Below are 56925 nucleotides of genomic sequence, written 5' to 3' on the forward strand. Positions count from 1 at the left end.
CTCCGGCTTGGCGCGCCAGTTCAGCGGCGTCATGACGATGCCGGCGAACTGGCAGGCCCAGTGCAGCGTGGCGGCTTCGCTGCGGTTCTGTAGGATGGACAGCAGGTGGTCGCCCCGGTGCAGGCCCAGCGCCGCCAGGCCCTGCTGGGCGGCGCCGATGCGCAGCGCCCAGTCGGCATAGGTCAGGCGCAGGTCGCCGTCCACCAGGGCGATGGCGCCGGGCGCACGTTCGACGCTTTGCAGGAAGGTGCGGCCGAGGTCAAGCATGGGCCACCTCCAGCACTGCGGCCACGATGGGCGCGTAGCCCGTGCAGCGGCACAGGTGGCCGGAGAGCATGTCCCGCACCTCGGCCTCGTCGGGCTTGTGGCCGGCTTCGCGCAGGCGCGCCAGCCAGTCGGTGCACGACATCAGGATGCCCGCGGTGCAGAAGCCGCATTGCAACGCATGGTGGCGCTTGAAGGCCGCCTGCAGCGCGCCGAGCACGCCGTCGGGGCCGGCCAGGCCTTCGACGGTGTCCACGCAACGGCCGTCCACCTGCACGGCCAGCGTCAGGCAGGCGCGCGCGGCCACGCCGTCGATCTGCACCGTGCAGGCGCCGCAGACGCCGTGTTCGCAGCCCACGTGCGTGCCGGTGGCGCCGAACTCCTGGCGCAGGAAGTCGCTGAGCAGCAGGCGAGGCGCGGCGTGGCCGCGGCGCGCGCAGCCGTTGAGCTGCAGCTCGATGGGGTGCCGCTGGTCGCGGCTCAGGGCTGGAGCGCTCGTGGAAGCGGTCATGCGGATCTCCGGGCTTGTTCGATGGCCTGGCGGCCGAGGCGGCGCACCAGGTGGCGGCGCGTGGCGGCGCTGATCTGTGGGTCGTCGCGGGCGTCCAGGTCCCAGGCGAATTCGTTGAGCGCGTCGTCGAGCGCGCTGCCATCCAGCAGCGGCAGGTCGCGCGCCACCGGCCGGTCGGCCACGCCGCCCACGGCCACGCGCAGGCCGGCCGCATCGGCCACCGCGGCCACGGCGCAGATCGCGAAGTCGCCATGCCGGCGCGAGAACTCGGTGAAGCCGAAGCCCTGGCCCGGCCGGGCGAGCGGGAAGCGCGCGGCCTCCAGCAGTTCGTCGCCAGCGCGGGCCGTGCTGAGCATGCCGGTGAAGAAATCCTGCGCGGCCACGCGACGCTGCCGCTTCGCGTTGCCCAGCATCAGCTCGCCCTTCAGCGCCAGCAGGCACAGCGGCAGTTCGGCAGAGGGATCGGCATGCGCAATGGAGCCGCAGACCGTGCCGCGGTTGCGGATCTGGAAGTGCGAGATGTGCGGGAAGGCCAGGGCCAGCAGCGGCAACTCCTGCGCAAGCTGCGGCCGCCATTCGACGCTGGCCTGCGTGGCTGCGGCGCCGATCTGCAGGCAGCCATCGCGCGACTCGACCTGCGCCAGCGCACGGCTGCGCGAGATGTCCACCAGCAATTGCGGCTGGGCCAGGCGCATGTTCAGCACCGCCATCAACGATTGGCCGCCGGCCAGGATGCGGGCGTCATCGCCATGGCGGGCCAGCAGCTCGCGGGCCTGCTCGGAGCTGTCGGCGCGCTGGTAGTCGAAGGCGGCGGGCTTCATGCGCGCACCCCGAACTTCTTGAGCAGGCGCTGCCACCACGAGACCGGCGCCGTCTCGCCCGCAGCCTGCCGGCCGAGCGACTCGAAGAGCTGCGCCACGATGATGCGCGCCGCGCCCTCGAGCATGCGGCTGCCGACCATGGCCACCTTGCCGCCCACCTGGGCGCGGTAGTCGTAGCGCAGCAGCGTGCCGCCGCCGGCCACGGGCTCCAGCGTGACCAGACCATCGCCTGCGCCTGTGCCCAGGCTGGAGCGGCCGCTGCCGGCCAGGCGCAGGCGAAGCGGCGCCTCGATGTCCGAGAGCTGGATGCGCGCCTCGTATCGCGCCTTCACCAGGCCCACGCCCACGGTCACCTCGGCACGGTAGCGGTTGGGGCCGTCGGTCTCCAGGGCATGACAGCCGGGGATGACGCGGGCCAGCGCGGCCGGATCCAGCAGGACGGCGAAGACCTGCTCGGGCGTGGCGGCGATGTGGACCTCGCCCTGCGCCTGCAGCGCTTGCCCCTCGCCCGGCAGGCCGGGCGCGGCCACAGGCTTGCGCGGCGCCTTAGAAACCGGGTCGGGCGTGTCTAGCAGGGCCAGCACGCGGCTGGGCGTCAGCGGCAGGCGGATGTCATCGACATCCTTCAGGGGCCGCAGCGCATCGGCGAAGGCATTGGCCACGCAGACAGGTGTGCTCATGTTGTTGCCCTCGCCCAGGCCCTTGGCGCCCAGCGGCGTGAAGGGCGAAGGTGTTTCCAGGTGGACGATGCTCGGGTCCGGCGTCTCGCAGGCGGTGGGCATCAGGTAGTCGGCCAGCGTGCCGGACTGGAAGCTGCCGTCGGCGCCGTAGCGGAACTCCTCCAGCAGCGCCGCGCCCAGCCCCTGCGCGAAGGCGCCGCGGATCTGCCCGTCGGCCAGCGCCGGGTTGAGCAGGCGGCCGGCGTCGTGCGCGGTGACATAACGGTCGACGCGCACGGCGCCGGTGGCGGGGTCCACCTCCAGGCCGCAGATGTCGAACACGAAGCCATAGGTCGCCGAGGTGTTGACGCGGTCCTGCGGATCGGGCGCGGCCAGGGTCTCGGGCGTCCAGAAGGCGGTCTCGCGCAGCCCCGGCGCCACGCCCTCCGGAAGCAGGGCCGGAGCCCAGTGCGGGCTGGCGGCCAGGCGGGTGAAGGGCTGGCGGCGTGCGGGGTCGAGGCGGCTGGTGATCTCGCCGCCTGCAAAGACGACATCGGCCGGCGCGCAGCCGAATTGGGCGGCGGCGATGAGCGCCAGCTTGTCGCGCAGCTTGACGGCGGCCAGGTGCACCACGCCCGCCACCGCGCCGGCAAAGCGGCTGGAGTAGTTGCCGGCCGCGACCGACCAGGCATCCTTAGCCGTGTCGAACTCCACGTTGACGATCACCTGCTCCGGCTGCAGGCCCAGCGCGTCAGCCACCACCTGGGCGCAGACGGTCATGTGGCCCTGCCCGGCCGGCGCCGACGCAATGGTGACGTTGACGCCGCCGAGCAGGTCGATGGCCACCGTGGCGCTGGCGATTGCGCCGTTCTTGGGGCCGGCCTTGGCGCGCTGCTCGGGCGTGAGCACGGTGCTGATGTAGCCCATGTTCGAGACCGAGGGTTCAACGATGGCAGCCATGCCGATGCCGTAGTGAAGACCGGCGGCGCGAGCAGCGGCCTGGCGTTCGCGCAGGCCCAGGCGCTCGGCTTCGGCCAGGGCGAGATCCAGGGCGCGGGCGTAGTCGCCGGAGTCCAGCACGGCGCCGGCGGCGGCACGGTAGGGGAATTGATCTGCACGCACGAAGTTGCGGCGGCGCAGTTCGGCCGGGTCGATGCCGAGCTCCACGCCGATGCGGTCCATCAGGCGCTCCAGTGCGTAATAGACCTGCGGTCCGCCGAAGCCGCGTACGAGGCCGGTGGGCGTCTTGTTGCTGACGACCACGCGGTTGCGCACGCTCAGGTGGGCGATGTCGTAGGGGCCGGTGAGGCAGCCATGCATGCGGTAGAACGTGGCCGGCTCGGGCGCGCGCAGGTAGGCGCCGACCTCGTCCACCTGGTCCCAGTCCAGCGCCAGGATGCGGCCGTCGTCGCGCACGGCGGCGGCCAGCGTGGTGAAGCGTGCGGTGGCGGAGGTCGCGGCGCTCAGGTGCTCGAGTCGGTCTTCCACCCACTTGACCGGCGCGCCGCCGGCCTTGCGCGAGGCCAGGCACATCAGCACCACGTACGGGAACACCGCCTGCTTGACGCCGAAGCTGCCACCCGAGTCGCGCGGCACGCGGTGCCGCAGCTTGTTGCCGGGCACCTTGAGCGCCATGGCCATCACGGCGTGCAAGGAGAACGGGCCCATGAAATTGGACAGCACGTCGTAGCCCTCGCCGCCGCTGAGGTACTCGGCGATGACGACGCCGCATTCGATGGGCGAGCAGCTGTTGCGCGGGTAATGGACGGTGGTCTGCACGCGGCGCGCGCCAGCGAATGCCGCCTCCGGCTCACCGTACCGGAAGCTGCGCTCCGAGACGATGTTGCTACCCACGGCCTCATGCAGCAGCGGGCTGCCGGGCTGCAGGGCCGCGTCAATGTCGACCAGGGCGGGCAGTGCTTCGTATTCCACGCGGATAAGGTCCAGCGCGTCCTCGGCGATGTAGCGGTCCTCGGCCACGACCACGGCCACCGGCTCGCCGACGTGGCGCACACGGTCCACCGCGAGCGCCCAATGCTGCATCGCTTGCTTGACGCCCACGACAAAGGGCTGGGCCCAGCGCTGTACGTCTTCGCCGGTCAGCACCGCTCGCACGCCCGGCAGTGCCAGGGCCGGCGCCGCATCAACGGAAAGCAGCCGCGCATGGGCATGGGGTGAGCGCAGCACGGCGGCCTGCAAGGTGCCGGGCTTCACGCCGAGGTCGTCGGCATAGCTGCCGCGACCGCTCAGGAGCGCCGTGTCCTCCAGGCGTTCGAGGCGTTGACCGACGAAGCTGCTTGGGGCCGCGGGCGTTGGTGCCGCTGCGGCCGCGAGCCGGGGCTCTGCGTGCATTTGTCTCCTATGTCCCGTTCGGGCTGCTTTCGTATGCAGCGCCAGTCTCGGGATTCGGAGCGAGCGGCGTTAACGCGAGAGTCCGGTGAATGACCGGATCATCTGGTCACTGACCAAATCGTCTGGTGACTTGTTCAGATCAGGTCGGCGCTGGTGTCTGCGGCGGCCCGGGCCGGCGGCTCGAACAGATTGACCACCCGGCGGTAGTCGCTGGGCGTGATGCCCAGGTGAGCACGGAAGAAGCGCGAGAAATGCCCGGGCGCGGAGAAGCCCAGCCCATGAGCCACGTCACCGACGGGCTCGCTGCTCTGCGTGAGCCGCTGCACCGCAGCCTCGAAACGCAGCACGTTGGCATAGACCAGGGGCGTGACCTGGGTGAAGCGCTGGAACAGGGTGAAGAAATGGGCCCGCGAGAGGCCGGTCGATGCGGCCAGGTGGTCGACATCGAAGTCATGCGTCACGTCCTGCTTCATCAAGGCAATGGCCTGGCGCACGCGCGGGTCCATGGCCACCGGGGGCTTCAACTTGAGAAGCGCAGACAGGTCGCGCCAGCCCGAATAGCTCTCGATCACCGCGATGATCAGGTTGAACAGCAGGTCCTCCAGTCGACCTGGCGACACCTCGTCAGCCCACCAAAGCTCGAGCACGAACTCCTCGGTGATCTTGCGTGTGGCGGCATTCAGGCGCACGCCCGACTGCGGGAAGAAGCGCGGATGAGCCGACAGCGCCAGCGAACGCTGAATTTCGGCGAGCCAGCCCGGCTCGATATAGAGCGCCAGGATCAGCGTCTGCTCGCCCTGTGGCCCTTCATGCTCGTAAGCGTGATGCTCCCAGGCATTGATCAGCACCGCCATGTCGTCGGTCAGCGGCGCCCGTTCTCCGCGCACCCGGAACGCGCTGTCAGCCCCGCCTGCCTTGATGAGGATATGGCAGTGGTGATGCGCGTGGCCCACCAGTGGCGCATTCATGTCGAGCAAGGCCACACGGCCGAATCGGCCTTGGAAGATTTTGACGGCAGATGACAAGGTAATGTTCTGCGAATCGACGCCGGAGCATAGCGCGCCCATCGTTGCCACGCGCTGGGCGTCAACGTTGACGGCAAATCGAGCCGAGAGTGCAGGGCCACTCGGAACCCTATGCGGCGGGCCTGCTATGGGAGTTAGTAGCGGATGCAGCGATTGGCCATCGCCCCAAGCCTTGCGCAGAGGGCACTAGATCGCAACTCCGCCAGTCGCCATCTCAACGCGGTTTCGCCCAGCTCGTTTTGCCCGGTACAACGCTTCGTCAGCGTAGGAAACCAATGTGTCTGGCGAGTCGCCATCCGCCGGAAAGCAAGCAACCCCTACTGAAATAGTGACGGGCGGGTGATCACGCCCCGAGACATTTCGTGTACGGCTCCGGATTGAAGACAACCGAGCTGGCACTGGGCAAGGCTAGCTTGGTTGACGCAGGGCAATTTCCCCACCGAAACACCGGCGCATCTTTTCCTTCCCTCAACTCGATGGGAGACCATCATGGGAACCAATGCCAATGCGGCTCATCGCGAGCCATGGAACAAGGGCAAGATCGTCGGCCAGAAGGCCCCGTTCAAGCTCAAGGACATCCGGGCGCTAAGGGTGCAAATTCAGATGGAGTGCCGGGTGCGCGAACTGGCCCTCTTCAACTTGGGAATCGACAGCAAGCTTCGCGGGTGCGACCTGGTGAGACTGAAGGTCCGCGACGTGTGCCATGGCGATCAATTGGCGACGCGCGCCATCGTCATGCAGCGCAAGACCCAGCGCCCAGTGCAGTTTGAGATCACCTAAGTAACCCGGGACGCCTTGCAGGCTTGGATTAAGCAGGCCTGGCTGAAGCCCGAGGACTTCCTGTTTCCCATGCGTACAGCCAGCACGATGGCCTGCATCGCCGAGGCGCTCGGCATGACCATGCCTGGTGGCGCTTCGCCGCCGGCGGTGACCGCTGACCGCATGCGCATCGCTGAGCAGACCGGTACCCAGGCCGTGACCATGGCGAAGGCCGGCCTGACCATCGACAAAATTCTCACCCCACAAGCCTTTGAGAACGCGATTCGAGTTTTGCTGGCCATCGGCGGTAGCACCAACGCCATCGTTCACCTGGCTGCCATGGCCGGCCGCATGGGCTTCGACTTGGACCTCGAAGCCATGGACCGAATGGGGCGCGAAACGCCCGTGCTGGTGGACCTGAAGCCATCCGGCAAACACTACATGGAGCACTTCCATGCGGCGGGCGGCATGGCCACGCTGCTGCGTGAGCTGCGGCCATTTCTGAACCTCGACTGCCTCACGGTTACCGGCCGAACTCTGGGCGAGGAACTCGACGCTGCAGGCCCGGCGTTCGCTCAAGATGTCGTCAGGCCGATGAGCAACCCCATCTACCCGCAGGGTGGATTGGCAGTCCTGAAGGGCAACCTGGCGCCGGGCGGCGCCATCATCAAGCAGTCGGCTGCCAATGCGAAGCTGATGGAGCACGAAGGCCGTGCAGTCGTTTTCGAGAACACGGCCGACATGGCTGCTCGAATCGACAGCGACGACCTCGATGTCACAGCCGATGACATCCTGGTCCTGAAGAACATCGGTCCGAAGGGTGCGCCCGGCATGCCGGAGGCCGGCTACATGCCGATTCCGCTGAAGCTTGCCAAGGCTGGGGTGAAAGACATCGTGCGAATCTCCGACGGCCGCATGAGCGGCACCGCGTTCGGCACCATCGTCCTGCACGTCACCCCTGAGTCGGCCGTCGGTGGTCCCTTGGCGCACATCTGCAGCGGCGACCGCATTCGACTCAGCGTGAAGAACCGCGAGATCAGCGTGCTCATCTCGGACGAGGAGCTGGCGCGACGCGCGAAGGAGAACCCCATCACGCCCCCGACCGCGGACCGCGGCTATCGCAAGCTCTTCCTGCAGACCGTCATGCAAGCCGACCAAGGGGTCGACTTCGATTTCCTGCGCCTTCCCGAGAACCGCGGCAAGACACCGACCCGCTGAACTGCCTTAACTTCCCGAACTGAAAAGACCATGATTTCCAAGCCAGCGCTTACCAAGGAAGACGCCATCGTCATCCTGAACGCCGCCGAATCTGAGGCAGTGAAGCACGGATGGAAGGTATCCCTGGCAGTGTGCGACGACGGAGGCCATCTTCTGGCCTTCGTGCGTCTGCCGGGGGCCAACCTCGCGTCGACAGACATCTCGCAGGCAAAGGCGCGCACCGCGACGCTGCTGAAGCGCGAAACCAAAGGCGTCGAGGAAATGATTAACCAGGGGGCGCTACGCGTTCCTGTCGGTCCCGAAGATCGATGGCGTTCTCGAAGGCGGCGTGCCCATCGTCGTTGGTGAGTACTGCGTGGGCGCAATTGGTGTCAGCGGTGTCCTGGCCCCGCAAGATGCGCAGATTGCCAAGGCCGGCGTAGCAGCACTACCGACTGCGTAGCACTGCCCATTCGAGGCCAAACAGCATGGGGCGACCTTCTGCGCTCACCGACGGTTTCGCACCATACCTACTCCGCCGCCTAACTAGCCGCTCGCGGTTCAGCTTCAACGTTGAACGTCAGCTTTGAGGCGGCTCATCGTGCTTAGTGCTACTTCCGCTTTGGGTCGTTTGCGTGATTACGCTGACCCCGACCGAGTGCCCGCTTTGGGCACAACGCTGCCACTCGCGGCTAAGCATCGAACCGGGGAGGTTGGGCGGGAGCTTCGACCAACCCTGGTACCCGCATAGCAGCCGTTGCAGGCGGCCGATCCGCCCTTGGCGAGAATCGGCCGCCGGCTGGCTTCTCAGATCTCCGTCTGCTCCGAAATCTCTAGCGCGTCATCTACCTCGATGCCAAGGTACCGGACCGTCGACTCCAGCTTGGAATGCCCGAGCAGCAGTTGCACGGCTCGCAGATTCTTGGTCCGCCGATAGATCAATCACCTCGCTCATCCTGCTCTAGTGGCGGCCTTCTTTGGGCTGCGCGTAGACAAGTCTCACCACCTTCGACTGCCCGGCCTCAACTTTGCGCGAGAAAGTGAGTTTGAGATCCACCAGATTCCTGGCTCCCTCCAACTCTGCCACCTCGACCTTGACGAGCCGACCATCGCCAAAGTTGGTGAAGGTCAGCAATCGGAACGTATCCCCAGACAGCAAGATCGATTGTCCAATCGGCAATGGCGCGACATAGACCTCGATGTCGTTGAAGTCGCAAACGTATCCTGCGCCGACGCCTTCGCGGCGCCTGACCTGCAGGTCTTCCGGCCGCTTGTGGTCGGCGCCAAAGTCTGCGTGCTGCCAATCCCAGACCCAGTCGGGACGGGTCGAGTTGTCCAGCAGCAGGATGGGTTTTCCTCCCTTGGCCAGGATCACCTGCGCCTCCGACTTCAAAGCCTTCCAGTAAGCCTCGGCGTCCTGGACCGCAACCTCCTTGATATCTGAGCGATGCAGAACATCACTCAGCACAACGATCGCGACCTGCTGCGCCATCGCATCAGCGAAGTACTCATCCTCGTTGACCGCACGCTGCTCCATCTGCATCTGTGTGAGTTCACCGCGGCGAACTTGGGTGAACGTCAGCGTGAAGTCTTCCAGGGCCTCGGTTGTGCTCTCGATGGGGAACAAGTGAACGGGGAAGCGACCTTCTTCCCTGCCGAACGCCGTTGACGATGCGAAGCGCGCAATCTCCAGAAGTCGCTCCGGGTCGATCGGCTGCGCGGCCAATGTCTCCTCGCGTTGTCCATCTAGCGCCTGCTGGGTGGCCAGAAGGCCGGCCTTCATGTGAGCGATTCCGGCCTGCGCTGTCACGCCCGGCCTGACCTGCTCCTTGAGCATACCGATGTGGCCGGCCGAAAGGCCTGGCTCGTGCTCCAGCCTGTCAAGCCAGCTCTTCAAACGGCTTCGAAGGATGTCGATGCTGCTGTACTGGTCGAATCGAGGGTCGAACCAGACATCCAGCTGCCGCTGCAGTGATCGCGGCAATGCCCAGTCCGAGGTCGCCAGTACGGCTAACAACTCCAACTGGGACTCCTGGAGCGACCCCACGTCGTCGGGACCGCCGAACGAGTAGACGCGTGAACTGACCATGTTGGGCCTGCGTGTGTCCTTCACCCTCTCGACGAAACGGTCCAGCCTTCCGACATAGCCGCCGCGCCACTCGCCGGATGCAGCGAACTGGCGCACCTTGGCGACGAGATACTCGGCTGGCGACAGGTCCCCGAGCGAATCGACTGCCAGACCTCCCGACTTCCATTGCTTGCCCGTCAGGAAGCCGCAGGCGACTTCGAAGGCCAACGAACTACCCACAGTGGCAATCGGCACCGAGCGAACCCAATCGAGCATGAGCTCGATGGACAAGAAGCGCATGTCGGTCCAGAAGTTCCGCAGCGCAGCTTGGAAAGCGCCCTGCTGCAAAGTGGGCCTCAACTGCTCATCTACCGCGTCGTCATCGCTTGCCAGACCGAACTTGGCGCAGAAGGCAGGCCACTGAAGCGCCAAGTCGTCGATGGTGATGAACGCCGTCTTGTCATAGAGCTGGTAGGGCTCGTGATCGAAGTCCAGCGTACCCCACCACTTACTCAACACGTCGGCCAGCCACTCCGCAGCGGCCTGGTCACCGCGCAGCACAGCAGCAAGCAGCATCCGAGCCGTCTCCTCGATGTGCTTGACGTGCAAGCGGGCCAGCGCCGGCAGCGCCGTCCAGTCCAACTTCTGCGCATCGCGGCTTCGCCTGGGCTTGTCGGGTCGTGCGTTCTCCCACCCAGCGACGAAGGCGGAAAGCACCTCTTCGTAGACCCGGTTGAGAGGTGGTCGCAACAGCACCATCTGCATGTGACTGTGCTCGATGATGCCTTGCTCCTCGACTCGGAACGCCCACCAGTTGCTAAGCTGGTACATCATCAGCGGCGGCAATTGCAGAAGGTGTTCGCGAATCTCGACGGGTGATGCTCGAAGCTCCTCCCCATCCAGGTGTTGCAGCAAATGGCACAAGCGACGCAGTGGCCGCGGATCCCCAACCATGCCTTCGATGGCCGACTGGTAGACACCCCTGTAGGCCTCGCTCCAGTTCTCGTGCAGTGCACGACTTAAGAACTTCTCCGTGTCCGGGAGCAAGGCCCAGCTGCCTTGCTCCCCAGACTCTGTCTTGTCCAAGCACGCCGCCAAAAGAAGTCCATGCAGTTCGATCAGAGCACCGTAGGCGCGCTCGAACCCTTCGTTGTCAGACTTGCCCGCCGTACCACGAGCGTCTGCTGCCAGCTCATCGAGGATGGCGTCCACCCGAATGCCGTACCTCTCCTGCGAAGTGCGCCGCAGGACGACCGACAACCACAAAAGCCGCCGCTGCCACCCGGAAAGCGTGGGGCCATCCGTAACGCGAGCCAACGGGAACTCGCCTTCGTAGGTGGTCCCCGGGCTCATGGGCAAGGTCAGCAGCGGCCAGGACTTATCGTCAGCAAACGACATGGCGTTCTCCGGCCGCGACCATGTCAACGCCTTGCGGTACCACGCCCCCACCACCAGGCGAACCAGCCAAAGGCGCACGTCGACCAGGCGGACCTGGGCCTGCAGCGGAATTTCACCTTGAACGTGTCCTTCGCGAAAGCCGTACCGGCCGATCAACAGGCGCGGACCGTCCGGTGCCTTTTCATCGCCATATGACGGCACAGGAAACCAGCCTTGCGTGGTGCTTCCGGCCAGCACCTGAAACGAGTTCAAGCGCTGCACGTCTCTGGGCAGTGCCACGTTCACGGTGTACCGCTGGATCACGTTGGCTTGAATCTCCGGCCGGAGGAACTCCACCGTTCGGAAGAGGAAGAAGGCGGTCAGCGCCGCGTTCAGAACGAACCAAACTGTGTCGATCATCGCCCAGCCGGGCAGCGTCTCAGTTCCCCAGGTGCTCAGCATCAAGTACTGCACCCCCATCACGACCACAAGAGCCAATGAAGACAGGCCTGCCGCAAGCGCGCCCGAGTCGAGCATATAGAGATGAACGAACGCCTCGGCTGCCGGTCGGCGTTGCAGGTACACCGCGACAAAGGAGATCACGATCGGATACACCAGCGCCGCCAGCGTGGCCTGGATGGTCCACACCGTGGAAAAGTGCGATAGCTGCTCCGCCACCTTCCAGTCGAACAACCACGCAGGAGCAAACCACTCTGGCGGAAGCTTCGCAACGAGCACAAGCAGCGCGACCTGCAGTACAAGCAGCGAGAAGGCGAACCGCAAGGGATGTTCACCGGCGAACAGCAGTTCGCGTTCCACACGCGAAAGGGAAAGTCGACGCCTGTGAACGTTCTGGGCAAACCAGGCGGCTTCGTCGCGGCGAGCAACCGCGCGGACCGACCATGGTGTCTTCACTAGATCCCGAATCAACCGAAATGAGCGCATCAGTGGCATTCTGGGCCACCGACCGCTCTACGGCATGCTCGTTGTGATCGGAGACTGTCAGCGGTGGGTCGGGAGGGCCATTCCACCCCTTCAAGCAGCAGACATTCGAAGACGACTGCCGCGGGCAGCCAGCCTGGACGACCGCAGCACCCTTGACACCGGTCGTTGAACCCGTCAGCCGGCCAAGTGCGCCGGCGTCTGCTTCATGCCAGAGCGCGCAAATTCGGCGACTGATCGCCGATGACGGTACCCGCTGCAGAGCTGCCGGCCGCGAGGCCATGTCGGCTCCAGGCTGTCAGCAGCCAATCCACGCTGTTCAATCTGACGTCCGCTCTATCGGATCAAGCAGCCGTTCACCACCCGCGCGAGCACCCGGATCGTCCCAATGGTATGTGCCATCCCGGGTTTGTCTATGGGCACAAATTGCAGCGGCCATAGAGCGTCAATTTATGGTCCTCGACGATGAAGCCGGGCGGCGTCAGCAAGACCATGCCGTTGGCAATCGTCGTGACGTCGAACACTCGGTGGCATCGTAAGCACTGGAAGTGCCGATGTCCGTGGGCGATCTTGTGCCCATGGGAGAGGAGCTAGCTTTGACATGGCCAGGGAGGTCGATGGCCCTGCTGCCGCGCTCGTGGCGGCGTCGGTCAAACAGCATATCGACGGTGCGCTGTCCCTGTTGGAGCGATGGGTTGCGGTCAAGCTTGGGGTGCCGCGTGGAGAGAGCGTTGCCACGTTGTCGGGCACGACAGGCGCCCGAGCGCGAGCCTTGGTCGCCGGCATTGCCGTTCAAGTCAACCTTTGCCCTACGGCGGCAGTGGCAGGCCATTTCGGCCGTGCCCGTGCCACGCTCTCTGAGCAGATGTCCGCGTCAAGAAAGCGGCAGCCGGATCAACAAATCCTGGGGACGCCGACGAGGATGATTCTGGAAGAGCTTAAGCAATTGGCATGAGCACGCTGGTTCGGCACAGTGTCTAGAACAAAAGCGCGACGACGAACACGCCAATCATCATGAACGCGATCACCACTTTGGCCACTAGCGCCAGCGCCAGCCCCAACCCGGTGGCGACACCCACGCGCGCCGCGGCCTGGTGGTCGCGTCGCGCGATGTACTCGCCAATGGCCGCACCGACGAAGGGCAGCACGAACACGCCCACGACGCCGAACATCAGACCGGCGATGGTGCCCGCCGCCGCGCCCAGCAGCGCCAGCTTGCTCGCGCCGGCCTTCTTCGCACCCAGCAGCGCGGCCACGTAGTCCAGCACCCAGGACAGCAGTGCCAGTCCCACGAGCAGGCCCAGCGTCCACCCGCCCACGCGCTGGAAGTCGTCGATCCACGCGCCCAGTACCGCGCCGGCAAGCACCAGCGCCGCGCCTGGCAACACCGGCAGAACAGCACCGGCCAGGCCGCCAAGCATCAGGAGTGTTGTCATCGTCCAGAGAAGGATGTCGGTCGTGGGCATGGTGAGGACTTCCGGTTGTTGCGGGAGGACATCAGCCGCTGTGCGCGATGCGCATGTAGGCGGGAATGCCGACGAGGATGTTGAAGGGGAACGTCAACCCCAGCGACAGCCCGAGATACAGCCCCGGCCGCGCCTCGGGGATGGCGTGGCGCACGACGGCGGGCACCGCGATGTAGCTGGCCGACGCGGCCAGCACCATCAGCAGCGCCGTGTTGCCGGGCTCCAGCCCCAGCGCGCGGCCCAGCCCGAATGCGACTGTCGCATGCACCAGCGGTGCGGCCAGCGCATAGCCCAGCAGCCAGCGCGGCGCGCCGCGCAGCGCGCCCACCTGGCGGGCGCAGGACAGGCCCATGTCCAGCAGGAAGAAGGCCAGCATGCCCTTGAACAGATCGCCGGTGAACGGCTGCATGGCCGCCTCGCCGCGCGCGCCGGTCAGCATGCCTATGACCATCGCACCGAGCAGCAACAGCTGTGCGCCGTCGGTCAGTGATTCATGCAGCACACCGCGCAGCGGCACTGACTCCGCCGTGCCCTGCTGGCGCCGCGCCCGGTTGGCCAGCAGCACGGCCAGCACGATGGCGGGCGACTCCATCAACGCCATCCCCGCGGCCATGTGGCCGCCGTAAGGAAGGCTGTGCGTGTCCAGGTACTGCACCGCGGTGATGAAGGTCACCGCGCTGACCGAGCCGTAGGTGGCCGCGATGGCCGCCGCGTCGAAGCCGTTCAGCGCGCGGCGCAGCAGCGCATAGCTGGCCAGCGGCACGGCCACCGCCAGCAGCACCGCGGCGCCCAGGCTGGCCGCAACCTCGGTCGTCAGGCCCGACTTCGTCAGCGCGAAGCCGCCCTTCAGACCCAGCGCCATCAGCAGGTACAGCGACAGGAAGCGCGCGATGGCCGGCGGGATCTCCAGGTTGGACCGCAGCAGCCCGGCCGCGATGCCGAAGCAGAAGAACAGGATCGCGGGGTCGAGCAGCTGGTCCATGCCGCGTCAGCCCGCCTGAACGGCGGCCTGGCCACGTGTTTTCCACAGCGACACCACCACACCACCGACGATCAGCCCGAAGGTGAACCCCAGCGACAGCACGGGCGGGAACTTGCCGATGAAGTTGACGAGGAAGATCTTCGTGCCGATGAAGACCAGCACCAGGGCCAGCGCGTACTTCAGGTAGTGGAAGCGATGAATCATGGCGGCCAGCGCGAAGTACAGCGCGCGCAGGCCCAGGATGGCGAAGATGTTGCTTGTGTAGACGATGAATGGGTCGCTGGTGATCGCGAAGATGGCGGGCACCGAGTCCACCGCGAACACCAGGTCGACGATCTCCACCATCGCCAGCGCCAGGAACAGCGGCGTCGCGTGGCGCACCAGCCGGCCGGCGCCGTCGGGCTGCTGCACGAAGAACGCGTTGCCGTGCAGTTCGTTCGTCACGCGCAGGTGGCGGCGCAGGAACTTCAGCACCGGGTTGTTGGCCATGTCGGGCACATGCTCGGCGGCCAGCCACATCTTGACGCCCGTGACGACGAGGAAAGCGCCGAACAGGTACAGCACCCAGCTGAAGTTCTGCACCAGCGCCGCGCCCACGCCGATCAGCGCCGCGCGCATGACGATGACGCCCAGGATGCCCCAGAACAGCACGCGGTGCTGGTACACGCGCGGGATGCCCAGGAAGCCGAAGATCATCGCGATGACGAACACGTTGTCCATCGACAGCGACTTCTCGATCAGGAAGCCGGTGTAGTACTCGATGCCAGACTGAGAACCCATGTACCACCATACCCACGCGCCGAACAGCAGCGCGATGCTGATGTAGCCCGCCGACAGCAGCAGGCTCTCGCGCACGCCGATCTCGCGCTCCTCCTTGTGCAGCACGCCCAGGTCCAGCACCAGCAGCACGACGACGACGGCCAGGAAGGCCAGCCAGGCCCAGACGGGCTTGTCCAGCCAGGGGGTTTGCAACAGGGCGAGCAAGGTGTCCACGGGATCCTCTTTGGCGATTGGGTGAAGGGAGGGGTCAGGCGTGCGCCGCGTCCAGCGCGCGCAGCAGGTCCAGGCGGTCGACGGAGACGCGCCAGCGGCGCGCGGCGGCCTGCAGCACCTGGAACTCGCCACGCGCGAGGTGCTCGTCAGCCTCGATGACGGCCGCGCACAGCTGCAGCACGCGGATGCGCAACGACTCGTCCTGCACCTCGTCCAGCAGCGCGGAGATGGTGGTGTCGTCCAGCGTCAACGTGCTGGAGGGCGCGGCCGCGTGCGTGGCCAGCAGGTCCTCGCAGAACTCGCGCATGACGCCGTGCAGCGTCGCGTCGGGCAGATCGTGCGGCGGGCATTGCCGCAGGCGCCGCAGTGCTTCCAACTCGCGCGGGTGCACGTTGCCGTCGGCCAGCAGCGCCAGCGCGACGATGCGGGCCACGGCCTGGGGGCTGTCGGTGGGGTAGCTGCGCATGGCGTCAGGCCTCGCCGCTGTCCAGCGCCAGGCGGCGGCGCGACTGCCGGCGGCCCAGCACGCGTGCCAGCAGCTGCACGGCGCGCACCAGCGCCCCGTGCACGGCGCGGCGCCAGGTGGTGGCCAGCGCACGGGCGACGAGCGTGCCGTGGCCGGCGGTGCGCACGCTGATGCGGCATTCCTTGTCGGGCCCGCCGCGCGGGCCATTGACGTCTTCCAGGCGCACGGTGACCTGAGGTACCGCGTCGGCGCGGCGGCGCATCGCGAAGCGCACGCGCCGCTCGACGAAGGCGGCCAGCTCGCCGGCAGCCTGGTTCAGGGACTGGACATTCACTTGCATGGCGATCTCCGAATGGGGTGGCAGACGGGCCGCACGATAGTTGCGCCAACTCATCCGTTGAAGCAGACAATGCCGGAACGAATTTCCCGAAAAACAGGAACATGTCGCAGCAGTTCAACTACCGCCACCTGTACTACTTCTGGGTCGTCTCCAAGGAGGGCGGCATGTCGCGGGCCGCGGAGCGGCTGGACATGGCGGTGCAGACTGTCAGCGCGCAGGTGCGCGAGTTGGAGCGGGCTTTAGGCGTGCAGCTGCTGCGCCCCGACGGCCGTGGCGTGGCGCTGACCGAGGCCGGCCAGCGCGCGATGCAGCAGGCTGACGTGATTTTCGAAGCCGGCGAGGCGCTGCCCGCGCTGCTGCGCGAGCCCGAAGGCGCCGCGCCGGTGGTGCGGCTGGCGCTGGGTATCAGCGACACGCTGCCCAAGCTGGTGGTGCGCCACCTGGTGCAGCCGGTGCTGGCCACGCCGGGGCTGCGGCTGCTGTGCCACGAGCAGGCCTTCGACGACCTGCTTGGCAACCTGGCCGTGCACAAGCTGGACCTGGTGCTGGCCGACCGACCCGCGCCGCCGCACGCCGGGCTGAAGGTGTTCAACCATGCGATGGGGACGTCGGCGCTGGCCTGGTACGGCACCGCGGAGCTGGCGGCGCGTGCGAAGAAGCGCTTTCCAAAAGGCCTGGCCGATGTGCCGGTGCTGCTGCCGGCGGCCAACGCGGCGGTGCGCCCGCACATCGACCGCTGGCTCGCGCAGCACGGCATCGCGCCGCAGGTGGCCGGCGAGTTCGAGGACTCGGCGCTGCTGAAGATCTTTGCCGCCGGCGGCATGGGCGTGTTCCCCGCGCCGGCGCTGGTGCACCAGCAACTGCTGGCGCAGTACGGCGTGCGTCACGTCGGCGCGATGGATGGCGTGGTGGAGAGTTTCTACGGCATCAGCACCGAGCGCCGTGTGGTGCATCCGCTAGTGCGGCGCATGGTGGAAGCGATGGCCGGGTGAGCAACCATGCCTGTCGCGGCTGGTCTCGGTCTGGTCCCGGATCAGTTCAACGTACTGGTGGCGGCCAGCACCAAAGGCCTCTTGCTCCGCGTCACCGGGTTGAAGTCGAGTGCCGCTGGCGGATGGTCAGCGAGTTGAGCTGAAGGCGCCGCGATGCCGGCGCCTTCAGCCGCCTTGGTGCCCAACTCGGTCTCGGTGGCGGCGGGGACGAAATGGCGGGTCCGCGTTTCGTCAGACATCACAACGTCGACGTCGTTGCTGTCTTACCGGACCAATGCGTAACGATGGCCAGAGCGGGCTCTCAACCCGAGATGACTTCAAGTCTGGGTCTGCCGCTTGCCTTCAAGGCGGAATGCAGATTCAGCAGAACCATGAGCAAGATTCAGACATTTCGTCTGCAGCCGAGCAAGACAGTGCTGCTATTGGTGGACTTCATCAACCCGTTGAGCTGCTGGTGCAAGGCCTGCTCCTTGGCAAGGAGCGTCTCGATGGAATCGTCCCCCAGCAGATCGAGGGTGCGCGTCAGCATGGCGAGGTCGGTCTCGAAAACCTTCAACGCACGCTCTTCGCTGACGCGCGCCGCGCGTTCGATGCGAAGCGCTGCATTGGCAAACGCTTGTTCGCGCAGATACCAGACGGCCCCGGCATACATCAGCAGGGGCACGAGGATGGCAGCCGCCACCAAGGCCTTCAGCCAGCTCAAGGTGTCGACGCGATCGGGCTTGGCAAACGCATGGCTGCCATCATCGCCGTTGAAAGATTTGCCGGAACGACTTCCTACAGATTCGCGCGTCAGGCTCACTGGTCCTGCGCCAGCTCAACTTCAACGTCGAGCATGCGGGCAATATCGGCATCCTCAGGCAACTTGATGTGCACGTCGTGCTCGCTGCCATGCGCGCCCACGAAGCGCAGGGCCGACCCGGTGATGTGTGTCCTTGCAGGGAGGCGGTGGACCAGGTATTCACCGGGCAGGATGGGCACCCGCCTGCCCGCCACAGTGCAGCCCAGCAGTCGCCGGCCTTCAGGCACCTTGATCCGATAGCACACGGCGTTCATGCTGGCGCTTTCACGCCCGCCGATGCGCCAACGACTCCGCTTTGGCGGAGCCGACGCAAGGTCTCGCGCGCGAGAAAGTAGGCGTTCAGCTGCGACTCCGTCAAGTACGGGACGGGTCGAGGGCGTCGCGTCGCAGGTTGCATCGCTCGTTTGCTATTGGCCATGATTCAGTTCCTCCTCCGAATCGGTGAATGGCGGTTCGACAACTGTGTACGCACCCGACAGCAGCCCGGTGTTCTGAGGGCCGCTGTGCAGGTGCCGGTGCGCCGCCGTCAGGTCGCGCGCACCTCGATGCGGCGGTGCGAGCTCAGCTCACGCCGAGGTAGCTCGATGCGCAGCACGCCAGCCTCGTACGAGGCCTTGGAGCGCTCCCCATCAACCGGCACCGGCAGCCGAATATCGCGCCGAAACGTACCGTAGGCACACTGCACCAGCGCATAGCTGCTCCCGGCGTGCATGCGGTCGTAGCGCTTGCGGCCCAGCACGCTGAGCAACTCCGGCGATCTCATCTCGATCTGGAAGTCCTCCTGCGCCATGCCGGGCGCCTCGATGCGCACCACCAGCTTGTCGGCTGCGCCGTAGACGTCCACCGCCATGAAGGCCCAGCGAGCGGGCGGCAACCCGCCGGTTGTCCGGTTGGCAGGCGTCGGCTTGTCTTCGGCGGCGTTGGCGGGCTGAGCGTCGTCAGCGTCGTTCCAGAAGCGCGTCAGCGCGCCGCTGGCCCGTGCCCCGAGCTCACGCCAGCCTTCCGTCAACGATTCCCAGGCTTGGCCGGCGCCATGCTTCAACTGCTCTGCAAGATTGCTCATGGTTTCGGCCCTCCGGTCACCCTGCGCTGACGGCGATGCGCCTGGGCTGGGCATGCGCCTGCTTGGGAATGCGCAGCGTCAGCACACCGTCCTTGAGGTTGGCGTCGATCTTGGCGGTGTCCAGTTCGCGGCTCAGCGTGAAGCTGCGGCGCCAGCGCGGCACGCGCAGTTCCGCGTAGACAGCCTCCAGGCCAGTGGGCGTCTGGGGCTGCACCCGCCCTTCGATGAGGAGGGAATCACCCTCCACATGCAGCTCCAGCTGGTCGCGAGGCACGCCGGGCATATCGGCCAGCAGCGTGATACCTGTTTCGTCCTCGAAGACGTCCACGGGCGGCGTCACCGCACGTTCAGTGGCGCCGGCGTCGGTGGCCGCTTGAGGCTTGTCGGTTTGAGTGATCTCCTTGCTCATGATGTCGACTCCTTGAAGGCAGCGATTACTGGATGGCGATGCGCTTGGGTTGTGCGGCTTCGCGGCGGGCGATGCTCACTTTCAGGACGCCGTCGCGGTAGGTCGCCTTCACCTGCTCCGGATCCACGTCGTCGGGCAATGCGACGGTGCGGTCGAAGCGACCCGTGGCGCGCTCCCGTGCATAAAAGCGCGTGCGCTCGGCGTGAGAACCCGGCTGTACGCGTTCGCCGGACAGCCGCAGCACGCCTCGATCGAGGGTGACGTCGATCTTGCTGGCGTCGAGACCCGGCGCGAAGGCATAGATCTCGACGCTTTGCGGTGTACGTCCGACGTTAATCTGCGGCTGAGTGCCCGTGGCGACCGAGCGAATGCTGCTCGGCAGGCCCGAGGTGCCGAAGACCTCGTCGAGCTCGCGTTGCAGGCGGTCGAATTGTCCGAACAGGCTGTTCGGATGGGTCAGCAATGAAAACATGGCTTGATCTCCGTTCAGTGGTGTTCACCGGTCGGGGCATCCGGCCGGTTGGCGACGAATTAGGAGCGAGAGATTGGCTTTCAAGGGGTAGATTCATCCCTAAATCTAGGGGCGCTCCAGCACCATAGCTTGGACTCGCGGGAGCCGCTGAAACCGCACGCCCTCTTGCAGGTTCCACCACCCTCTGCTCAGTACCGCTTCACCAGTAGGCTGGTGGTCGATGGAAGCAGTCAGTCTCTCGCCACCGCTACGGTGGCGCGCTCATGCCGGCTCGTCCCGAACCCAGCCAACGACGGGTGTCCGGCCCATAGCGAGAGTTCGACATGGTTGACTCAATGACTGCATACGCTGCAAAGCAGCCTAGCGCCCAGCCGCCTCGACCACAAAAAAGGCCCGCGATTGCGAGCCCAAAACGAGGAGAGATCGGTGCCCGCTCAGAGCTTCGCGCGCAAGCTGACGAAGAACTGCCGGCCGTTCTTGTACCAACCCAGCGGCATGGTCTCGGTGGCCGAGTAGTAGTAACGCGTCGGGTTGTTCAGGTTGGTGCCGTCCACCTGCAGGCTGAACTTGTCGGTGATGCGCCAGCTGACGGAGGCGGCCAGGCTGCCTTGCGCGTCGGCGTAATTTAGGTCGTTGCGCGCCGCGGTGGCGGTGGCTGGCGTGATGGTGCCGTTGCCGAAGTAGCTGACCGGGTAGTCGGTGCGGTAGTTCCAGGCCAGGCTGGCCGTCACCGGGCCGGACTCGTAGTAGCCGCGCAGGTTGTACGTCCACTTGGAGGTCCCGATGACCTTGGCGCCGTCCTCGTCCTTGCCGTCCACGTAGGTGGCATTGGCAATAACGCCGAAGCCGGCGGCGACGGGGGTCTCGCCGCTGATCTCGAAGCCCTTCAGCTTGGCTTTGCGGCCGATGAAGCTGTTGGTCACGTAGACCTCAGGCTGCTGCGTCTCCAGGTTGATCAGCATCACATCGCTGGTGCCGCGTTTGACGTAGTTCTGCAGGCTCTGGTGGAACACGCCGCCCTGGATGTAGGCGCGCGGGCTGGCGTACCAGGCCAGCGACGCGTCGACATTGCTGCCCATCGTCGGCTTGAGGTTGGGGTTGCCGGCGCTGGCGGTCTTGGGCGTGACGATGTTGTTCTGGCTGACGGCGCCGGCCAGTTCGGAGTACTCCGGGCGCGCCATCGTGCGGCTGGCCGAGACGCGGCCCAACAGGTTGCGTGAGAACTCGTAGCGCACGTTCAAGCTGGGCAGCAGTGCGCTGTGGTTGGTGTTGGTCTCCTGTGGCACATAGCCCGACAGACGTGAGCTGTTGATGGGATTCGCCACCGGCACGCCCACCTTGGCCGGGCAGGTGACAGCCAGCGCCGGACAGACCTTGTTGGCCGCGACGGCCTGGTAGTAGATGCTGTTGACCTGGGTTGTCACCAGCCTCACGCCCGTGTTGCCGCTCAACGCGCCCGACTCGAACTCGGCCATCGCGTACAGCGCCGTCGTCTTCTCGTTGACGATGTAGCTGCCGGTCCAGTTCTTGTTCAGCACCGGGTCGTAGTTGATGAGGCTGTTGATGCCGGCCATCGCGCCGCGGTCCAGACGCAGCACGTCGCGCGGGAAGTTGCCGGTCAGGCCCGCACCGTAGTCGCCTGGGTAGCGGCCGCCCTGGATGGGCAGGCTGGCCAGCGGAAACTGCGCGTCCAGTGCGGCCTGCGACGGCAGGCCGTTGCCGGTGGTGACGAAGTTCCACGCGCCGTTGATCTGGTCCTTCAGGTTCTTGTGCGTGCCGGCGCGGCCGCCGAACTTGATTCGGCTGAAGAAGCTGTCCTCCAGGTCGTACTCGCCGTTCAGGTAGACATAACGGTCCTGGTCTTCGGTCTTGAAGACGGCCTGGATGTCAGGGATCAGCTTCCAGCCGCCTTGGGTCAGGTCGGTCAGGCTCACGCTAGGCTGCACGGACCAGTTCACACCCTCGTCGCCCAGCAGCTCGTAGTTCAGCGTCTTGTTGAAGGCGCGGAACAACAGGCCCGGGCTGCTCTGCGTCTCACCTGTACCTTTAGTGAAGCCGACCTTGCCGCTGTAGCGCAGGCGATCGCTGGCGCGGAAGTTGAAGTCCAGGTCGTAGAAGGCCGCGGTGGAGCCGGCGCCCAGGCGCACCTGGTGGCCTGATTGCACGGCGGCATCGCCACCCGTGGCCGGCGCGGCGGCCACGCGGGCCGGGTTGGGGTTGATGGTGGCCGCGGTGATGACGTCGCCGCTGGTCTTCACGTTGGTCAGGATGGCGCCGTTGGCCAGCAGCGTGCTGGCCAGCGTGAAGGTGTTGCTGTTGTAGTTGCTGGCGTTGAGCTTGGAGTTGAAGCCGGTCAGCGTGACATCCAGGGCGTCGGTCGGCTTGACCTGCACGGCCAGGAAGGCGCCGCGGCGTTGACGCTCGCCTTCGAACAATGCCGAGGCCAGGTTGCTGGGCAGGCGCAGGCCCTTCAGGCTGGCGTCGCCGCAGATCGGCGCCGTGCCAGCGGGCGATCCCTGGGGCACGAAGCAGGCGGCCGGATTGACGGCGTTATTGCCCAGCAGCGTGGTGACGCCGAAGTTCTCGACACCATCGCGGCGCAGGCTCCGGTCTTCCTTAAACACTTGGGCCAGCACGCCGAAGGTGCGGGCCTCGTTGCGCCAACCGACCAGTGCGCTGGCCTGCGGGTCGGTCTTGCCGGCCAGCGTCGTGTAGACGGCACCCAGCGAGGCTTCGCCGGTCAGGCCCTTCTTCAGGTCCAGCGGCTTGCGGGTCTGCACGTCCACCGCGCCGCCGATGCCGCCTTCGGTGATGTCGGCCTGACCGTTCTTGTAGACGATGGCCTTGCCGATCAGTTGCGACGGCAGCATGCCGAAGCCGACGGCACGTGTGGTCGCGTTCTGGTCGCCCAGATACCAATCGCCGCTGGACAGCGAATGGCCGTTGATGGTGACGAGATTGAGCTTGGGCGGCGTGCCGCGGATCTGCACGCGCTCGGCCTCGTCGAACGCGAACGCCGAGCCGTGCGTGACCTGGATGCCGGCCAGGCGCGACAGCGAGTCAGCGATGTTCTTGTCGGGCAGCTTGCCGATGTCTTCGGCGGTCACCGCCTCGATATTGGTCAGCGCGTTGCGCTTGGTCTTGATCGACGCCTCCAGCGAGGCGCGAATGCCGGTCACCACCACCTGCTCGAGCTGGGACGGCGCGGGCGCGGCGGCCTGCTGCGCAACGGCCAGCGAAGGCAAGGCAAGCAGGGCTGCGGCCGCGGCGGTGGGAGACAAACGCTGAAGAGGCATGAAAGATTCCTTGGAAGCGGATGGGGCAAGATCAATGTAGACCATTATCCATACCAATAAACAGACAACATCGAGACCAACCCTAAGCCAATGGTTGAGATTCTCGCAGCTCATCCGGTAAAGTTCGCACTCAACGCCTCCAATCAAGTAGGCCAATGGCCTCGAAATCATGAAATTTCAGCCTTCATCGCTCGTTCGTCACCTGTTGGCCACCCTTGCACTGACCACCAGCCTTGGCGCGGCCGCCGCCGAGCCGGTGCGCGGCGTCTGGGTGGCCGGCCCGCAGCACAACCAGTTCTGGGCCAGCCGCGAGGCCATGCGCGCGGAACTGCAGACCATCAAGGCGGCCGGACTCAACAGCGTTTACGTCGTGGCGCTGATGACGGGCCGCACCCTGTACCCGTCGGACCGCATGGCCCGCCTGACCGGTGTGCGCCAGCTGGAGAGCCTGGGCCAGCGTGACGTGATGCGCGAACTGTTGGAGGAAGCCAAGCCGCTGGGCCTGCGCGTCGTCGCCTGGCTGGAGTTCGGCTTCGCCAGCCACTACGGCGACGGTGCGCACGAGGGTCTGCTGAAGCACCGCCCCGACTGGGCGGGCCTCGGCATCGATGGCAAGCCTGTCGTCAAGAACGGCTTCCACTGGATGAATGCGTTCGACCCCGAGGTGCAGCAACTGCTGATCGACCTCAGCGTCGAGTTGCTGCGCCGCTACCCCACACTGGACGGCATCCAGGGCGACGACCGCCTGCCCGCCTCGCCCAGCAGCGCGGGCTACCACCCTGACCTGCTGAAGGCCTACGGCTGGACCCAGGGCCAGCCCTTGCCCGCCGAGCGCGACCCGCGCTGGCTGCAATGGCGTGCCGATCGCCTGACCGAGTTCCTGAAGCGCCTTCACACGGCCGTGAAGGCAGAGCGCCCGTCGGCGGTGCTGAGCCTGTCACCCAGCCCCTACCCCTGGGCGCTGGAGGAGTACTTGCAGGACTGGCCGGCGTGGATGCGCGCAGGCCTGGCTGACGAACTGCTCCCCCAGCTTTACCGGCGCGACGCTGCCAGCTACGAGAAGCTGCTGGCAGAGACTCGTGCTCATGTGCCAGCGGGTCAACTCGACCGCGTGTTCCCCGGCATGCTGCTGGCCTTGGGCCCGGACATCATTCCGAGCGCCGACCTGCTCGCCCAATGGATCACCAGCAACCGTGCCGCCGGGTTCGCGGGCGAGGTGCAGTTCCACAGCATCGGCGTGGCACGCCGATCAGAGGTCTTCCGAAAGGCATACAAGACCCCTGCCCACCCTTGACCGCGAGGAAGAATCGAACCTCGGGGCGGCAGAATTCGCAATCACTGGCTGGCAGCCGTCCGCTACCGTGCCCGCGCCGCTGCTGACCAACGCCATCGCCCGCACGGGCGACGACCTGTCTGGCACCTGGACCTATTCGCGCGACCGCTACCGCGTCAGCCTCGGTGACATGAACGGCTCGCCGCCCGACCCGCGCAATCAGCGCTACCGGGACATCAACGTGCAGGCCGAGGAGAAGGCCAACCCCAGCCTGTTCTTCGAGTACGACATGCAGCGCGCGCCGCGCGTGACGCTGCCGGGCTCGTGGAACCTGCCCAACACGGAGATGCGCTTCTACGACGGCCTGGTCTGGTACCAGCGCACATTCGTACCGACGCAGCTGACCGGCCGCGCCTTCCTGCGCTTCGAGGCCGTCAACTACAAAGCCAGCGTCTACCTGAACGGCCAGTACGTCGGCTCGCATGAAGGCGGCTTCACGCCGTTCAGCTTCGAGATCACCAAGCTGCTGCGCGCTGGCGAGAACCAGATCACGCTGGGTGTGGACTCCACCCGCACCGACGAGAGCATCCCACCGACGCTGACAGACTGGGAGCTGTACGGCGGCGTGACGCGCGCGGTGCGCCTCGTTCACGCGCCCACCACCTACATCGACGACAGCTTCATCCGCCTGGGTCACGACGGCCGCATCCACGCCAACCTGCGCCTGGATGGCCACCGAGGCCGACGGCAACCCGGTGCTGAGCACCACCACCTACGGCCAGGGCCGCGTCTACTTCTGCTCGCTGCCTATCGAGCTGGTGATGGCCAAGCAGCCGGGCGTCAGCGCCGCCACCGACGCCCATCCGCTATGGAAGCTGTCCGACGAAGACCTCGCCGGCCTGTTCCGCACCACCAACCTCGCCAGTGCGTTCGAGCAGCTGCGTAGCTGGCAGCCCGAGGCCATGGTCCTCTACACCCGCGGTGCCGACGTCGCCTCGCTGCACATCGGTGACCGCCAATGGAGCGAGCCCGCGCTGCGCGTCAACGTGGTGGACACGGTCGGCGCCGGCGACGCCAGCATCGCCGCCCTGCTCTTCAGCCTGATGCGTCGTGGCGAACTGCCGCCCCACGAGCACCTGCGCTTCGCGCTGGCCGGCGGCGCTGCGGCCTGCGTGACGGCCGGCGCCACGCCGCCCTCGCTGCAAACGATCGAAAACCTGCTGGCGACGCAATCCCTCTAGCAGTCACCATCAACCGGCATGACGTCAGCGAGCACGTTCCCGCGCTGGTGCGCTGCATGCTGCCGGATACAACGTTCGGCGCGAGGAACAGTTGGCACCGCAACAAGTCTCTTGGGCCGGACAGATCATGAGATTGACGTCCCACGACCCGGGCCACCGCGTGACACGGGTGACGCACCGCAGATCGGCGGAATTGACCGACTTGCAAGCGCCAACGCGCGCAAGTACTCAACGACCGTGGGCATCAGCACATCGATCGGTGGTCGGACAGGCGGCAAGCTGCGGGCGACTGCGATTTGCATGCCGCGAGTCACGACGCCCCGGCTACCGCTGGAACTCGAAGAATTAGGGCTTTGCGCGTTCATATGGTGATCTCCTTCTCTTGCTGATCACCTTAGTCTGGGCGATCGCATGCGCAAGCCGACCGAGGCATTTAGAAATCTGCGCAGTGGGCATGCAGGTTCTAATTCTGTCGATTGGGGCTATTTTTCTCCTATGAGGGAGCACGTTTCGACGTGGCCTCAGTGTCGGATGTGTATCGACGTTGGCCACGACATCCTTGTGCGAAAGACGTGAACTTCCCGGCTCGGGCAAAGCTGCCGCCTAGCTGCAAGGGCAAGACCCCGACTTGCCTTAAGGTATGCCCGCTCCTGGGTCACGGACGACCAGTTGGCGCCGAGTTGGCCCGCAAGCCCGCCTGATGTTGGTCCGACTTTGCCAGGCATGGGCGGCTCGTCGCCCGCTCGGCGGGGGGCCATGTTTGACCCAAGTTGGGCCACTTTTTTCCCAGCGGGCACTTCCAAGGGCGGCCCAGCGAGACCTGGCGCCCCTCTGCTGGCCCAGGGTGGCCCACTGGCGGCCCATTTGGTGGGCCACTGGCGGCCCAGCGAGACCTGGCGCCTCTCTGTTGGCCCAGGGTGGCCCACTGGCGGTCCATTTGGTGGGCCACTGCGGCCCAGCGAGACCCGGCAACCCTCGTTAGCAGGCATGGACTTGGAATCGAACGGATCGATCTCGACCACCCAGCCGAACAGGCGGGGCTCGTTGGGATTTGTCGTTAGGTCCCAGCGCAGGTCGGTGGCGTGCCAGCGGCGGTAGCCGAAGCCGGTCGCGGACAGGCAATAGCGGCTGTTGAGCTTGCCAAGTTCGGTGCTGGTAGACGTGTCGACGGCACCAGTGCTACCGAAGTGCCGTTCCAATTCTCTTCGCACGTCAGATAGGCACCCCACGGCGTGATGCCGTTGGCGCAGTTGTTTACCGTGCCATAGCAGACCATGACGTTGGTGGCGTTGCCAGTGGCGACCGACATGGTGTCAGCAATGACGTACTCTCGAGTGCGCAGCGGTGCTTGGCCGGCAGCCAGGCCGGCGATGCGCATCGGCGTGTTGGACGTGATACGTCGACCATAGGGCGAGCTCTTGACGGACGTCCACTTGCCAGCGACGCGGCGAGCCACCAGCGGTCCAGTGAGTCCTGACGACCGCGACCACAAACAACACGTGTACAGAACCGTCGCATAGATCGCAGACGACCAAAATAAACGCGACGCATCTCAGCTCATGCGTAGAATCCTTCTCACTACAAGTCGCCTGCATGCCGCGAGCAGGCGTTAACTCAAGGACCGGCCTTTCATCAATGAGCATCATTCATGCTCGCGGGACGACGATGTCACCCGCTTCTCCGCAAGCCAATCGGCTTGTCATCGCAAGTTGGCTTCAACTTCACAAAGCCAAGTCTGAGGCAAAGATCCGCCGACACCGGTGGCGTTGACGCCAATCACTCCAGCTGTCGAAAGACAGCCGCCGCCACGATCAAGGCCGCGCATCCTCTATCAAATCACTTCGAGCACATCAACGCCGATGTCGTCCGGCGCGTTCTGATCCAACGTCGCCAGTGACCCGCTGCACGCCGCCTGCCCCACCGGGGCGCGCCCTGTAGCTTCAAGGTGTACGCATCCCCGACACGGTCGTAGTCGGGAGGGCTTTGCGATTGATGTTGTTCCAGCGCGGCAACCGCCGGGCCCACCGCAAGTCGCTCTCCCCTTCGGGGCCAAGCGCCGGTGTCGTCCAGCGAGTGAGTCCGAACGCAAACGAAACCCTAGCCATGCATGCTGCCGTCGTCATGCGCGCCTTGCCACCTGGGCAAGCGCGATTCGGCCCATGCATGAGCGCGTCCAGCCACACCGCCTCGCCGCGTGTGAGCCCCGCGCTTGACCCAGCCTTAGCGGAGGCTTGGGTGTGCTTGTTGAGTCCTGAAGGAACCCGCTCGACCTATCCAATCCGGCGCATGCCGGCGCGGAGAAAAAGCCTGCCCTGACGAGTGCCCGCCGCGGCGCTGCAAAGGAGTGATGCAGCGACCGATGGCACCCCAAAACGAATAGATGGCTGCGATGCCAGGCACTGGCACTGGCACGCCTGAAGCAAACTGCGCGATCACCTCGAGTGCAACTGCGCGACAGCACGCTCGACATCGACCATCAAGACGGTGCGCCGCTCGCCCTGAACGCCGACGTCGGCAAATGTGGCATTGACCGCCGAGTTCAGCACACCAATCACATCAGCCGGTCCTGCCGCGCCAATGCATGTGGCTAGGCCGACAGCATCAACGTCCGCGTCAAGCCGCAGCCTCCTCGAGTTGGCTTCGATGTAATGAGCAATGAACTCCACAAGATGTTCGCCGCGGAGGATGTCGAAGAACAGCTTCTCGCCAAACCTTCCGCTCCGCTTTGCCGCAGCATCGATGGCGTCTGCGTTGTTCGTTGCGGCCACAAAAACAACCTCAGGCACCGCACCCATCGCTCCATCAATGGCCTTCAATATCTCGTTCGTGGCCGTCGCATTGAACGAAGAGCTGCGGTCTTTGAGGAGATCGTCCGCCTCGTCGATGAAGACGAAGGCTGGACGGTGGGTAGTGGCCAGCTCGATGAGCTTGTCGAAGCTGCGCGGGTCAGCCAGGATCTCTGAGGTCTTCACCTCGAAGACATGCCAGTCGCCTAGCGTCCTTGCCATCGCGTTGACGAGGCTGGTTTTCCCCGTACCCGGTGGCCCGTAGAGAAGGATACCGCGCGGCGGCGTCCCGCCCTGCTCAGCGATCTCGTCCCAATGAGCCAAGCGCGTAACGATCGAGTTTGCTTGACGACGAACGTCCGGCAGCAGATACAAATCCTGCAGCTTCAAGCCAGCGCCCGGAATGTTGCCGGACCGCCTGCTCACTGCGCGGTCTGCCGCCATCACCATACCAAGATCAACCGCCCAGGAAGAGCTGGACAGCGAGTCGCGGAGTCGCTTGACCACGTTCTCTATGAACGCAGCACTGCGACGCTCCCATCGAGCCGCGGTCTTGCGCGCCAGCTCGTCAGACAGCTGTACGCCGTGCTTGGCCGCCAGCGCGGTGAGGATGCCGTGGCGCGCATCTGTGTCAGGCCAGGGAATCTCGATGCGGAAGTCGAAGCGGCCGTCTCGCATGATCGCAGGGTCAATGTTTGCGAGGTGGTTCGTGGCAGCCACCAGCAGCACCGGATGCCGACGCAGACGGTCGATCTGCTGCAGCAGCGTGTTGACTACCTTCGTATCCTCCTGATGGACACCAGCCCGGTCGCGGCGGGGTGCAATGGCGTCGATCTCGTCAATGAACAGCACGCACGGCGCGGAATTGATTGCATCCGTCACCAGCGTGGTGATCTTCTCGGCAGACTCGTTGACCCACTTCGACGTCAGGTCCTGGGTGCCTACGCGAAGCAGCGGAAGCTTCAACTCTCCAGCCACTGCCTCCGCCATCATCGACTTCCCGTTGCCTGGCGGGCCAGTGAAGAGGATGCCGTTGCGATCAACGGCTACGGCGTTCGACGCCTTCGCGCCCTTTCCTGATGGCGACCAAGCGCGGAACTGCTGCAGGACTGGCGCGAGGTCGGCTTTGAGTTGCTGCATACCGGCTACGGATGCGAAGTCTCGAGTGGGGGCAGCACGATCAACACGAGCCGACGACCCATCTATCTCGGCAGCACCCCTTTCCCGCGAAGGAAGCAGCTTCCACCAAATCCTGGCGAGCGCCACGGCTAGGGGACCAGAGCACGCTGCAACAGCGAGCGGGTAGGCCCACTCGTAAGCTCCCCACCCCCGCGCGCTGATCAGTGGCGCCAGCAGCACGAGCAACATGAACCCGCCGCCAGCGGCGACCAACAAGGGCGCGGTGGCCAGTGCGATGCTACGGTCGCGCATCGGCACTACCGCTACCCATCCCAGCACCACGCAGGCCGTTGCGATGGCCGCTTTAACCAGCAAGGCCAGCGAGGGCAGCTCGAGCGCGTGATGCCGTGGCCAGATTTGGACGCTGGTTCCCCCGAGAGAAACTGCCAGCCACAGGGCGAGGACAGGCAAAGGCGCAAGAGCGAGGCTGATGAACGGGTAGCGGCTGAACACATTGCGAATTGCACTGAACACGCCAAGGACGGCCAGGAAGAACAGCTCGAAGAGCGAGGACATCACTTCGTCTCCAAGCCTGGTTCCAAGCGGATCACGATCCTGCGGCCGGTCATACGCACCGCACCGTCAATGGCTTGGGTTGCACTGCGTCTTTCAGCGGGCGAGCCCTCCACGCGAACAAGGAACCCAACCACTGGCTCGTTCAGCGGCCCGTCTTTCGTGAAAAGCACGGGCTTCACAAACTTGCAGCCGAGGCTGCTGTCGCAGGCTTTGGCAACGGAGGCAACGACCTCATCTGGCAGCGCTTGTCGAGGCAGGTAGAAGGCGAAGTAGGTGATTGCGATCGCCATTGCGCTGGCCACCACGGCGGGCACGGCAAGGTTGAGCAGTTGCAAGCTTGGGCTTGTGGAAGGCAAGGTCATCCTCGAAGGAACGCGTTGTTGACAAGGTATCTGGACTACCCGCATGCGCAAGCAAGCCGCACGGCGGTCCACCACCAAACGTTAACGCACCTTATAAGGTGTAGTCCTTTAAGGTGTGCAATGAGTGAATGCGGGCCGCCTCGAGCCCGCGATGACACCCAAGTCACCCAACCCAAACTTCGCCAAGGCGCTTCGCGCCGTGCGGTTGGAACGCGCCCTGTCGCAAGAGGACTTCTATGACGTGTCAGGACGGACGTATGTCAGCCGACTGGAGACCGGCGGCGCAGACCCCACGCTATCCAAGATCGTCCAACTGGCCCAAGTCCTCGAGGTTCATCCGCTGACCCTTTTGACGCTGGCTTTCTGCAGCAAGGGCACACCCGCTGAGGTAGATCGACTGCTGGCGACCGTGACGGTGGAGGTCAGCTCTTTCGAAGATCTACAGTTGGGTGAACCGGATCGACGTCGACGCGGTAGGTGATCTGCCGGTGGCAGCCGCTGAGGCTTCAGGGTATGCCTGCAGCGCGAGATCGGACGTTCACAGTTGGCCGTTGGTCAAACTGACTGGTCGACCAACGCAGCAATTTCGGCGCGCCGATCTCTAGCCTCGTTCTCGCTGGCCCGCTCCATCCTGAGCGCGACCAGCAGCGTCAAGACTGCGAAGGCCACCATGCCGATTAAAACCCAGAACATTGGTTGGTTCAAGATTTCCATAGGGTGATAGTAGCGGCATGACCGCTGGTGCATGCAGCACAGCGTCTAGATGGCACAACCATCAGCACCTCGAACGCTCGCACAGAGCACTTTGGTTGCGCATGCTGCCTCCATCAAGAAGATGGAGCCATGAAATCACTGTTCGACCATGCAGGCTCTGGCTTTGGAACACGTGCGGACGGCTGCCTGGCCCGCGACACCGACCCGCTGCTGACGGCTGTCCGAAGTGCCAATCGCGCTGAAATGGAGCGGCTAGCGGTACACGCACCCGACGCTGACACTGAAGTAGTACGCCTCCAGCGGCTTGCCGAGACGGCTTGGGGCCGCTGCAAATCAGGTGGTCGGGACGTCAGATATCAGATAGTGGCCTGGCCATTCTTGGCGAACTTCCCGCAAGGCGGCCGTGTACCGGCGCAATTTGACATGGGCAGCCCGCTGAGCCCCACGGGGAAGCTCATGACCGAGTTGTGGAGCGCCATGTTGCCAAAATCGCCAGGTGTCCACGTGTTGCCGTTGCGCCTAGGGCTGCACGCGCACACTCTATACAGCGTGGCCCCAGATATCGTCCAGCGCTGCGTTGCATCTACTGCGAATGCGATAAGACTCGGTGATCAGCCAAGCCCGAGCGGACTTCGGCCAATAGAGCGAGACAGCCCATTTAGTGCGTACGGCTTGTTCCACGCGCCGGTGTTGTTGCAAGCCATCGTCGCGACCCCTGGCGATGAGCCCGTCTCGTTTGTGCGCGACAGAGCCGCGGTGGAAACCGCGCGCCAGCTCGTTGCTTCGAAGCTCAGTTTGCCAACGGCAACACCACGAGTTCTTCCACTCATGCCGTCGACGCTCTTTGACTCGCTCGAATCGACACTTCGGGCCGAGAGCCTGGCTATGGCGCTTTGGCGAGGGCCCGCGGATGTAACCACTGCCGTCACGATTCACTACGACGCCAAAGAATCACCCACGCTGCACCGTAGTGCCAGCATGTGGGTGGGTTCAAGCAGGGACACCGTGAGCTCAGACGATCGTTTCGACGTGCGCTGGATGCGCCCTGCGGCCATAGAGCTGTGCATCGCGGAGGGGCGTCTCGTGGCCGGCAATGCCGAGGCCTGGATGTTCTATCAGGCTCGAACGGCTGCGGGTATATGCAACTAGCCGCTGCTCGCCATCGTGTCATGTCGCCCCCCGTACTTGCGCGGCACTTTCATCATGAATCCGGCCGTGAGATTCTTCTCAATGCGGTCGGAACGAGGAACCGTCACGCGGGACAACTGAAGTACATTTCGGCCGCGACGGTCCTGTCACCGTTGTCTCTCATCAGCTTTCACATCGAGAGCCCCCGCCGTGATGGCGGCGCGGCGTTTCCTCGATCAGGCGCAGCCAGTCAGGCTGCCCAGTCATCCAATCTGTCATCGAACTCAATTGTTCGGCGAGCGTTCGCTCGCGCCTCTCGGTCCTCTGCCCTCCTGGGCCTCCCATTCACCAATGGGACCTCCCGACGACCGTGCCCATGCCACCAACCTCCGAAGTGATCCCACGGGGAACCTTCGCTCGATTGACGGAGAGCACACATGACATACCGAACCTGCGCGCCGTTTGATGCTGCGCTACTTGCGCTACAGCCCGCTTCCACACCCACAGCAGGCAGCATCCAACAAGGGTTCTCAAGCCACATGGCCCAACACGGGGTTCAGGTTGCAACGCGGATGGCTAGCCTATGAATACTGCATTCATGCTGCTAGCCCAGTACAGCGGCCAGCCCGTCATCCCCGTGGAAAAGGTGGTCCCCGATTTCTTTGGCCACCTTAGTGTCGACATATTCATCCGCAAGGTGTCAGCCGGCGAAATCGATATACCGATGATCCGCATTGAAGGTAAATCGCAGAAGTCGGCCAAGGGGATCCACTTGAACGACTTGGCCGACTACATCGACAAGCGTCGCGCAGCTGCTGTTAAAGAAGCCAGTCAGCTCGCGGGAAGATCCGCGTAGCCTGGCGCACGGTGATCTGGCCGGGTCAGGAAGAAGCGAAAGATGTTTCGTCAAGCTGGCCGTTCCCACGACGTGGGAACGGCCAGGACTGCAGTTCTCGGGCACAGGATTTCAGGCTGAAAGCAGTCAGTTGAAGCGCCTCATTGCGAGGAGGCTAGACATGCGCACGACTCCGCGCCCGCGGAAACACGTTCGTATGCCTTCTGCTCGCTTTGCCTCGCATCTAGCGCGAGTACGACGCCCGTACCGCGCAGAAACAGCCGCGCATCGCACCCCTAGTTCTAGGCAAAACCGGCACCGGAAGGTTTCCGGAAGGTCGCGGGATGGTCCGTCGCCTAGCGTGAAAGCTCCTCTCCCGTTGGGCCTCCGGCCGGCGGCCAGCTTTCCAACCCAGAGCCTCCATGAATCACCATGCCCGTCCGAGCGCCACGCCCGACTCCTCGCCCGCCGCTCAGTCAATCGGGTGCGCCAGTCGACCCCGGTGCCCTTCCGAAAGCGGGGGGCGCATGCCTCGTGCGCTGCGACATGCTCCTCAACGCTGCTGGCCGCGAGCGGCCGCCGTGCCCCCGGACTCTGGCCGAGAGCGGGAGCACCTTGCGCAGCTCCTGCATGACCAGCTTGGCGGATTGCTCGTCCAACTGCGGCTGGCCTACGGCGCATGGCGGCAAGAGAGTCTGCCAATCCATCTGCGGTCCGGCAGCGCACAGGATCCACGGGTTGATCCGGGAGCCGTTTTTGATAGCTTGCTGCGTGAACTGTCCGACACCGTTCGCCGCCTGAGCTTTGCCCTCGCTCCGCCGGCCTGGCACGACGACCTGCTGGCGGCGCTTGAGTCCGTGGCTGCTGAGCTGGGTTTACGAAGCCAGCTTAGGGTCCAGCTCGACACGAGCGAATTGCAGGCCGAAGGAGCGCCGACGATGCAGGCACCACTCCGTGCCGTGGTTTGCCGCGTGGTTCGGGAGCTGGGGCTCAACGTTCAAAAGCATGCAGGCGCCTCCGCCGTCCTCATTCATGCCCGGCCGTTGTCGGGCAGGCTCTGCGTGAGCGTCGAGGACGACGGTTGCGGACTGGCAGGCGATGTTGCCAGCCCCAGGCAGAGCCTGGGCCTGCGCAGCGCGCGCGCGCAACTGCAAGCGCTGGGTGGAGACCTGACCCTGCACCCTAGGCCTGACCGGGGCACCTGCGCGACCCTGACCCTGCCATTCGAAGCTGCACTCGCCGACCCGGCCCCAGTACCGCGCGGTCCACTCTTTGCCAAGGAGACTTCATGACACTGCGCCTTGTCCTGGCGGACGACCATCAATTGGTTCGGGAGGGCCTACGAGCCTTGCTTTCGCGCGATTCAAGAGTCGAGGTAGTCGGCGTCGCCGCTGACGGCGCCACGGCCGTAAAGCTCGTGCGGCAACTGCAGCCTGACATCCTCGTCACTGACATCGCCATGCCTGGGCTCAACGGCATCGAGGCGACGCGCCGGGTGCGCGCGCAGGCGGAGACTCAAGTGATCTGCTTGTCCATGCACGGCGACCAGCGCAGCGTGGTCACGGCGCTGCAGGCAGGCGCCAGCGGATTCGTGCTCAAGGACGCCTCGTGCGACGAACTGCTCGGCGCGGTGCGCGAAGTCGCCACCGGCGGCATCTACATCAGCCCGGGAACGATGGGCGGGCTCGTCGAAGAGATCAGGGACCGCCAGCGTCTGCAGGCGGCACTCCCCGGGCCGGTGCTGACCGCAAAGGAACGCGAGATCCTGCAGCTTTTCGCTGAGGATCTCAGCACCCAGGAGATCGCCGACCGACTCAAGGTCAGCGCCAAGACGGTGGCAACTCACCGCGAACACGTCACTCGCAAGCTCGGCGTGCGGGGCATCGCCGGCATGACGCGCTACGCCCTGAGTGAAGGACTGACCGCAGGGGGGCTGGCATGCCGCTGATCGCCTACTCCCTGCCCAACTGGGTGCTCGGCGCCGGCCTGGTCTGCGCCTGGGTCCTCATCGCTCTCGCGATGCAGCAGCTGTTCCCGCAGCGCTGGCGTGACCGCGCCAGCGATACCGACCGCAATGTCGCCCTCGCCGCGCTCGGCGTGATCGCGACGATCAATTCGCTGCTGCTGGCCTTCTCCGCGGTGTCGGTGTGGGACTCGTTTGCCACGGCGGAGCACGCCGTGCAGCGCGAGGCCACGGCGGTCGCCCAGCTCGGCCGCTCGCTGACGGTACTGGACACTTCCCAGGCGCGACTTGCCCGGGAGCGGCTGCGGGCCTACGGACGCAGCGTCGTGACCCGTGAATGGCCGGAGATGCAGCAGGAAAGGCAGAGCCCGGCGACCCTCGCCGCCTTTGACGCCCTGTTCGGCGCCTTGGGCGACCTGAAGCAGTCCACGCCGGCCGAGACCCCCCTGCTCACGCAGACCTGGCAGCAGGCCAACGATCTGCTGGACTACCGCCGCGCGCGGCTGCAGGCCGCCAAGGGCAAGGTGCCTGGCACGCTCTGGGCGGTTGTGTTGGTGGGCTCGGCCCTGACGCTGCTGCCCATGGCCGTGCTGCCGATCAGCACGAGCAGCCGCGGGGCACTGCTCGTGCTGGCGGTGACCTTGGGGCTGGTCTTCCATTTCGTTGCAGCCATGGACCGGCCCTTCCTGGGTACGGAATGCGTGACCGCCGAGGCGATCGAGGACGCACTGGCCGGGCTGCAGCGGCCGCCGCCCCGGCCAGCGACCGCCGTACCGCCCTGACGGGCGGTACGGCTCAGGTACCGCTGCCGTTGCGGATCTCCGGATCCGCCGTGGCGATCAGTTTCTGAGCTCCGCCCTCCGCAGGCCTGCGGAAGATCAGCACCACGCCGCGGGTGGTGCGCGACTCGACTGGCACCTCCACCGAGCCCAGGCCCTTGCGAGTCACGGCCATGAAGGTGCTCGGCATCTTGCAGTCGAACTCGAGCGTCTTGGCCACCGCGGAGAACAGCGCCACGCCTTTGTCAGGCTCGACGCCTTCATCCAGGGTGTCCAACGCGGAGGCCGGCATCTGGCCCTGCTGCTGGAAGGTGATGCTGCCGCTGTTCGCGTCGGTGTTGATCTGTTTGGAGCTCACCGGCTGCCAGCTGGAGTCGAAATAGGCGCACTGCACCAGGTTCTCGGTCGGACCAGGATCGGCCTGCGCCACCTTCGGCTTCAGCGGCACGACGAAGTAGACGGTGGTCGCTTGGATGCCAACAGTGTCGGCGTTGTTCTGCGGTTCGATCATGGAATCTCCTCATTCAAGGGTGCTTGGAAAGCGGTGTCGAAAGCTGTGCTGCCGTGGTCGACGGCAGAGTTAGCGGCAAGTAGCCGTCGGCGACCAGGCGGCGAGCGACCAATGCGTCAGCGCCCTCGCCGGCGGCGCAGGTGCGGGCGGCCAACCACGCCTGCAGAGCTAGACCGGCCTGCCCGCCATCGACGGTGGACTGCAGCCCCTCGCGCAGCCGGACGCAATTCGTCGCTGCGGGGACGACGCCCCGTGCGTCGCGGATCCCCAGTGTCAGCAGTGCCCGGCGGGCCTGGATTTCGCGCATCTGCCAATAGCTCGGTCGCTGGCGCAGCAGATCCTCGAAGGACTCCGCGCTGTCGCCGAGCATGCGTTCAACCGCAGGCCAGTCCCCTCTCGAGGCCGCGCGCTGCGCGGCGGCAACCACCACGCGGAGCAACGCCTCCTTGCGCTGGAACTCGCGGGCTGGGTCCGTGTCCGACGTCCCCTGCAGACGTGCGGTCAACTCGGTCAGGTCGGCGTCGACCGGCTGTCCGGCATCGAGCCGCGCCAGCGCGAGATGACTCTCGGCATGCAGCCGATCGATACGCCAATAGGCGTTGCTCGGGTCGTGGCGCTCCGCCGCGCGCAAACGCTCCACACCGGCAGTCATCACGACGACCGCCTCCAAGAGACGACCAGCGGCACGCATCGCCTCGGCGCGTCGCAAATCCAGCGTGCCGAGGTCGCGCAGACGCAGCTGCTCGTCACCCCTGCCCTGGGCCAGAGCGATGCGCTCCTGGCGGGCAGCGTCGTAGTGCTGTAGCGCCTCGATTGGCCGGCCCCGCACATGCGCCACCAACCCCAGCCATGTCCGCGAATTGGCCACGCCCTCGAGGGCTTCGACGTCGGCCGGCGCGCGCGACAGCGCGTCCTGCTTTAGCGCCAGCGATTCCTGGAACCACCGCTGCGCGGCCTCCCATAAACCGCGTCGGAACGTGATCGAGCCCAGGCTGTTAAGCGCGTAACCGAGCTCTGCAGTCGCGGCGGGATCCCCGGGCACAAGCTGCCGCCAGCGCGCGCTGGCTTCGCGGTAGCGGCTCATGGCCTCGGTTGCAGCGTCGAGCTCGCCCGCGTCGAACGAAATCTGGCCCAACCAGAAGGAGGCGGCTCCGAGCGTGCGGAAATAGTCGCCGGCATCCAGATCCGGAAGTTGCCCCCGGGGGGCCAGGTCTTCGAGCATCTGGCGCGCGGCGTTGAGAGCATCGACGGCGATATCCGTACGCCCATGGCCCCGACTGCTGTTGACCTCCCCGATGACCACCAGTGCGCGGGCACGCTGCAGGGTGTCAGCCGCCGCACTGGCGGCTCCCTTGCCGTCAGGCGTCGCCAACACCTTCAGGCCTTGCTCGCCGATGCGGCCGAGCAGGTTGAGTTTGCCGATGGGCCGCAGATCGTCGGCCAGTTCACCCAGCATGAATGAAGCCAGCTGGCGGCTCTGGCGGTCGCGCTCGGCGGCAAGATCGGCCTGGTGCGAATAGCCGACGGCCGCGGTGACGGCGGCGGCGGCCAACAGCAGGGCGCCGGCCGTGGCAGCGCCGAGGCTCCACCGCTGCCGTCGCAGTCTTCGCTGCGAGCGCCTGACGAAGTCGCTCTCCTGCGGTCCGAAGAGGCCCGGCGCCTCGGCTAGCGCCCGCGTCACAGTCCACAGGGTATCGCCCCGCGGTAGCAGCAAGGCACCGGAGCGCCCGGACTCGACCCAGCGGGCCACCCACGGAACCAGGCCGTCACGTGCGACCAGGGCCGCCCGGTGGCTCGCCACCCATGCGGTCACCCGAGGCCAGCGGCGCAGCAGCGCCTCGTGCGCGACGCGATAGCCCTTGCCGCTGCTGGCCAGGTCGGCCACGAGCAAGCGGGCCTCAACGAGGGCCTCTACCAGCGCTCGCTCGTCGGCATCGACGAGCTCGTCATCCGGCATCCAGCGGCTCGTCGGCGCAGCCTCGTCGCCCGCGAGAGTGACCAAGCGCGACAGCAGCTGCGAGAGTGCGCTCTGCCGCGCAGCTGGCAGGCCGTGGAGCAGGGCCTCAGCGCGCCGACCGATCGCCCCCTCGAGGCCTCCCAATGCTTCATATGAGGCCCAGGCCAGGATGTCACCCGGCTCGCGGTTCAGGTACAGCTGCTGCAGCGTGTACTGCAGCAAAGGCAGGGCTTCCGGTGACCGCATCGCATCGACGCACAGGCGATCGTCTAGGCGGTTCAGACCGCTGTCGTCGCTGCCATAGCTCAGCCCGGCGGCCCTGGCGGGCAGCCGGATGATCTGCGCGATCTCGCCGGCGCCGGGCGGTGCGAGGTCGAAATGGGCCCCGGCCTCCTTGTCCTCCATCAGCAGCGGCTGCCGCGCCAGCGCGGCATAGAAGTCATTGCGGCAGACGCCCAGGACCAGGATGCGGCCGCTTCGCAGCAGGTCGCCGAGCGTGGCCAGCCACGCACCCACATGTGCCGGATCTTCCTGTAGTAAGGATTCGAGCCGATCCAGCACCAGCAAAGGTGGCGCGGCGAGGCGGGTGCGCGGGCCTGCAATCGCGTCAAGACCGATCTCCAGCTGCCGCACCACCTCCTCGGGCCGCTCGCGGAGGGCTCCGGACAGGCTGTCTATGCTGTAGCCGGACAGCAGCGGCACGCCGGCGTAGTCCCAGTCCAGCAGCGCACCGGCCAGCCCCGCCCATGTGTCGGGCACCGTCCCGTCGGCCGTGCGGCCGAGCGCGCCCAGGTCCACCGTGGCGGTCGTGCAGACATGCAAGACCGCGCCATCGGTCGCGTCAGCCACCGGCTCAAGTAGGGCCGGCAACAGGCCTGCCTGGACCAGCGATGTCTTGCCCGATCCACTGGGCCCCAGCAGCATCACGAGCGGATGGCCGCGACGCCATTGCCGGTCCAGGCGGGATCGCAATTCGGCCACGGCCGCGTCGCGCCCGAAGAACACACTGGCATGACCCAGGTCAAAGGGCTCTAGGCCGCGAAACGGTGACTGTCCGCGCCAACCCTCGGCATGGCTACGTGGCCCCTGTTCGGACAGCACTCGGATCGGAGCCACGAGCCGGTAGCCCCGTTTGCGTATGGTCTCCAGATAGACGGGCTCGGTCGCGCTGTCATGCAGCGCGCGCCGCAGGCCGGCGACGACCTTGTGCACCGGGTTGTCGCCTTGGGCAGGCGCTTCCGGCCAGCATTGCTGCAGCAGGGATTCCGCCGAAACGACCACGCCGGGCTGCCGGCACAGCGCCACCAGTACGGCCATGGGGCGCGGCTCGAGCGTCACGCACTCGTCAGCGCGGCTGAGGCGCCGCGTGGCCACGTCGATCCGCCAATCGCCCAGCAAGAAGCCGGCCGGTCGCGGGTCTGTCGCTGTCGATCCCGTTGCTCTGACCCTCGCGAGCGGTCCCGGAGCTACGGCCTCGGCGCCCTGCGTCGAGGCCGTGCAGGAAAGGGGGCCGTCAGCGGTCCGGTCCATATGTGCACTCCCTGAGCGTGGCCTCTGCGAGGGCCCGTGACGGTCAGTTTAGGAGCACACGCACCGCCAAGTCAGCATTGCTGTCCCCAATAAGTCTGACAGATTGACAGCCTGAGGAAAGCACGGCATCGCGTCGACCCGATCTCCGCAAATCGGAAGTTGGATTTCGGCATCCGTCCGATGGTCCCGCGCGCGGCGCGTCCCTAACGTGTGGGCCATCGAGACCGCACACCGGAACGCCCCTCGCCCTCCTTCGACCCCGCCATGATCGACGCTGCCATCCACCACATCGCCGGCCACCTCAACGCCGTGCTGCGCCGTTCCCACCAGTCGGCGGAGGACCTGGTGGTCGTCACGGGGCTGCAGGAATCCGACGGCAGCCCGGCGGCGACTGCCACCCAGCGCCTGTCGGTCTTTCTCGTCAACCTGGAGCGCGAAGGCGCCCCCGGCCTGCCCGTACAAGCCCTGGGCAACGGGGAGCGCCTAGCTCGCTCGGCGCCACCGGTCCACCTGAACTTGCTGGTGATGTTCGCGGCGAACTACGGCGGAACGACCTACCCCGAGGCGCTGAAGCTCGTCGGCAGCACCATCGCCTGCTTCCAGGCGACGCCGGTGCTCGACTCCCAGAACTCTCCAGGTCTGGATCCCCGCTTGGACAAGCTCACGCTGTCCATTGAGTCGATCGGCTTGCAGGAGATGGCGTCCCTCTGGGGTGCGCTCGGCGGCCGCTATGTGCCCTCGGTGCTCTACCGCGTACGCCTGCTCACCATCGACGCACGCCAGCCGGATGCGCAGCTCCCGATCGTACGCACGCCGCGCGTCGGCGTGCACGGGTGAGGGAACGAACGTGGACGCCTGGCTCCCGCTACTGCAACTGGAAGTGCGCCACGGCTACTACGCCACCGGGCGGTGCCGTGGCCTGCGGTTCGAGCCGACCTTGGGCACCGCCGCCGCAATTCGCCGCGCCGACATCGCTGCGCGCAGCGACGGCTGCAACCTCTTCCTGCACGGACCTGCCGACGCGCCGGACGCGCTCAACACGCCCGACGAGGGCCTGACCTGGCTCATCTTCACGGCCGACGCCGACTTCGCCTGCGCAACCGACGACCCGGCGTGCCGGCCGGAACAGCTGCTGTGGATCCAGGGGGCTGAGTCGGGCGGCGACGGCACACTGACCGCCACGCCGCGACCGCTGCGCGACGCGCGGGTGGCCTCGCTGCTGACGTCAGCCGACCGGCTGCGCCCCCCGTTCGCGATGCTCTGGCTGCCGTTGGCCGAGTTGCGGCGAAGCTGGGCGAACGCGGCCGTAGCACGCCTGAGCTGGCGGCTGGAACCACGAGCCACCGTGTGGAAGTACTGCCTGCACGGCGACTGGCCGGAACCCGCGCTGGCCATCGTCGACCTCTCGGGAGAGGCCAGCTTCGGCACGCCCGCGCGGGACCGCATGGACGACGGCACGCCCATGCTCGCCATCCGCTCGACGGGTCGCATCCCGCTCGAGCAGCGGCCAACCCGACGCCTGCAACTTCGCAGCCGCCCGGAATCGGACGGCCACGCTGACAAGGTGCTGATCCGCCGGCTACCCATGCCCGCGGCACAGTTCCTCGCCCGGGAAGTGATCGAGGGCCAGCCCACGGTCATCTCCGAGATCCACGTGCATCGATAACCCGCTGAGGAGCCCACCATGGCCATGAAGACACCCGGTGTCTATATCGTCGAGAAGAACGCCTTCCCCAACTCGATCGTCGAGGTGGCCACGGCGGTGCCGGCTTTCGTCGGCTACACCAGCCGCGCGGAGAACGGCAGCAAGTCGCTACGCAACAAGCCCTGGCGCATCAGCTCCATGGCCGAATACCACACCTACTTCGGCTACGGACCGGCTCCGCTGCTGCGCATCGAGGACGCCAAGCCCGACGCCCGCGTGGACTTCCGCGCGGCCGACAAGGACTACACGCTGACCCAGGCGGTCGGCAAGGACGGCGGTCGCTTCCTGCTGTATCACAGCATGGTTCACTTCTTCCAGAACGGCGGCGGCCCCTGCTACATCGTCTCGGTCGGCGACTACGGCGGTGACGTCGATGCGCAGAAGCTCAGCGACGGCATCACGCCGCTGATCAAGGAGCAGGAACCGACGATGCTCGTCATCCCCGACGCGGTGCTGCTCAAGCGCGCCGACTGCGTCGCCGTGCAGCAGGCCATGCTGCAGCACTGTGGCGGCAAGATGCGCAACCGCATCGCCATCCTCGACGTATGGGGTGGCTACCTGGACCGCAAGGACCCGGGCGGCGACCCCATCGAGAGCTTCCGCAACGACCTGGGCGTGAACTACCTGGACTTCGCGGCGGCCTACTACCCCTGGGTCAACACGACGGTGGTGCAGGACAAGGACCTGGACTACACCCGCATCGCCAACCGCGACCTGCTCGCCACGCTGCTGCGCCAGGAGCTCGGCCTGCCGGAGCAGATCGACGACAGCCTGCCGCCACGCGTGGCCCAGCAGGCCCACGCCGTCGCCGACATCACCAAGGACGACACGGCCTGGACCGCCTACGTGACCGAGCTGGTCAACAAGTCCACCAAAAGCGAAGAGGAAAAGGCCAAGGCTTTGACTGAGCCGGCCCTGAGGGTGGCCGTGGAGACGCACAAGTCGCTGCTGCACAAGAGCCTCACATCGCTGAGCCCGCTATACAACTCGCTGATGACCGAGGCACGCAACCGCCTCAACCTGCTGCCCCCTGCCGCCGCGATGGCTGGCGTCTACACGATGGTGGACAACAGCCGCGGCGTCTGGAAGGCGCCGGCCAACGTCAGTCTCAACGGCGTCATCTCGCCCGAAGTCAGCATCTCGCACGAGGAGCAGGAAGACCTAAACGTCACAACCCAGGGCAAGTCCATCAACGCCATCCGCAGCTTCATCGGTGAGGGCGTGCTGGTGTGGGGCGCCCGCACGCTGGACGGCAACAGCCTGGACTGGCGCTACATCAACGTGCGCCGCACGATGATCATGATGGAGGAGTCCTGCCGCCTGGCCGCCAAGGCCATGGTGTTCGAGCCCAACGTGGCTAACACCTGGGTGACCATCAAAAGCATGATCTCCAGCTTCCTGACCGGTATCTGGAAGCGCGGCGGCCTGGCCGGTGCCGTGCCGGAGGACGCATTCAGTGTGCACGTGGGCCTGGGCGAGACGATGACGCCCGAGGACGTCCTCGAGGGCATCCTGCGCGTGACCGTCCTGGTGGCGATCAGCCGCCCCGCCGAGTTCATCGAGATCACCTTCCAGCAGCAGATGCAGAAGTCCTGAGCCGCCGCGCTCCAAAGGACTTCCCACGTCTTTTCCCGCAAATCCCTAACCCTCGCGGAGGCAGGCAATGGCAGACGACGGATCAAAGCAATCGACCACGGTGTGGCCGCTCCCCAAGTTCCGCTTCGAAGTGAAGTGGGACTCGGCGGTCATGTCATTCCAGGAAGTCTCGGGCCTGGACGTGGAAGCCCAGCCCATCGAGTACCGGCACGGTGACAGCCCGGCGCTCTCGGTGCTGAAGATGCCCGGCATGAAGAAGTACAGCGACGTCACGATGAAGAAAGGCGTCTTCAAGGGCGACAACAAGTTCTGGGACTGGTTCGCCGAGATCAAGATGAACACGATCAAGCGCAAGCCGATCACGATCAGCCTACTGGACGAGGAAGGCAAACCGACCATGGTCTGGACGCTGGCCAACGCCTGGCCGACCAAGATCACCAGTACCGACCTCAAGTCAACCGGCAACGAGGTGGCAATCGAGACCATCGTGATCGCGCACGAAGGCCTCACCATCGCCAACGCCTGATGCTGGTGCCACCCGCTCCACCGCTGCCGCCTGCGGCGCGCCCGTCGGCGCGGGTCGGTCCGCCACCGGCCCCGCGCGTCTCGGCCTCCGCGCCCACGGCGCTGAGAGAGGAGATGCTCTACCCGCCACCCGCCTTCCGCTTCTCGGTGACCTTCGGGTCCGCCGGCCGCAACCGGGACAACGCGTTCCGCGAGGTTAACGGGCTGGGACCCGAACTTGAGACTGAAGCGTTGGTCGAGGGTGGGCAGAACACCTTCGTGCATCTTCTGCCCAAGGCGGCCAAGCATCCAAAGCTGGTGCTTTCGCGAGGCGTGGCGACGATGGAATCCGGGCTGTTGCAGTGGTGCCAGGAGGTGCTCGAAGGCGGTCTTGCGCAACCGATCGCGCCGCAGCTGTTGCACGTCTTCCTGCTCGACCAGGATGGTGGCCCGCTGCGCGTCTGGGCGGTACGCAACGCCTACCCGGTCAAATGGTCCGTCGAGCCCTTCCAGTCCACGCGCAACGAGGTCGCGATCGAGCGCATCGAGCTGGCTTATGCCGGCTCGAACCGGGTCGCCTGAGGACGCGCCATGAGCATCGAAGTCCGACAGTTGCTGATCCGCTCGCAGGTGACGCCCGCTCCCGCGCCGCCCCCTGCCGCGCTTGCGCCACGCGAGCTGCAGCGGCTGCGCGAGCAGTTGCTGGCAGAGTGCTGCGCTTGGCTGGCCGAGCGCCTCAACGCACAAAGGGAGCGCTGACATGGCCGGCGACACCCCCGAGCTGACACGGCTGCTGCTGACCCGCTATTCGCTGGCGAAGGATCGCAGCGTCAAGCTCGACAAGGGCACCGAGTTCTCGGCGCAGATCAACCCTGCCGACGTCAGCCACAACTTCAGCATCAGCTACAACGAGAACAAGGCCCAAGGCGCCGCCTATGTGGAACCCAAGTTCAGCGCCAGTGACAACGAGGAGCTGAGCTTCTCCATCACGCTGGACGGCACGGGCGTCGTGCCGCTCACGCCCGGCCTGGCGCCGGACGTCAAGGGCCAGCTCGCGCAGCTCAACAAGGTCGTTTACGAGTACGTGGACTTGAAGTGCGAACCACCCTACGTACGGGTGCTGTGGGGCACGCTGATCTTCTTCGGCCGGATGAAGACCATGGACACGCAGTACACGCTGTTCAAGCCGGGAGGCGACGTGCTGCGCGCCAAGATCAAGCTGACCTTCGTTGGCGCCATGAGCACCGACAAGGACAGCAAGGTCACCTTGCGATCCTCCACTGCCAGCACGACCCGCACCGTGACCGTCAAGGCAGGCGACTCGCTCGGCGCGCTCTGCGACGACGTCTACGGCGACTGCACGGCCTTCATGAAGGTGGCCCGCTACAACGGCTTGACCGACTTCCGCAATATCCCGCCGGGCACGGTGCTCAAGTTCCCGCCGGTGGAGGCCTAGCATGCCGGGCGTCTCACCCTTGCAGGACTCCGTCGGCGTCGTCACCCTGAGCGTTCTCGTCTCCGGCCAGCGCCTGGCGCAGAGCGCCGACCTGATCTCGGTGACGGTGCAGCGCGCCGCCAACACGGTGCCCAGCGCCCGCCTCGTCTTCAACGACGGTGACATGCCGGCGCGCAGCTTCCCCATCAGCGACGCCGAAGACCTCAAGCCCGGTGCGAAGCTCACGGTCAAGGCCGGCTATGGCCAGCAGGAGGAGACGCTGTTCGAGGGCATCGTTGTGCGCCACGGTCTGCGCGTCATCGGCAACAACGATGCACGCCTGGTGGTGGAGTGCCGCGACGCCGCCGTCAAGATGACGGTCGGCCGGCGCAATGCCAACTACATCGACATGACCGACAGCGACGTCATGGACAAGCTGATCTCGGCGCACGGCCTCACTGCGGACGTCGAGGCCACGACGATCACCCACCGCGAGCTGGCCCAGCACTTCAGCAGCGACTGGGACTTCATGCTCGCCCGCGCCGAGGCCAACGGCCAGCTCGTCATCACGACCGACGGCAGCGTCGCCGTGAAGACGCCGGATGCCGACGGCGAGCCGGCCCTGGCCGTGACCTACGGCGTCGACCTGATCTCCTTCCAGGGCGACGTCGACGCGCGCCACCAGTACGCCAGCGCGCTGGCCGTCTCCTGGGACCCCAAGGCCCAGGCGGCGCTGGAAGGCACGGCGGCCGACCCGGCGGCGCTGCCGGCCCAGGGCGACCTCGACAGCGAAGCGCTGTCCGCGGTCATAGGCCTGGAGAGCTTCCGGCTACAGGTCGGCGCCCCGCAGTCCAAGGACATGCTGGGCCAATGGGCGAAGGCGCAGCAGGTCAAGTCGGGCCTGGCCCGGCTGCGCGGGCAACTGCGCTTCCAGGGAAGCGCCAAGGCTGCGGTGGCCGGGCTCATCGAGCTCAAAGGCGTGGGAAACCGCTTCAACGGCACGGTATTCGTGACCGGTCTGCGCCATCACATCGAGGACGGCGCCTGGACGACAGAGGCCGACTTCGGCCTGGACCCGGACTGGTTCTGTGGGCGCACCGACGTGCTGGCACCGGCGGCCGGCGCCCTGCTGCCGGCGGTGACGGGGCTGCAGGTCGGCATCGTCACCAAGCTCGACGCCGACCCGGCCGGCGAGCACCGCGTGCAGGTCAAGCTGCCCGTGCTGCAGGCCGAGACCGAGGGCGTCTGGGCGCGGCTCATGCAGGGCTACGCCAGCAGCGGCTTCGGCAGCTTCCTGCTGCCCGAGGTGGACGACGAGGTCGTGCTCGGCTACTTCGCCGGCGACCCCTCCCACCCCGTCGTGCTCGGCAGCCTCTACAGCAGCAGCCGCCAGCCGCCCTACGCGCTGGTCGCTCCCAACGACACCAAGGCCCTGGTGACGCGCTGCAAGCACAAGCTGGAGTTCGACGAGAAGGACAAGGTCATCACGCTGACCACGCCCGGCGGCAACCGCGTCGTGCTCAGCGACAAGGACAAGTCCATCCTCCTCGAAGACCAGAACGGAAACACCGTTAAGTTGAGCAGTTCGGGCATCGCGCTGGACAGTCCCAAAGACATCAGCCTCACGGCCAAGGGCGGCATCACGCTGGACGCCGTCAACAGCATCACCCTCACCGCCAAGGCCGACGTGAAGGCCACCGGCCTGAACGTCAGCTGTGAAGGCCAGATCGGCTTCACCGGCAAGGGCAATGCCACCGCCGAGCTCTCGGCCGCCGGGCAGACCACCGTCAGGGGTGCCCTGGTCATGATCAATTGACGACGCGAAGGACCACCATGCCGCCCGCAGCCCGCCTCACCGACCTGCATGTTTGCCCCATGGTCACGCCCGGCCTGCCGCCGGTGCCCCACGTCGGCGGGCCCGTCATCGGCCCCGGCGTGCCGACCGTGCTCGTCGGCAAGCTGCCGGCCGCCGTCGTGGGCGACAACGCCACCTGCGTCGGCCCGCCGGATGCCATCGTGATGGGCTCGACCACGGTGCTCATCGGCGGCCGTCCTGCGGCGCGCATGGGCGATGCCACGGCCCACGGAGGCACCATCGCCATCGGCTTGCCCACCGTGCTCATCGGCGGCTGAAGCACGAGCCTCGCATGGACGACGCCCTCGACCTCCTCGGCACAGGCTGGGCCTTCCCGCCAGCCTTCGACCGGCGTCGCTGCAATGCCGTGACGGCCTCGGGCGTGACCGACATCGAGGAGAGCCTGCGCATCCTGTTCGGCACCTCGCCGGGCGAACGCATCATGCATCCCAGCTACGGCTGCGGCCTGCGCCGCCTGGTGTTCGAGCCGATGAACACCAGCACGCTGACCGAGATCCGAAGCCTCATCGAGAAGGCCGTGCTCTTCTTCGAGGCCCGCATCACGCTGGACACGGTGAGCTTCGACACCGCGGCCCTGCTGGACGGCGTGCTGCGCATCCGGCTGGACTACCGCCTGCGCACCAGCAACAGCCCGCACAACTTCGTCTACCCGCTCTATCTGCGCGAAGGCGAGGCAGTCTCAGGAGCGACGCCGTGAGCCAGGGCACCGACCAGCAGGACCGCTTCCCCCGCGCGTTGGAGCCGGGCTACTTCCGGCCCGGCGATCTCGATTTCCCGCAGCGCGCGGAGATGACGGGGCGACTCGCCGAGCGGCTGCGCTTCCATGACCTGAACCACCAGGAAACGGGTCACTGGGGCGATCTCTTCACCAACGATCCGACACTCATGATGGCCCGCATCGCGGCCTTCGACATCGGGCCGGCGCAGCGCAAGTTCCTGGAGCACGTGAACACAGCTCCGCTGCCCGATCTCGGCCTGCAGGTGCTGGAGCTGGCCTTCACGGTCGACGGCTGGTGGGCCGCCATGCGCGGCTGCGAGGAGCCCGCACCCCGCCAGCTGGGCGACCGCATCGAGCTGCTCATCGTGCGCCAGCTCGCCGCCGATCTGCATTGGGTCGAACGCCGCTTCCTGCAGCAGACAGTGACGCGCCGCCCGGCCGATAGCGACAAGCGGGAGCTCTCCAGCCTGTGGCGACGTAGCGGCAACAGTGACGACGATGGCACCGAACGCAGCGACCGGGAGAAGCTGCGCGAGCGCTTCTTCGCCTTCCTGACCGCGGCAGATGACATCGCCACTCTGGCACGCGAGCTGCTGCCGACCAGCCTGGCCTCCGGCCGTCACGAACCCGCCGCCGCGCTGGTGATCGCATTCCTGATGCTGTGCGATGTCGTGCAGCAGGAGGTCAACCGCCTGCCAGCGCGACATGCGAACTTCTATCTGCGCGACTGCCTGGGCTTCGGGCCGCAGCCACCGCGACCCGACCATGTGCACCTGGCCTGCGAGCGCGACCCGCGGGCGGGCGCCGAGGTTCAGCTGCTGCCCGGCACCGTGTTCGAGGCCGGCAAGGACGCGGCGGGCCGGCCGGTGCGCTTCGTCAGTGAGGCCGCGCTCGCCATCACCGACCTGCGCGTCGCGTCCCTCTACACGCTGCGCCTGGAGCACGACCCGCTGATCGCGCCCGAGTGCCACCTTGGCTACGTCACCCGCAGCAAGCTGACGCAGCCGGTGCCCGACGGGCGCAGCGTGTGGTCGCTGTTCGGCGGCCGGGCCGCCAAGGCGCAGGACGCCCGCATCGGTTTGGCCCTCGCCTCGCCGCTGCTGCTGCTCAGCGAGGGCGAGCGCGAGATCCGGCTGCTCCTCCGCCGCAGCGGCACAGGGCCAGGCCTATCGGCGCTGCGCGATGCGGTGCTGCAGGCACGCTCGCCCGAGGTCTTGCGCGAGGCCCTCGGTGCCCTGCTCGTGAACTGGCTGCTCGCCGCCAGCGACTCCCAGGACGAACGTGCTCGCGCCGAACACCAACACATCCCCGGCGATCTCTCGCCCGCCGACTGGAAGGCACTGCGCGAGGTCATCCACGACATGCCCGAAGCGGTGCTGCCGTCGATCTTCGCCGGCAGCCGCACGCCGCGGCGGGCCCACCTCTTCACCCACCTGCTGCAGGGCTCGCTGCGGCTGAGCCTGAGCAGCGAACGAGGGTGGCTCGACGTGGACTGTCGGTTGGAGCGCATCGAACGCCCCGCCGCCGGCACGCCGCCTGGCACGCTCGCCGGCTGCGACCTGGGCCTGCGCATCCGCCTCAAGCCCGAGGCTGCAGCCATCGTCGGCTGCGACCCGATCCTGCACGGCGAGGAATGGCCTACCCGGCTGCCGGTGCTGCGCCTGGAGCTTTCGTCCCTGGGCCGGCTCTATCCGTATTCGCTGCTGGCCCAGCTGTCGCTGGCGGCCGCCGAACTCACGGTGACGGCCCGCGGCCTGCGTCAGCTGCACCTCGAGAACCACCTTGGCCGGCTCGACGCCACCAAGGGCTTCATGCCCTTCGGGCCGATGCCCAGCCTATCCTCCTACTTCGTCATCGGCTCGCCGGAGGCTGCACGCAAGACGCTGGACCGGCTATGGCTGGACGTCGAATGGGGCGGGTTGCCGCCGGACGCCGGCGGCTTCGATGCCCACTACGCCGGCTATGGCGAACCGGCTGAAGCGGCGCTGCGCCAGGGACGCTTCAGCACCAGCAGCGCCTGGCTGCGCGACGGCCAGTGGCAGGACTGCCGCCTGCTCCCGGGCCACGAGCAGCTGTTCGGCCGGGACAAGCACAGCCGCGAGCTGCAGGCCGGGCGCCGCATCGAGATCGACCCCGGTTCGCTGCGCCAGTCCAGCCGCGCCAGCGGCGAGGACTGGCAGCGCATGCCGCTGCCACGCAACGGCTTGTGCCGGCTGCAATTGGCCGGCCCGCGCCCGGCTTTCGGCCATGCGGCCTACCCGATGGCGTTGGCCGCCGCGGTGGCCGCCAATGCGCGCCGCCGCAAGCCCGAGCCCCTGCCCAACCCGCCCTACACACCTCTCATCGAACGCCTGTCGCTCAGCTACGTGGCCCATAGCGTCATCGCTCTGGACCGCGACGACGAACCGGCCGACGGCGTGGACGGTGAGCGCATCTTCCACTTGCATCCGCTGGGCCTGCAGCCGCTGACGTCGGGCACCGCCGGCGGCCACGCGCTGCTGCCCGATCTGGGTGACGCCGGCAACCTCTACATCGGCCTGAGCGGCCAGGAGGCGAGCGGCCTGCTGACGCTGCTGTTCGAACTGCAGGAGCCGCTGGCAGGCAGCGCCGATGGCGACCTGGCCCGCCCCCGGCTGCGCTGGGCCACGCTGTGCGGCGACACCTGGCGGCCGCTGCCGCAGACCCGGGTGCTGGACGACACGACGCATGGCGGCCTGACCTCGGGCATCGTCTCGCTGGACCTGCCACGGGACATGGACAGCGGCCACCGCATCATGCCCAGCGGCCTGTTCTGGCTGCGCGCATCGGCCACCGGCGGCTTCGAGCGCTTTGCTGGTTTGGTGTCGGTGCGCACCCAGGGCCTGAGGCTGCGCCGCGAGCTCGACACGAGCGGCCGCGCCGCGCCGCCCGTAGTGCTGGGCGCGGGCGCCATCGTCCGCCCCGCTGCAGGCGTGCCCGGCCTCGCGGCCGTGACCCAGGTCGGCCGCTCCTTCGGCCTGCGGCGCGAGGAGGACGACCGCGCCCTCCTCGTCCGCGCCGGCGAGCGCCTGCAGCACAAGGGCCGCGCATCGCTTGGCTGGGACGTCGAGCGCCTGCTGCTGGAGCAGTTCCCTGAAGTGCGCAAGGTGCGCTGCATCCCGGCCCGCGACGGCAGCGGCCGCGTCACCGTGGTGGTCGTGCCGCGCGTGCCGAGCAACGACCCGGCCCTGGCCTGCTCTGCCCCGCGCTTCAACGCGGTGGACCTCGCCCGCATGGCCGAGGCGCTGCGCGCCGTTGCCTCGCCTTTTGCCGACCTGCGTGTGCGCAACCCGGCCTACGACAGGCTGCAGCTGCGCGCCACGCTGCGCCTGCGACCGGGCGCCCATGAGGGCGCGACGCTGCGCCGCGTCAACGAGGCCGTCGTGCAGGCCATCTCGCCCTGGGGGGAAGACGGCCCCGGCCCCCGCTTTGATTGGCTGGTGCGCAGCGAGGACCTGGACGCCCGCATCCGCCAACTCGGCGGTGTGGACGGCGTGAGCCGGCTGTCGCTGTTGACCCTGACCTGCGATGACGAGGGCCTCTACCAGCTTCGCGACACGGCACTCGCGGCGCTGGGACCGCAGCCCCCGGGACAGGACGGCGACCGCCCCGCGCGCGGCGCTGCGCACGCCCGGGCGCGCCTGCCCTGGAGCCTGGCGCTGCCGCTGCCGCAGCACATCCTCAGCGTCGCCGACGAGACGACAGTCCCCGGCGGTCCGCAGCCCACCGGCGTGGACCGACTGACCATCGGCACCACCTTCGTGATCGGCAGGGCCTCGCCATGACGACCCGCAACCGCGCCACGCTCAGGCAATTCTTCGAGGAAGGCCGCCAACCCAGCAGCGACCACTTCGGCGACCTCATCGACTCCATGCTCAACATGAGCGACGAGGGCTTTCGCAAGACACCCGAGCACGGCTTCGAGATCACCAGCGACGAAGCGCTGATGAGCTTCTACCGCGAGCAAAACAGCCAGGACCCGATCTGGTCGGTGGGCTTCGGTGGCGACCGCAACCAGTTGCTGCTGCGGGCGGGGGAAGGCAGCACGAACGGCGCACCACCGGTCCTGGCGCTGGACCTTGCGGGCCGCGCCGGCATCGGCACGGCGCAACCGCAGGAGGCGTTGGACGTGCGCGGCGTCATCGCCAGCCAGGGTCGGCGCGGCACGATACACCGCCACGACACCGAGGGCCAACTGCTGCTGGCCAATGGCGAGTGGCACAAGCTGAAGGGCCCGCTGCAGGGCTGCCAGGCCTTCGAGATCACGGCCGGCGTGGGACTGCCGGAAAGCGGCCGCTTTGCGCTGATGCACGCGATCGCGATGAACACCTACAACCCCGTGCCAGGCTGGTTGGCCTGGACGTCGCGCCGCAACGGCATCCGCTGCCAGCACGCCTGGTATGGCCAGCGCTGCGATCGGCTGGAGCTGCGCTGGACCGGCGACCGCGGTCGTAACGGCAAATACCAGCTGGAGATCCGCACCCGCTGCAACTACGAGAAAGACTGCGTCATCCAGGCCTCGGTCACGTCCCTCTGGCAGGACGAGCACATGAAGGGGTCCGACCCGAAATGAGCGCCCGCCCCGCCCTGCCGCCACACCTGGCGCCCACCACGCTGGCCGCCGTCGATACCGACAGTGTCGGCTTCGACGAGTTGCGCGCCCGGGGTCTCACGCTGCTGCAGAAGCTGAGCGGCCGGGTCTGGACCGACCACAACCTGCATGACCCCGGCATCACGCTGCTCGAGCAGCTGTGCTTCGGCCTCACCGACATCGTCTACCGCGCGGGCTTCCCGGTGGCCGACCATCTCACCGGCCCCGATGGCCGCATCGACCACGCGGATCAGTCCCTGCATCCACCGTCCGAAGCCTTGCCCTGCCGGCCGACGACCATCGGCGACTACCGCCGCCATCTGCTGGACGCCCTTCCCGAGCTTGACGACGCCACGCTGGAGCCCGACCCCGGCACCGGGCTCTACCGGCTGCGTCTCAAGTTCCGCGCGGGGCTCGGCGCCGCCGTGCAGGCCCGCATCGCGGCGGCGCGCGCCGCCTGCCTGGCACGGCGCAACCTCGGTGAAGACCTGGACCCCGAAGTCATCTGCCTGCGCGAGGTGCCCTGCGACCTGCATGCGGACGTCGAGATCGGCGGGCCGCGCGATGCCGTGGACATCCTGGCCGAGGTTTATGACCGCTGCGCCCGCTACATCGCCAACGTGCCTCGGTCTCGCACGCTGGACGAGCTGCGCCGTGAAGGCAGCTCGCTCGAGGAGATCTACAGCGGGCCGGCCGTGCGGCACGGCTTCATCGACGACGACAAGCGCGCCTCGTCCGGTGGCAGCCAGCGTACGCTGGCACTGTCGGAGCTGGTGGGCCTGGTGCGCGACGTTCCCGGCGTGCTGGATGCACGGCTGCTGGCCCTGCAGGTGCAGGGGCAGGAGACCACGGCTGCCTCGGTCGTCTGGCGAGACCGGGATTCGGCGCTTGCGCTGCGCCTGCCCGATCACGAAGTGCCAGCCACCATCACTGTGCGGCGGCGCGGCAACGTCGTGCCCGTCGCGTGGCAGGACCTGCGTCGGCGCCTGGGCGACCTGCAGGCCGGCGGTCGCGCCCAGCGGGCCCGCACCGACCAGCAGCAGGCCGAGCGCGCCGATGCCTTGATGCCGCAGGGCCGGTACCGGGCCATGCAAGGCTATTCCTCGGTGCAGGACCACCTGCCCGCCCTCTACGGCCTCGGCCGCCACGGCCCCGGGCCCAGCGCACCGCCCAAGCGCCAGGCCGAAGTCAAGCAGCTCAAGGCCTATCTGGTGATGCAGGAGCAGGCCATGGCCCAAGGCCTGGCGCAGCTGGCCCACCTGCGCGAGCTGTTCTCGGTGGCGCCGGACGCCACTCAGGGCCTGTGGACGCAGATGATCGGCCCGGATGCCGTGCCGGGCGTGGACAAGCTCTACCTGCAACCCCTGGCTCAGGTGGCCGATACCGTCTACAAGCCCTTCGACAGCAGCTTCGAACGCAAGAACCGCGCACTGGATCACCTACTGGCACTGCACGGCGAGACCTATACGCAGAACTCCATGCGGCAGTTCTTCGGTCACTACAAGCCGCGCGAGGCCGAGCGCCTGCTGCTGGAGAACAAGGCCACTTGGCTGCGTGACATCGTGCCCCTCACGCGCGACCGCGCCAGCGGTTTCGACCCCGGCCGCGAATCGTGGAACCGGCGCGACAACTGCAGCGGCATGCAACGCCGCGCCAGCCTGCTGCTGGGCTTCAAGCACTGGCATGACCGCCCACTCACGCAGGTGCTGCGCGAGGAGAGGTTGCAGCCGGTGCGTCAGCCCGACGACCGCCACCACGCCTGGCAGCTCAACCCGCACGACCCGGACCTGCCCCAAGCCCTGGCGGTCGGCAGCGCCGTCAAGCCCGCGGACATGCGCCAACTGCGCGAGGACCTGGAGCGCCTGCCCTGGCTGCGCGAACCCCTGCCCGGCGGGCTGTGGCGAGCGGCCCAGCAAGAGAACCGCTACCGACTGCTCGACGGTGCCGACGGCGCCCGCCTGCTGGTGCTCGGCCCCGACGAGAACGGCCGCTGGTGGCGGTTGGGCAGCTTCCGCGACGCCGCGACCGCCCGCCGCACCGCGGCCAGCCTGCGGCTGTACCTTCGGGGCGTCGATCAGGCCTGCGAAGGCCTGCACCTCGTGGAGCATGTGCTGCTGCGCCCGCTGCACCGCGACACCAGCCGTCACGACAGACTGGGCCTCGTGCCGGGCTTCTATCGGCTCGCCGTGACGACCGTCCTGCCCAACTGGACGCAGCGCACCGCGCGCGTGGCGTTCCGGCGCTTCGCGCGCGAGACGCTTCGACTCAGCTGCCCGGCCCATCTGACCCTACATCACCTACCCCTGGATGCTGCGCGCATGCAGGGCTTCGAGACCGTCTATGCCGCCTGGCTGGAGGCACGCCGAGCCTGGTGCCAGCGCCCCACGGACGAGGTCTTGCAATGGAGCGCCGACGGCCATGCCTGCGAGCTCATCACGCTGATGCGCTCGGCCCACCGGGTGCTGGCCAAGGCCTGGACACGCAAGGATGAGGGCGGCGACGAAGCGCCGCCCTTGCAAGGCCATGCTTGACTGGGACCGCCCCTCGCCGCATCTGATTGAGCGGCTCACGCTGGACACCGGCTTCGGCGCTGGCATCGCGCCCCACGAGGCCGAGGCCCGGCTGGCCACCTGCGCGCAAGGACCGCTGCTCCAAGTCATCGACGACGTCTTCGATGCCTGCTGCCCGCCCGACGAGCACTGGCGGCTGGATGAACTCGCCGTGGATCTCGGCGAGCTGCCGCTGGAGGACTGGGAGACCGAGGCCGCGCGGCGGCTGCGAGAACGCCTGCTGCACCTACTGGGCGACCTGCGTGCCACCGGCGCCAGTGCCGCGGGTCGGGCCACCGGCCTGCAGGTGCACACCCGGCCGCAGGCGCGGCGCGAATCGCTGCTGCACTTCCTGCGCCACGGCCGCCTGCCCTGGCAGGCCCGCGGCGAGGACCTGCAGGCCCTCGCCGCCACCGCGCTGGCCGAGGACCCGACCGGACTCGTAGCCGCGCTGCGTGCCCTGTCCGATCGCGCCACCCTGCTGCAACGACTGGCTGCCCAGTTCGACGACGGGCTGCTCGCGGCCCTGGTGCGCGCCTTCATGCCCGGTGAGCCTGCTGCCGCGGCGCGACTGCTGGAAGCGCTGGCGCCGGCGCGGCGTGCCGGCCTGTCACCAAGGGCGCGCGGCGCCTGGTGGGCCTCGGTGCTGGAGCAGGCTGTGGACCATGCCACCGCGCCACGGCCGGCTGTGCTGATGCTGCTGCGCGCCCAACTGCTGGCGGCGCTAGATGCCACTGTGCAAGGCATGCCGGACGGCGATCCGCTGCAGGCCGTGGCCCACGCCTGGGTGCCGCTGCTGCGCGAGGACAGCGACTGGCTGCGCACGACGCTGGAACGCGCCGCCGAGGCCCCGGCCGTGCGCGAGCGCCTGGCCCAGTTGCTGCCGCTCGCGCTGCTGCCGAAGCTGCTGAACCTGTGGGTGGCCGAGCCCGTGGGACAGGCCGTCACCGCCTGGATCGCCACCGTAGCCGCTGGCGACGCTGCCGGCAGCCCGGCCGCCGCGACCGCTCGCCAGCGCCGGCTCTGGCAGGCCACGTTCGGCCACACGCTGCGCCACCATGCGCAGACCTTCGACGTCGCCCGCTTTGAGGCCCAGGTGCGGGCCGACCTCGCGCGCCAGGCCGGCACCGCCATCGACCCACCGGCCGGCTGGTTCGACCGGGTCGTGCGCCGCGCCTCGGCGGTGCTGGCGGCGGCGGTCTCGGGCCTGCGTCTGCCGTGGCGCAAGCCACGCGCATCGCAGAGCGCGCCAACCGCGGCCTCGGCAAGACCGCCAGCCGCGCCGCCCCCCGACGCGAGCGTCGAAGCGCCCCCCGACACACTGGCCGTGGCCAATGCCGGCCTGGTGCTGCTGTCGCCCTATCTGCCACGGCTCTTCGGCCACGTCGGCCTGCTGGCCCCAGATGCCGAGCCGGCGGCTCTCGCCGGCCCCGAAGCCGCCGCGCGAGGCGCCTTGCTGCTGCAGGCCCTGGTGACCGGCGAAGCCGCCGCGCCGGAGCCGGCCCTGCTGCTGAACAAGCTGCTGTGCGGCCTGGCGCTGGACACGCCGCTGCCGCGCGAGATCGAAACCACCGCCGCCGAGCGCGAGGCGACGGAGGGCCTGCTCGGCGCCGTCATCCAGCACTGGCGCATCCTGGGCAGCACCTCCATCGCCGGGCTGCGGGAAACCTTCCTGCATCGCCCCGGCCAGCTGGAGCGGCGTGACGAACACTGGCGCCTGACCGTCGAGCCCGGGCCCTTCGACATGCTGATCGACCAGCTGCCCTGGGGCTATTCGACGCTGCGCTATCCGTGGATGGAAAGGGTGATCCATGTGGACTGGCGCTGAACCCGGCGAGCGCGTCCGCGCCAACGCACGGGCCCTGCAGGCCGAGCTGCGCTGGCTGGACGAAGTGCTGCAGGT

At 67.0% G+C, this 56925-nt stretch carries 51 protein-coding genes and 4 pseudogenes (2 of these 55 only partly in view); 29 read left to right on the plus strand and 26 right to left on the minus strand.

Features of this window, described 5'->3' with window-relative positions; genetic code table 11:
• The 6 genes from J2X21_RS18425 to J2X21_RS18450 form a co-directional block, all read right to left on the minus strand.
• Positions 1–267: the 5' portion of an AMP-binding protein gene (locus J2X21_RS18425; RefSeq protein ID WP_310331042.1), read on the minus strand. 1266 nt of this gene lie to the left of the window's left edge; only the first 267 of its 1533 coding nucleotides appear in the window; it begins with the start codon at positions 265–267; the stop codon falls past the left edge of the window.
• Complete coding sequence (locus J2X21_RS18430) at positions 260–775, minus strand: (2Fe-2S)-binding protein (RefSeq protein WP_310331043.1); 516 nt, start codon at positions 773–775, stop codon at positions 260–262. The genes J2X21_RS18425 and J2X21_RS18430 overlap by 8 nt, the downstream gene beginning before the upstream one ends.
• Positions 772–1596, minus strand: a complete 825-nt coding sequence (locus J2X21_RS18435; RefSeq protein WP_310331045.1) for an FAD binding domain-containing protein — start codon at positions 1594–1596, stop codon at positions 772–774. Before J2X21_RS18435 ends, J2X21_RS18430 begins: the two co-directional genes overlap by 4 nt.
• Entirely contained in the window at positions 1593–4607 is a 3015-nt protein-coding gene (locus J2X21_RS18440) for a xanthine dehydrogenase family protein molybdopterin-binding subunit (RefSeq protein ID WP_310331048.1), read from the minus strand. Before J2X21_RS18440 ends, J2X21_RS18435 begins: the two co-directional genes overlap by 4 nt.
• 134 nt (positions 4608–4741) lie before the next feature.
• Positions 4742–5632, minus strand: a complete 891-nt coding sequence (locus tag J2X21_RS18445) for an AraC family transcriptional regulator (protein ID WP_310331050.1) — start codon at positions 5630–5632, stop codon at positions 4742–4744.
• A gap of 186 nt (positions 5633–5818) precedes the next feature.
• Positions 5819–6031, minus strand: coding sequence for a GGDEF domain-containing protein (locus tag J2X21_RS18450; protein WP_310331052.1), 213 nt, complete (start codon positions 6029–6031; stop codon positions 5819–5821).
• 90 nt (positions 6032–6121) lie between these two features.
• Here J2X21_RS18450 and J2X21_RS18455 point away from each other — a divergent pair.
• The 3 pseudogenes from J2X21_RS18455 to J2X21_RS18465 all read left to right on the plus strand — a co-directional run.
• A pseudogene (locus tag J2X21_RS18455) lies at positions 6122–6487 on the plus strand (site-specific integrase); the annotation flags it as partial.
• Positions 6482–7609, plus strand: a pseudogene (locus J2X21_RS18460) (dihydroxy-acid dehydratase); the annotation flags it as partial. The pseudogenes J2X21_RS18455 and J2X21_RS18460, both read left to right, overlap by 6 nt.
• Positions 7610–7639: 30 nt before the next feature.
• A pseudogene (locus tag J2X21_RS18465) lies at positions 7640–8051 on the plus strand (GlcG/HbpS family heme-binding protein).
• 344 nt (positions 8052–8395) lie between these two features.
• Here J2X21_RS18465 and J2X21_RS18470 read toward each other — a convergent pair.
• Together J2X21_RS18470 and J2X21_RS18475 are read right to left on the minus strand one after the other, a co-directional pair.
• A pseudogene (locus J2X21_RS18470) lies at positions 8396–8530 on the minus strand (integrase); the annotation flags it as partial.
• A gap of 19 nt (positions 8531–8549) precedes the next feature.
• Positions 8550–11852 carry a hypothetical protein gene (locus tag J2X21_RS18475; RefSeq protein WP_310331054.1) on the minus strand — a complete coding sequence of 1101 codons (3303 nt, stop codon included), beginning with the start codon at positions 11850–11852 and terminating at the stop codon, positions 8550–8552.
• A gap of 724 nt (positions 11853–12576) precedes the next feature.
• Between J2X21_RS18475 and J2X21_RS18480 the strand changes: the two genes are divergently transcribed.
• A complete protein-coding gene (locus tag J2X21_RS18480; RefSeq protein WP_310331056.1) occupies positions 12577–12930 on the plus strand; it encodes a hypothetical protein in 354 nt (117 codons plus the stop codon).
• Between the two features lie 22 nt (positions 12931–12952).
• Here J2X21_RS18480 and J2X21_RS18485 read toward each other — a convergent pair whose 3' ends face one another.
• Genes J2X21_RS18485 through J2X21_RS18505 form a run of 5 tightly spaced genes read right to left on the minus strand, consistent with a single transcriptional unit; the run spans position 12953 to position 16222 of the window.
• Positions 12953–13441 (minus strand): DUF456 domain-containing protein, encoded by a 489-nt coding sequence (locus J2X21_RS18485; protein WP_310331058.1) that lies wholly within the window; start codon positions 13439–13441, stop codon positions 12953–12955.
• A 31-nt stretch (positions 13442–13472) separates the two neighbouring features.
• Positions 13473–14423 (minus strand): sodium-dependent bicarbonate transport family permease, encoded by a 951-nt coding sequence (locus tag J2X21_RS18490; protein ID WP_310331060.1) that lies wholly within the window; start codon positions 14421–14423, stop codon positions 13473–13475.
• Positions 14424–14429: 6 nt separating this feature from the next.
• Positions 14430–15416 carry a TerC family protein gene (locus J2X21_RS18495; protein ID WP_310331062.1) on the minus strand — a complete coding sequence of 329 codons (987 nt, stop codon included), beginning with the start codon at positions 15414–15416 and terminating at the stop codon, positions 14430–14432.
• 34 nt (positions 15417–15450) lie between these two features.
• Positions 15451–15882 carry a TerB family tellurite resistance protein gene (locus J2X21_RS18500; protein ID WP_310331064.1) on the minus strand — a complete coding sequence of 144 codons (432 nt, stop codon included), beginning with the start codon at positions 15880–15882 and terminating at the stop codon, positions 15451–15453.
• A 4-nt stretch (positions 15883–15886) separates the two neighbouring features.
• Positions 15887–16222, minus strand: coding sequence for an HPF/RaiA family ribosome-associated protein (locus J2X21_RS18505; protein WP_310331066.1), 336 nt, complete (start codon positions 16220–16222; stop codon positions 15887–15889).
• A 101-nt stretch (positions 16223–16323) separates the two neighbouring features.
• On the opposite strand from J2X21_RS18505, the gene J2X21_RS18510 reads away from it, so the two are divergent.
• Positions 16324–17214 (plus strand): LysR family transcriptional regulator, encoded by an 891-nt coding sequence (locus tag J2X21_RS18510; RefSeq protein WP_310331068.1) that lies wholly within the window; start codon positions 16324–16326, stop codon positions 17212–17214.
• Between the two features lie 41 nt (positions 17215–17255).
• Here J2X21_RS18510 and J2X21_RS18515 read toward each other — a convergent pair whose 3' ends face one another.
• From J2X21_RS18515 to J2X21_RS18545, 7 genes are all read right to left on the minus strand, one after another.
• A complete protein-coding gene (locus tag J2X21_RS18515) occupies positions 17256–17453 on the minus strand; it encodes a hypothetical protein (protein WP_310331070.1) in 198 nt (65 codons plus the stop codon).
• 143 nt (positions 17454–17596) lie between these two features.
• A complete protein-coding gene (locus J2X21_RS18520; protein WP_310331072.1) occupies positions 17597–18016 on the minus strand; it encodes a hypothetical protein in 420 nt (139 codons plus the stop codon).
• Entirely contained in the window at positions 18013–18270 is a 258-nt protein-coding gene (locus J2X21_RS18525; RefSeq protein WP_310331074.1) for a hypothetical protein, read from the minus strand. The genes J2X21_RS18520 and J2X21_RS18525 overlap by 4 nt, the downstream gene beginning before the upstream one ends.
• Positions 18271–18542: 272 nt before the next feature.
• On the minus strand, positions 18543–19079 hold the full coding sequence (locus J2X21_RS18530; protein ID WP_310331076.1) for an Hsp20/alpha crystallin family protein: 537 nt from the start codon (positions 19077–19079) through the stop codon (positions 18543–18545).
• Between the two features lie 16 nt (positions 19080–19095).
• Positions 19096–19488 (minus strand): Hsp20/alpha crystallin family protein, encoded by a 393-nt coding sequence (locus tag J2X21_RS18535; protein ID WP_310331077.1) that lies wholly within the window; start codon positions 19486–19488, stop codon positions 19096–19098.
• Between the two features lie 25 nt (positions 19489–19513).
• Positions 19514–19960 (minus strand): Hsp20/alpha crystallin family protein, encoded by a 447-nt coding sequence (locus J2X21_RS18540; protein WP_310331079.1) that lies wholly within the window; start codon positions 19958–19960, stop codon positions 19514–19516.
• A 434-nt stretch (positions 19961–20394) separates the two neighbouring features.
• Positions 20395–23256, minus strand: coding sequence for a TonB-dependent receptor (locus J2X21_RS18545; protein ID WP_310331081.1), 2862 nt, complete (start codon positions 23254–23256; stop codon positions 20395–20397).
• Positions 23257–23461: 205 nt separating this feature from the next.
• Between J2X21_RS18545 and J2X21_RS18550 the strand changes: the two genes are divergently transcribed.
• The 3 genes from J2X21_RS18550 (at position 23462) to J2X21_RS18560 (ending at position 25770) form a co-directional block, all read left to right on the plus strand.
• Complete coding sequence (locus J2X21_RS18550) at positions 23462–24550, plus strand: glycoside hydrolase family 10-like protein (protein WP_310331083.1); 1089 nt, start codon at positions 23462–23464, stop codon at positions 24548–24550.
• 67 nt (positions 24551–24617) lie between these two features.
• Positions 24618–25475 (plus strand): sugar-binding domain-containing protein, encoded by an 858-nt coding sequence (locus J2X21_RS18555; RefSeq protein WP_310331085.1) that lies wholly within the window; start codon positions 24618–24620, stop codon positions 25473–25475.
• Complete coding sequence (locus tag J2X21_RS18560; protein WP_404667383.1) at positions 25468–25770, plus strand: PfkB family carbohydrate kinase; 303 nt, start codon at positions 25468–25470, stop codon at positions 25768–25770. Before J2X21_RS18555 ends, J2X21_RS18560 begins: the two co-directional genes overlap by 8 nt.
• Positions 25771–26827: 1057 nt before the next feature.
• Here the strand turns inward: J2X21_RS18560 and J2X21_RS18570 are convergent.
• The 3 genes from J2X21_RS18570 to J2X21_RS18580 all read right to left on the minus strand — a co-directional run bounded on the left by J2X21_RS18570 (position 26828) and on the right by J2X21_RS18580 (position 30586).
• Positions 26828–27226 (minus strand): alkaline phosphatase PhoX, encoded by a 399-nt coding sequence (locus tag J2X21_RS18570; protein ID WP_310331086.1) that lies wholly within the window; start codon positions 27224–27226, stop codon positions 26828–26830.
• Positions 27227–28202: 976 nt separating this feature from the next.
• On the minus strand, positions 28203–30251 hold the full coding sequence (locus J2X21_RS18575; protein WP_310331088.1) for an ATP-binding protein: 2049 nt from the start codon (positions 30249–30251) through the stop codon (positions 28203–28205).
• Positions 30251–30586, minus strand: a complete 336-nt coding sequence (locus tag J2X21_RS18580) for a hypothetical protein (protein WP_310331090.1) — start codon at positions 30584–30586, stop codon at positions 30251–30253. Before J2X21_RS18580 ends, J2X21_RS18575 begins: the two co-directional genes overlap by 1 nt.
• 151 nt (positions 30587–30737) lie before the next feature.
• Between J2X21_RS18580 and J2X21_RS18585 the strand changes: the two genes are divergently transcribed.
• Positions 30738–31094 carry a helix-turn-helix domain-containing protein gene (locus tag J2X21_RS18585; RefSeq protein ID WP_310331092.1) on the plus strand — a complete coding sequence of 119 codons (357 nt, stop codon included), beginning with the start codon at positions 30738–30740 and terminating at the stop codon, positions 31092–31094.
• A 74-nt stretch (positions 31095–31168) separates the two neighbouring features.
• Here J2X21_RS18585 and J2X21_RS18590 read toward each other — a convergent pair whose 3' ends face one another.
• Positions 31169–31327: a hypothetical protein gene (locus J2X21_RS18590; protein WP_310331094.1), complete on the minus strand. Its 159-nt coding sequence runs from the start codon at positions 31325–31327 to the stop codon at positions 31169–31171.
• A gap of 129 nt (positions 31328–31456) precedes the next feature.
• On the opposite strand from J2X21_RS18590, the gene J2X21_RS18595 reads away from it, so the two are divergent.
• From J2X21_RS18595 to J2X21_RS18615, 5 genes are all read left to right on the plus strand, one after another.
• Positions 31457–32476, plus strand: a complete 1020-nt coding sequence (locus tag J2X21_RS18595) for a hypothetical protein (protein ID WP_310331096.1) — start codon at positions 31457–31459, stop codon at positions 32474–32476.
• 562 nt (positions 32477–33038) lie between these two features.
• Positions 33039–33311, plus strand: coding sequence for a pyocin activator PrtN family protein (locus J2X21_RS18600; protein ID WP_310331098.1), 273 nt, complete (start codon positions 33039–33041; stop codon positions 33309–33311).
• 626 nt (positions 33312–33937) lie between these two features.
• Complete coding sequence (locus J2X21_RS18605) at positions 33938–34582, plus strand: sensor histidine kinase (protein ID WP_310331100.1); 645 nt, start codon at positions 33938–33940, stop codon at positions 34580–34582.
• Complete coding sequence (locus tag J2X21_RS18610; protein WP_310331102.1) at positions 34579–35238, plus strand: response regulator; 660 nt, start codon at positions 34579–34581, stop codon at positions 35236–35238. Before J2X21_RS18605 ends, J2X21_RS18610 begins: the two co-directional genes overlap by 4 nt.
• The gene (locus J2X21_RS18615) at positions 35229–36035 is read left to right on the plus strand and encodes a bestrophin-like domain (RefSeq protein ID WP_310331104.1); all 807 of its coding nucleotides are present in this window, start codon (positions 35229–35231) and stop codon (positions 36033–36035) included. Before J2X21_RS18610 ends, J2X21_RS18615 begins: the two co-directional genes overlap by 10 nt.
• Positions 36036–36048: 13 nt before the next feature.
• Here J2X21_RS18615 and J2X21_RS18620 read toward each other — a convergent pair whose 3' ends face one another.
• A complete protein-coding gene (locus tag J2X21_RS18620; RefSeq protein ID WP_310331107.1) occupies positions 36049–36543 on the minus strand; it encodes a hypothetical protein in 495 nt (164 codons plus the stop codon).
• A gap of 13 nt (positions 36544–36556) precedes the next feature.
• Positions 36557–39898, minus strand: coding sequence for an nSTAND1 domain-containing NTPase (locus J2X21_RS18625; RefSeq protein ID WP_310331108.1), 3342 nt, complete (start codon positions 39896–39898; stop codon positions 36557–36559).
• Positions 39899–40294: 396 nt separating this feature from the next.
• Between J2X21_RS18625 and J2X21_RS18630 the strand changes: the two genes are divergently transcribed.
• From J2X21_RS18630 to J2X21_RS18700, 15 genes are all read left to right on the plus strand, one after another.
• Positions 40295–40867: a Pvc16 family protein gene (locus J2X21_RS18630; protein ID WP_310331109.1), complete on the plus strand. Its 573-nt coding sequence runs from the start codon at positions 40295–40297 to the stop codon at positions 40865–40867.
• Positions 40868–40877: 10 nt separating this feature from the next.
• On the plus strand, positions 40878–41696 hold the full coding sequence (locus J2X21_RS18635) for a hypothetical protein (RefSeq protein WP_310331111.1): 819 nt from the start codon (positions 40878–40880) through the stop codon (positions 41694–41696).
• Between the two features lie 18 nt (positions 41697–41714).
• Positions 41715–43331, plus strand: coding sequence for a phage tail sheath family protein (locus tag J2X21_RS18640; RefSeq protein WP_310331112.1), 1617 nt, complete (start codon positions 41715–41717; stop codon positions 43329–43331).
• A gap of 100 nt (positions 43332–43431) precedes the next feature.
• Entirely contained in the window at positions 43432–43857 is a 426-nt protein-coding gene (locus tag J2X21_RS18645) for a phage tail protein (protein WP_310331115.1), read from the plus strand.
• Positions 43858–43970: 113 nt separating this feature from the next.
• Positions 43971–44417 carry a phage tail protein gene (locus J2X21_RS18650; protein ID WP_310331116.1) on the plus strand — a complete coding sequence of 149 codons (447 nt, stop codon included), beginning with the start codon at positions 43971–43973 and terminating at the stop codon, positions 44415–44417.
• A 9-nt stretch (positions 44418–44426) separates the two neighbouring features.
• A complete protein-coding gene (locus tag J2X21_RS18655; protein ID WP_310331117.1) occupies positions 44427–44594 on the plus strand; it encodes a DUF5908 family protein in 168 nt (55 codons plus the stop codon).
• Between the two features lies 1 nt (position 44595).
• The gene (locus tag J2X21_RS18660) at positions 44596–45291 is read left to right on the plus strand and encodes a CIS tube protein (protein ID WP_310331118.1); all 696 of its coding nucleotides are present in this window, start codon (positions 44596–44598) and stop codon (positions 45289–45291) included.
• 1 nt (position 45292) lies between these two features.
• Positions 45293–47086: a type VI secretion system tip protein VgrG gene (vgrG, locus tag J2X21_RS18665; RefSeq protein ID WP_310331119.1), complete on the plus strand. Its 1794-nt coding sequence runs from the start codon at positions 45293–45295 to the stop codon at positions 47084–47086.
• A 17-nt stretch (positions 47087–47103) separates the two neighbouring features.
• Positions 47104–47403 carry a PAAR domain-containing protein gene (locus J2X21_RS18670; protein ID WP_310331121.1) on the plus strand — a complete coding sequence of 100 codons (300 nt, stop codon included), beginning with the start codon at positions 47104–47106 and terminating at the stop codon, positions 47401–47403.
• A gap of 14 nt (positions 47404–47417) precedes the next feature.
• The gene (locus J2X21_RS18675) at positions 47418–47843 is read left to right on the plus strand and encodes a GPW/gp25 family protein (protein WP_310331123.1); all 426 of its coding nucleotides are present in this window, start codon (positions 47418–47420) and stop codon (positions 47841–47843) included.
• Positions 47840–51667, plus strand: a complete 3828-nt coding sequence (locus tag J2X21_RS18680; RefSeq protein WP_310331125.1) for a baseplate J/gp47 family protein — start codon at positions 47840–47842, stop codon at positions 51665–51667. The genes J2X21_RS18675 and J2X21_RS18680 overlap by 4 nt, the downstream gene beginning before the upstream one ends.
• Positions 51664–52455 carry a hypothetical protein gene (locus J2X21_RS18685; RefSeq protein ID WP_310331127.1) on the plus strand — a complete coding sequence of 264 codons (792 nt, stop codon included), beginning with the start codon at positions 51664–51666 and terminating at the stop codon, positions 52453–52455. Before J2X21_RS18680 ends, J2X21_RS18685 begins: the two co-directional genes overlap by 4 nt.
• Positions 52452–55004 (plus strand): hypothetical protein, encoded by a 2553-nt coding sequence (locus J2X21_RS18690; RefSeq protein ID WP_310331129.1) that lies wholly within the window; start codon positions 52452–52454, stop codon positions 55002–55004. Before J2X21_RS18685 ends, J2X21_RS18690 begins: the two co-directional genes overlap by 4 nt.
• Positions 54997–56850: a contractile injection system tape measure protein gene (locus J2X21_RS18695; RefSeq protein WP_310331131.1), complete on the plus strand. Its 1854-nt coding sequence runs from the start codon at positions 54997–54999 to the stop codon at positions 56848–56850. Before J2X21_RS18690 ends, J2X21_RS18695 begins: the two co-directional genes overlap by 8 nt.
• On the plus strand, positions 56834–56925 hold the beginning of the coding sequence (locus J2X21_RS18700; RefSeq protein WP_310331134.1) for an ATP-binding protein. Its footprint extends 1285 nt past the window's final position; 92 of the gene's 1377 nt are visible here — the first part of the coding sequence; its start codon is at positions 56834–56836; its stop codon lies beyond the right edge, outside the window. The genes J2X21_RS18695 and J2X21_RS18700 overlap by 17 nt, the downstream gene beginning before the upstream one ends.

The sequence above is a fragment of the Roseateles asaccharophilus genome (assembly GCF_031458115.1).
GTDB classification, from domain to species: Bacteria; Pseudomonadota; Gammaproteobacteria; order Burkholderiales; family Burkholderiaceae_C; genus Pelomonas; species Pelomonas asaccharophilus_A.

Excerpts from the sequence above, each read along its gene's own strand:
- J2X21_RS18430 (WP_310331043.1), bottom strand. The coding sequence starts at position 775 with ATGACCGCTTCCACGAGCGCTCCAGCCCTGAGCCGCGACCAGCGGCAC.
- J2X21_RS18435 (WP_310331045.1), bottom strand. The coding sequence starts at position 1,596 with ATGAAGCCCGCCGCCTTCGACTACCAGCGCGCCGACAGCTCCGAGCAG.
- J2X21_RS18440 (WP_310331048.1), bottom strand. The coding sequence starts at position 4,607 with ATGCACGCAGAGCCCCGGCTCGCGGCCGCAGCGGCACCAACGCCCGCG.
- J2X21_RS18480 (WP_310331056.1), top strand. The coding sequence starts at position 12,577 with ATGGCCAGGGAGGTCGATGGCCCTGCTGCCGCGCTCGTGGCGGCGTCG.
- J2X21_RS18485 (WP_310331058.1), bottom strand. The coding sequence starts at position 13,441 with ATGCCCACGACCGACATCCTTCTCTGGACGATGACAACACTCCTGATG.
- J2X21_RS18490 (WP_310331060.1), bottom strand. The coding sequence starts at position 14,423 with ATGGACCAGCTGCTCGACCCCGCGATCCTGTTCTTCTGCTTCGGCATC.
- J2X21_RS18500 (WP_310331064.1), bottom strand. The coding sequence starts at position 15,882 with ATGCGCAGCTACCCCACCGACAGCCCCCAGGCCGTGGCCCGCATCGTC.
- J2X21_RS18505 (WP_310331066.1), bottom strand. The coding sequence starts at position 16,222 with ATGCAAGTGAATGTCCAGTCCCTGAACCAGGCTGCCGGCGAGCTGGCC.
- J2X21_RS18510 (WP_310331068.1), top strand. The coding sequence starts at position 16,324 with ATGTCGCAGCAGTTCAACTACCGCCACCTGTACTACTTCTGGGTCGTC.
- J2X21_RS18515 (WP_310331070.1), bottom strand. The coding sequence starts at position 17,453 with ATGTCTGACGAAACGCGGACCCGCCATTTCGTCCCCGCCGCCACCGAG.
- J2X21_RS18525 (WP_310331074.1), bottom strand. The coding sequence starts at position 18,270 with ATGAACGCCGTGTGCTATCGGATCAAGGTGCCTGAAGGCCGGCGACTG.
- J2X21_RS18530 (WP_310331076.1), bottom strand. The coding sequence starts at position 19,079 with ATGAGCAATCTTGCAGAGCAGTTGAAGCATGGCGCCGGCCAAGCCTGG.
- J2X21_RS18535 (WP_310331077.1), bottom strand. The coding sequence starts at position 19,488 with ATGAGCAAGGAGATCACTCAAACCGACAAGCCTCAAGCGGCCACCGAC.
- J2X21_RS18540 (WP_310331079.1), bottom strand. The coding sequence starts at position 19,960 with ATGTTTTCATTGCTGACCCATCCGAACAGCCTGTTCGGACAATTCGAC.
- J2X21_RS18545 (WP_310331081.1), bottom strand. The coding sequence starts at position 23,256 with ATGCCTCTTCAGCGTTTGTCTCCCACCGCCGCGGCCGCAGCCCTGCTT.
- J2X21_RS18575 (WP_310331088.1), bottom strand. The coding sequence starts at position 30,251 with ATGTCCTCGCTCTTCGAGCTGTTCTTCCTGGCCGTCCTTGGCGTGTTC.
- J2X21_RS18590 (WP_310331094.1), bottom strand. The coding sequence starts at position 31,327 with ATGGAAATCTTGAACCAACCAATGTTCTGGGTTTTAATCGGCATGGTG.
- J2X21_RS18595 (WP_310331096.1), top strand. The coding sequence starts at position 31,457 with ATGAAATCACTGTTCGACCATGCAGGCTCTGGCTTTGGAACACGTGCG.
- J2X21_RS18600 (WP_310331098.1), top strand. The coding sequence starts at position 33,039 with ATGAATACTGCATTCATGCTGCTAGCCCAGTACAGCGGCCAGCCCGTC.
- J2X21_RS18610 (WP_310331102.1), top strand. The coding sequence starts at position 34,579 with ATGACACTGCGCCTTGTCCTGGCGGACGACCATCAATTGGTTCGGGAG.
- J2X21_RS18615 (WP_310331104.1), top strand. The coding sequence starts at position 35,229 with ATGCCGCTGATCGCCTACTCCCTGCCCAACTGGGTGCTCGGCGCCGGC.
- J2X21_RS18620 (WP_310331107.1), bottom strand. The coding sequence starts at position 36,543 with ATGATCGAACCGCAGAACAACGCCGACACTGTTGGCATCCAAGCGACC.
- J2X21_RS18630 (WP_310331109.1), top strand. The coding sequence starts at position 40,295 with ATGATCGACGCTGCCATCCACCACATCGCCGGCCACCTCAACGCCGTG.
- J2X21_RS18640 (WP_310331112.1), top strand. The coding sequence starts at position 41,715 with ATGGCCATGAAGACACCCGGTGTCTATATCGTCGAGAAGAACGCCTTC.
- J2X21_RS18650 (WP_310331116.1), top strand. The coding sequence starts at position 43,971 with ATGCTCTACCCGCCACCCGCCTTCCGCTTCTCGGTGACCTTCGGGTCC.
- J2X21_RS18655 (WP_310331117.1), top strand. The coding sequence starts at position 44,427 with ATGAGCATCGAAGTCCGACAGTTGCTGATCCGCTCGCAGGTGACGCCC.
- J2X21_RS18660 (WP_310331118.1), top strand. The coding sequence starts at position 44,596 with ATGGCCGGCGACACCCCCGAGCTGACACGGCTGCTGCTGACCCGCTAT.
- vgrG (WP_310331119.1), top strand. The coding sequence starts at position 45,293 with ATGCCGGGCGTCTCACCCTTGCAGGACTCCGTCGGCGTCGTCACCCTG.
- J2X21_RS18670 (WP_310331121.1), top strand. The coding sequence starts at position 47,104 with ATGCCGCCCGCAGCCCGCCTCACCGACCTGCATGTTTGCCCCATGGTC.
- J2X21_RS18675 (WP_310331123.1), top strand. The coding sequence starts at position 47,418 with ATGGACGACGCCCTCGACCTCCTCGGCACAGGCTGGGCCTTCCCGCCA.
- J2X21_RS18685 (WP_310331127.1), top strand. The coding sequence starts at position 51,664 with ATGACGACCCGCAACCGCGCCACGCTCAGGCAATTCTTCGAGGAAGGC.
- J2X21_RS18690 (WP_310331129.1), top strand. The coding sequence starts at position 52,452 with ATGAGCGCCCGCCCCGCCCTGCCGCCACACCTGGCGCCCACCACGCTG.
- J2X21_RS18695 (WP_310331131.1), top strand. The coding sequence starts at position 54,997 with ATGCTTGACTGGGACCGCCCCTCGCCGCATCTGATTGAGCGGCTCACG.